A 54369-nucleotide genomic window follows, 5' to 3' on the forward strand; every position below is an offset into this window, starting at 1 on the left:
GGCGGCCTACAGGGCGCTGGCCACGCAGTACAAGGTGCCGCTGCTGCCCTTCCTGCTGGAGGGGGTGGCCCTGCAGCCGGGCATGATGCAGGCCGACGGCCTGCACCCGACCGCACAGGCGCAGCCAAAGGTGCTGGACAACGTCTGGCCGCTGCTGAGGCCGCTGCTCTGAACCGTTTGTTTACCTCTTGACGGAACTTCACATCGCGTCCACCGTCGATCCGGCATGTTTCACAAAGCTGAAGTTAGAGGGAATCACATGCGTCAGACGAAGGAGACCTCCGGCTTGGTGCTGGTGGTCGAAGACAACCGCAACATCTCCGAGATGATCGGGGAATACCTGGAAGGTCGCGGCTTCGAAGTCGACTATGCACAGGACGGCCTGGATGGCTACCGCCTTGCGGCGGAGAACAGCTATGACGTCGTGGTGCTCGACTTGATGTTGCCGCGCCTGGATGGCATCGAAGTGTGCCGTCGCCTGCGCAATGATGCGCGCAAGTCCACCCCGGTGCTGATGCTCACGGCACGCGACACGCTGGACGACAAGCTCACCGGCCTGGGTTTCGGTGCCGATGACTACCTGACCAAGCCGTTCGCGATCCAGGAGCTGGAAGCCCGCCTGCGCGCGCTGATCCGTCGCGAACGTCGCCAGGTCGGTTCGGAAGTGCTGAAGGTGGCCGACTTGGTGCTCGATCCGGTCAGCATGCGTGCGACCCGTGCCGGCACCGAGCTGCAGCTTTCGCCGATCGGCCTGCGCCTGCTGACCATCCTGATGCGCGAATCGCCGCGCGTGGTCACCCGCCAGGAGATCGAGCGCGAGATCTGGGGCAATGGCCTGCCGGATTCGGACACCCTGCGCAGCCACCTGTACAACCTGCGCAAGATCATCGACAAGCCGTTCGACCGTCCGCTGCTGCACACCGTGCAGAGTGCCGGCTACCGCATTGCCGACATCGCCCAGCCGATGGCCTGAGCAGGATACCCGCCGGTGCAGCAGCAGGCCCGGCCGGGTTGTGGCCACGTACGAGGGCAGGGCATGACCGGCCGGCGTTGCCGCCGGTCATCGCCCATGCACCCGCACGGCGTGGCGCGCTGCCTATAATCGCAGCGCTCTGACCGGGACTCCGCAATGCCGCACGGCCTGCCGCGCAAGATCCGTATCGCCTTCATCCTGCAGGCAGTGCTGGCCAGCCTGGGTATCCTGCTGGGTGCGTGGCTGGTCTCGCTGGTGATCAAGCACAGCCTGGTGGGCGCTGCCCTGCGCGAGGAGGCGGCGTACTACTGGACGCTGCACGAAGCGTCCCCGGTGCAGCCACCGCCCAATACCCAGAACATCCGCGGCTACCTGCTGGAAAGCGGGCAGTCGGCACTGTCGTTGCCGGCCAACCTGCGCAATCTGGAGCCCGGCTTCCACGAACTGCCCAAGGACGACCAGCTGGTGCTGGTTGATGTGCGCCCGGCTGGCCGCCTGTACCTGGTGTTCCTGCGCTCGCGCGCAGAGATGCTGGCGTTCTGGTTCGGCATCGTGCCGGTGCTGCTGACCCTGCTGGCGGTGTATGGCGCCAGCTGGGTGACCTACCGCGCGTCCAAGCGCCTGGTGTCGCCGGTGAACTGGCTGGCTCGACGCGTCTCGCGCTGGGACCCGGGGCATCCGGAAGCGGCCGACCTGGAGCCCAACAAGCTGCCGGCGGACATGCAGGGCGAGACCCGGCAGCTGGCGGCCGCGTTGCACTCGCTGGCCAACCGGGTCAGCGCGCACGTGGCTCGCGAGCGCAACTTCACCCGCGATGCCAGCCATGAACTGCGCACGCCGCTGACCGTCATCCGCGTTGCCAGCGACATGGCACTGGGTGATGAAAGCCTGCAGCCGCGCCTGCGCCGCAGCCTGCAGCGCATCCAGCGGGCTGGCCGCGACATGGAAGCGGTGATCGATGCGTTCCTGATCCTGGCCCGCGAGGCAGACGTCGAACCGCAGATCGAGCTGTTCGACGTCAACGACATCGTCCGCTATGAAGTGGACAACGCCAACGAACTGCTGGGGGCTCGCCCGGTGTCGGTGCACCTGCACAGCGATGGCCCGGTGCAGCTGCATGCGCCGCCGCGGGTGCTGCAGGTGGTGGTCAGCAACCTGGTGCGCAATGCATGCAGCTACACCGACGAGGGGCGCATCGACGTGCATGTGCACAACGATCGGGTGGTGGTGCACGATACCGGCATCGGCATGTCCCCCGAAGCGCTGTCACGGGCGTTCGAGCCGTTCTATCGCGCCGAACCCAGCCGGCCGCAGGGTACCGGCCTGGGCCTGTCGATCGTACGCAGGCTGTGTGATCGCTTCGGCTGGAAGGTCAGCCTGGCCAGCGAGCCGGGCCAGGGCACCGAAGCGACGGTGGTGTTCCGCTGACCGGGCGCCTGCTGCCTTGGTAGTTGCCGACCTTGGTCGGCGCTTTCAGCAGGATTCACGCCGGTGTCCCATGCCAACCAAGGTTGGCATCTACCGGAGCGCGTGCGTGGCGCCCTCCGGCGCACGTCCGCCTCAGTTGCAGTTGACCTTCGGCGCCAGCGCCTTGGTCCAGATGTCATAGCCGGCCGGGGTCATGTGCAGCATGTCCTCGCGGAACAGCGTTGCATCCGGCTGGCCATCCGCGCCCAGCATCGGCGTGTAGATATCGGTGAAGCCGGTGTTGGGCAGCTTGGCCAGCGCGGCCTTGATCAGCGTGTTGGCCTCGTTGATCGCCGGCAGCAGGTGCGCACGCGACGGGCTCGGCTTGATCGACAGGTACTCGACCTTGGTCTTCGGCAGGTCGCGATGCACGCGCTGCACGAAGGCGACCACGTCGTCGCGCACCTGGGTCGGGGTGCGGCCGCTGTTGAGGTCGTTGTCACCGGCGTAGAAGAACACCTTGCACGGCGCATACGGCACTACGATCTGGCCGGCATACCAGGTGCTGTCACGCACTTCCGAGCCGCCGAAACCGCGGTTGAATACAGGCTGGCCGGGGAAGTCGGTGGCCAGGCTCTCCCAGAAGCGGATGGAGGAGCTGCCGATGAATTCGATGCCACCGCGGGGCGGCGGGTTGGCCTGGTCGGCGCTGGCGAACCGGGCCATGTCGCCGGCCCAGGCCACGTTGGAGACCTGTTCGGGTACCCGGGGCGACGTGGTCGGGCCCAGGGCCTGGGCCAGCGGTGCGGCGGTCAGCAGGCCCAGCATCAGCAGGCAGGTACGGCGACGGGACATCAGGCGCTCCAGCAGGGAAGGGAACGTCATCATAGAAGCTGGGGCGGGCCGGGGCTTGCCCCTGGCGGTCCATTCACCGGGCCGGAGCCGGGATGCGGCTGGTGGCCTTGTGGCAAAATGGCGGCCATCTGCCTATTCCTGTGCGCCCATGATTCCCTGCCGTGCGTCTGAGCGGTCGCTGCGCCGCGCCCCTGTTGCTGGATGTTCCACCCGTGGCTGATCAGTTTGGCCATCTGCCCCGCGGCCCGCGCCGCATCTTCCAGGCCGCCCGCTGGTCCTGGCAGGGCCTGCGCGCCGCCTGGCTGCACGAATCGTCGTTCCGGCTGGAGGTCTACCTGCTGATCCTGCTGGCGCCGGTCGCGGTCTGGCTGGGTCAGACGCCGGTCGAGCGTGCGCTGATGATCGGTTCGATGCTGCTGGTGCTGGCGATGGAACTGGCCAACTCGGCGATCGAGGCGGTGATCGAACGTTACGGCAGCGAAATCCACGAGTTGGCTGGCCGCGCCAAGGACATGGGCTCGGCGGCGGTGTTCGTGCTGATGATGAACGTGCTGTTGTGCTGGGCCCTGGTCGTGGTTCCACACGCGCTGGCCGGCAGCTACGGCTGAAACCCCATTCCCCCACTGCCTTGAAGAGATTCCATGTCCTTTGAGTTCCTCGCCGACCCCAATGCCTGGGTAACCCTGTTCACGCTCAGCGCGCTGGAAATCGTGCTCGGCATTGACAACCTGGTGTTCATTTCCATCGCGGTCAGCAAGCTGCCGGAAGAACGTCGCCCGTTCGCACGCAAGCTCGGTATCGCCGTGGCCTGCATCACCCGTATCGGTCTGCTGGTGTCGCTGGCGTATCTGGCGCACATGGCGGCCAACCTGTTCACGGTGGCCGGAATGGGCATCTCCATCCGTGACCTGGTGCTGATCGTCGGTGGCCTGTTCCTGATCATCAAGGGCTGCATGGAGATCAAGGAACTGATCAGCGGCGGCGAGGATGAAGATCCGAGCACCACCAAGGCCTCGGCCGTGTTCGGCTACGTGATCGCGCAGATCGCGGTGATCGACATCGTGTTCTCGCTGGACTCGGTGATCACCGCGGTTGGCATCGCCGACCACATCCCGGTCATGGTCGCCGCCATCCTGCTGTCGGTGTTGGTGATGCTGCTGGCCGCCAACCCGCTGGGCCGCTTCATCGATGCCAACCCGACCGTGAAGATGCTGGCGCTGGCCTTCATTCTGATGATCGGTGCGGTGCTGATCCTGGACGGCCTGGACGTGCACGTGCCCAAGCCCTACATCTACGCCGCGATGGGCTTCTCGGTGCTGGTGGAATGGCTGAACCTGCTGATGCGCCGTCGCGCCCGCGAGCACAACGTGCCGGGCGCCGGCAACTGGTAAGCGCCTCTGGCATGTAAGTCCCTCAGAACCCCCGGCCCGGCCGGGGGTTCTGCGTTTGTGGGGGCACGGCTCTGCTACGGCGCTGCGGTTTTTGCACTTGTAGCGGGTTTCCGTGCTCCACTTGTGAACCAGAATCAACAGTGTTTTCCCGGGGCGAGGCTTAATCCGGCACAGCAAAGCGCGCAGGCTACGCACTCCCGAATCCCTCCCCCAGGCCCCCCCCATGAATTCCAGAGCCGCCTTGCTGGCGCTTGCCGTCGGCGCCTTCGCCATCGGAACCACCGAGTTTGCGCCGATGGGCCTGCTGCCGGTCATCGCCGACGGCGTGGGCGTGGGCATTCCCACTGCCGGCATGCTGATCACCGCTTACGCCGTGGGCGTGATGCTGGGCGCACCGGTGATGACCCTGCTGATGGGGCGTTTCGGCCAGCGCACCGCGCTGATGCTGCTGATGTCGATCTTCGTGGTTGGCAACCTGCTCTCGGCACTGGCCCCGAACTACGGCCTGCTGTTGCTGTCGCGCCTGGTCACCAGCCTCAACCACGGTGCCTTCTTCGGCATCGGTGCGGTGGTTGCCGCCAGCCTGGTGCCGAAGGACAAGCAGGCCGCCGCGGTGGCCACCATGTTCATGGGCCTGACCATCGCCAATATCGGCGGCGTGCCGCTGGCGACCTGGGTGGGCCAGCAACTGGGCTGGCGCCTGTCCTTCGCCGGTACTGCGGCGCTGAGCCTGATCGCGATCACTGCGTTGGGCTTCGCGCTGCCGGCGTCCGCGCCGGGACCGCGCCCGGACGTGCGCCGCGAACTGAAGGCGATCCTGCAGCCGCAGGTGCTGCTGGCGATGGCGACCACCGTGCTGGGCGCCGGTGCGATGTTCACCCTCTATACCTACGTCGCACCGGTGCTGACCGAATTGACCGGCGCCTCCAATGCCTTCATCGCGATGTCGCTGGCACTGATCGGCATCGGCTTCACCTTCGGCAATGGCATCGGCGGGCGCATGGCCGACTGGTCGCTCGATGGCGCCACCCGTATCCTGCTGGCTGCCCTGGCGGTGCTGATGTTCGTGCTGCCGCTGGCTTTCATGAGCCACGCCACCGCGGCGCTGGGTGTACTGCTGTTCGGCGCGGCGACCTTCGCCATCGTGCCACCGCTGCAGATCCGGGTGATGCAGGTGGCCAGCGAGGCGCCGGGCCTGGCGTCGTCGATCAACGTGGGTGCGTTCAACCTGGGCAATGCGGTGGGTGCCGCGCTGGGGGGCGCGGTGATCAGCTCGGGTTTGGGTTACGCGGCGATTCCGGTGGCCGGTGGCCTGCTGGCGGCATTGGGGCTGCTGCTGGCGTGGCTGGGGCGGACGCGCGCTGCGGTGGCCGAGGCCTGCTGAGGGGAGAGGGTTTCCGGCAGGGCTTGCAGCCCTGCACCCGCTGCAATCAACGTCAACGTCAAAAGCTGGTTATCCGTGGGGTGGCGGGGTGGGTCCGGTGGCGGGGGACGCCGTAAACCCGTCCCTGGGGGCTTGGCCGCGGCATTCATGCCGCGGACACCCCCGCCACCGGACCCACCCCGTCTTCGACAATTTCCCGCGATCTGTCGGCACGGCGTTCCGCTCTGGTAGGTGTCGACCTTGGTCGACACGAATGCCTGAAGAACCGCGTTTTGCTTTTGATTTTTCTTTTGATCTCCCCGCGGTGCCCAGGAAATTGTCCGTGGCCGGGAGGGTGGGTTGGCTGGGGGCGTGAGCCGCATGGATGCGGCGATCGAGCTTACATGGACGTACTTGCAGCGCCCCCCAGCCAACCCACCCTCCCGGCCGACCCCGATAACGCTTCCTCGCCAACACCGCGGAGGGGGCGGCGCCCGATGGCCGGTCTTTCACCCGAACCGTGGCATGCTCGGTGCCCAGTCCACCCGGAACCTCCGCCATGCGCCTGTTCACCCGTGTCCTGCCCCTGATGCTGCTGGCCTCCCTGCTGTCCGGCTGCGGCTACAACGTCATCCAGCAGAAGGATGAAGCGGTCAAGGCCAGCTGGTCCGAAGTGCTCAACCAGTACAAGCGCCGCGCCGATCTGGTGCCCAACCTGGTGCAGACCGTGAAGGGCTTTGCCAGCCAGGAAGAGCGCGTGCTGACCGAAGTCACCAACGCCCGCTCGCGTGTCGGCCAGATCAACGTCAACGCCGACGACGAAGCCTCGCTCAAGCAGTTCCAGCAGGCCCAGGGTGAACTCGGCAGCGCACTGTCGCGGCTGCTGGTGGTCACCGAGAATTACCCGGTGCTGAAGTCGGACCAGAACTTCCGCGACCTGCAGGCCCAGCTGGAAGGCACTGAAAACCGCATCACCGTCGCCCGCGGCCGCTACATCCAGCAGGTGCAGGACTACAACACCTACATCCGCTCGTTCCCGCAGGTGATCACCGCCAAGATCTTCGGCTACAAGACCAAGCCGAACTTCACCGTGGAAAACGAAGCGCAGATCTCCAACGCGCCGGCGGTCGATTTCGGCAGCGCGCCGCAGCAGCAGCCGGCACCGCAGCCGGGGCACTGATCGATGCGCCTGGCCACTGCGCTGCTGGCCCTGCTGCTGTGGCTGCCGCTGGCTTCGCATGCACAGCAGCTCGCTCCGATTCCGGCGCTGGATTCGCCGGTGGTCGATACCACCGGCACGCTGGACGCCACGCAGAAGCAGGCGCTGGTACAGCAGGCGCTGGACCTTCAGCAGCGCAAGGGCAGCCAGCTGCAGGTGCTGGTGGTGCCCACCACCCAGCCGGAGGACATCGCGCAGTACACCACGCGGGTCTTCGACCAATGGCAGATCGGCCGCAAGGGCGTGGACGACGGGGTGCTGCTGGTGGTGGCCAAGGACGACCGGCGCGTGCGCATTGAACCCGGTTATGGTCTGGAGGGAGCGATTCCCGATGCCATCGCCAACCGGGTCATCCAGGAGTACCTGGTGCCGCGCTTCCGCAGCGGCGACTACGCCGGTGGCATCACCGACGCCACGGCGGTGCTGGTCAAGCTGATCGACGGGGAAGCGCTGCCGGCGCCGGTCAGCGGCCATCGCGGGCGTGAGCCCAGCGGTGGTGGCGATACCTGGTTCCTGGCGCTGTTCATCGGTGTGTTCGCCGGCAGCATCCTGCGCGGCGTGTTCTCGCGCGTGCCGCGACCGCTGCGCGGCCTGCTCGGCGGTGCCGGTGCGGCGCTGGCGGCATTCCTGTTCACCTCCACACTACTCGCCAGTGGCCTGGCTGGCGTCGTGGGCCTGATTGTTGCCATGCTCTCCGGTCACCCGGGCCGCTTTGCCGGTGGCGGTGGCTGGGGCGGTGGCAGCTGGGGCGACGGAGGCGGCTTCGGCGGGGGCGGTGGATTCGGCGGCGGCGGCGGTTGGGGCGGCGGCGGTGGCCGCTCCGGCGGTGGTGGTGCTTCGGGGGGCTGGTGATGATCCAACGACTGTGTCGTCATGTATTTTCGCCGTCGGTACGGCGCGCGTTCCCGCCGGCCACGCTGCAGGCGATCACCGAGGCCATCGCAGCCGGTGAGCAGCGCCACGGGGGCCAGGTGATGTTCGCGGTGGAAGCGGACCTGCCGCTGGCCGCGCTGTGGCACAAGGTCACCCCGCGCCAGGCCGCCGAACATGCCTTCGCGCGCCTGCGCACCTGGGATACCACCCACAACAACGGTGTGCTGATCTACCTGCTGCTGGCCGACCACGCCATCGAGATCGTCGCCGACCGTGGCCTGCAGGGCCGGGTCAGCCCGGCACAATGGCAGCGGGTCTGCACCCACCTGCGCGAGGGCCTGCGTGGCTCCAATCCGGTGGAAGCGCTGCAGGATGCCATCGACGAGGTCTCCAGCCTGATCGAAGGGCACTTTCCGGCCTCGACCCGGTCGAACGATGACGCGTTGCCGAACTCGCCCCAGCTCCTTGGTTGAGCCGGGGCGGCACTGGCCCGAGAATAGGCGTTCAACCGCAAGGCACCTTCCATGATCTATTTCCACGACATCGACCCCATCGCCCTCTCGCTGGGGCCGATCAAGGTGCATTGGTACGGCATCATGTACCTGCTGGGCTTCACCGCCGCCTGGCTGCTGGGACGCAAGCGCATCGCCGCCGGCCGCCTGCCGGGCGTCGACGCCAATGGTTTCTCCGACCTGCTGTTCTACGCCATGCTCGGCGTTGTGCTGGGCGGGCGCATCGGCTACATGCTGTTCTACGCGCTGGGCGATTTCCTGCACAACCCGCTGCTGCTGTTCAAGGTGTGGGATGGCGGCATGAGTTTCCACGGCGGCCTGCTGGGCGTGCTGGGCGCCTGCTGGTGGTGGTCGCGCAAGCACAAGCTGCATTTCTTCGACACCATGGATTTCATGGCGCCGCTGGTGCCGCTGGGCCTGGGCTTCGGCCGCATCGGCAACTTCATCGGCGCCGAGCTGTGGGGCAAGTACACCGACGGCACGTGGGGCGTGGTGTTCCCGTCCGGCCTGCCGGCGCCGCTGAACCAGCTGGACCACGCGACCCTGCAGGCGCAGTTCGCCACCGGCGCGCTGAATCAGTTCGCGCGCCATCCGTCGCAGCTGTATGAAGCGTTGCTGGAAGGCCTGGTGATGTTCGTGGTGCTGTGGGCCGTGTCGGCCAAGCCGCGTCACCGTTACCTGGTGGGCGGCCTGTTCGCGCTGATGTACGGCCTGTTCCGCTTCGCGGTGGAGTTCGTGCGCATGCCCGACAACGGCGTCTACGTGGCCTTCGACTGGCTGACCCGTGGCCAGATCCTCAGCCTGCCGCTGATTGCCTTCGGCCTGGTGCTGCTGGTGATGTCGCGCCGTGCGCCGGTACTGCAGCCGCAGCTGCCGGTGGCTGCCGGGGGCAAGGCATGAAGGCTTACCTGGACCTGCTCTCGCATGTGCTCGAGCACGGCGCCGAGAAGAGCGACCGCACCGGCACCGGTACCCGCAGCGTGTTCGGCTGGCAGATGCGTTTCAACCTGGCCGACGGCTTCCCGCTGGTCACTACCAAGAAGCTGCACCTGCGCTCGATCATCCACGAGCTGCTGTGGTTCCTGAAGGGCGACACCAACATCGGCTACCTGAAGGACAACCAGGTGCGGATCTGGGACGAGTGGGCCGACGAGAACGGCGATCTCGGCCCGGTGTACGGCAAGCAGTGGCGCAGCTGGGCCACCGCCGATGGCCGTGAGATCGATCAGATGCAGTGGCTGGTCGACGAGATCAAGCGCAACCCCGATTCGCGGCGGCTGGTGGTCAGCGCCTGGAACGTGGGCGAGCTTTCGCAGATGGCGCTGATGCCGTGCCACAACCTGTTCCAGTTCTACGTGGTGGACGGCAAGCTCAGCTGCCAGCTGTACCAGCGCAGCGGCGACATCTTCCTCGGCGTGCCGTTCAACATCGCCAGCTACGCGCTGCTGACCCACATGGTGGCGCAGGCCACCGGCCTGGGCGTGGGCGATTTCGTGCATACGCTGGGCGACGCGCACCTGTATTCGAACCACTTCGAGCAGGCGCGCGAGCAGCTGTCGCGTGAACCGCGCGCGCTGCCCAAGCTGTGGTTGAACCCGGAGGTGACCGATCTGTTCGGCTTCCAGTTCGACGACATCCGCATCGACGGTTACGATCCGCACCCGGCGATCAAGGCGCCGGTGGCGGTATGAGCGCGATGAAGCTGTCGATGATCGTGGCGCTGGACCGCAACCGTGGCATCGGCCAGGGCAATGCCATGCCCTGGCACCTGCCGGATGACTTCAAGCACTTCAAGGCGCTCACCCTGGGCAAGCCGATCCTGATGGGGCGCAAGACGGCCGAGTCGATCGGCCGCGTGCTGCCGGGGCGGACCAACCTGGTGCTGACCCGCAGCGGCCAGGTGCCGTTCGAGGGCATGCGTGCGGTGGCGTCGCTGGACGAGGCGAAGGCGATTGCCGAAGGCGAGGGCGCCAGCGAGCTGTGCATCATCGGCGGCGGCGAGATCTTCCACCAGCTGCTGGACCAGGCCAGTGACCTGTACCTGACCTGGGTGGATGCCGAAATCCCCGCTGATACCCATTTCCCCGAAGTCGACATGCAGGACTGGCGGGAAGTGAGCAGCGAGCCGCACCCGGCCGACGAACGCCATGCCTACGCGTTCCGCTTCGCGCACCACGTGCGCCGCTGATCGCGCAAATACCAAGGAAAACACCGACGGGGATGTCGACGGGGTAGAGTCGACTGTTGGTCGACTGCTCTCGGCGGTCACCCGAAAAACCCGCGCTGCGCGCGATAGTCGACTGACAGTCGACTCTACCTGGGCTGTCGCTGCGGCATCCGGTAATGCCCGATGATGGCGTGCTGGAACAACAGGTTCTCTTCGCGCGTGCCGCGCGCGATGTTGTGCAGCACCAGCGGCGTGCCATTGGCCAGCCGCCGGTCGGAGACGATGCCCACGTGCAGCAGGCCGTTGCCGTTGAGCTTCCAGGCGACGATGTCGCCGGCCGCATAGTCGGTGGCGGCGGCCGTGATCGGTTGCTGCCAGCCCTGCCGTTCGAACCAGCGCATCAGGTTCGGCACACGGCGATGATCGATGTTGCGGTCCGGCCGTGACAGGCCCCAGATCGCGGGATAGGCACTGAAATTGCCGCGCATGTCTTCATGCACGCGCGCCTGCAGGTCCAGGCCCTGGCTGCGCAGGGCACGCACCACCACGTCGGTGCACACGCCGCGATCAACCGGAACGTCGCCGCCGGGATAGGCCAGCACCTGATAGGCAGGGTCGTAGCGGGTGGTGACGCCGACCTGTGCGCGCGCCGCTGCCACCAGCGGCGGCGAAGGCGCCTGCGGTTGCGATGGCGTGAGGCCGGCGTTTCCGCCGTCGGCGGGGGCTGGGGCCGAAGGGGGCTGGCAGCCGCTGGCCAGGGCCACCGTCAGCAGCAGCACCGTCCATGGTGCCCCACCGCGCCGTGTCATGCCTGCGGCGGGGGACTGTTGCTGCCGGGGCCCGCAGAGCCACCACCCGCGCCGCCGCCACGGCGACGACGACGGCGTGGGCCGCGGTTGCCCGGGGTGGCGGCCGGGGTGTTGCCGCCGCCCTGTTCCTTGCCCTGCGCCGATGCCGCCGGGCGCTCGTGCGCCGGTCGCGCTGGCGGGCGTGCGTTGGGCACGGGTGCGGGGACATCGCGGCCCGGCACCTGCACCACGCGCAGTTCGTCGGTATCGAGCTGGATCGCGGTCAGCTTGCCGCCCCAGACTGCGCCGGTGTCGATGGCATGCACGCCCTGGGTGATGGTCAGGCCCAGCGCCGACCAGTGGCCGCAGACGATCTTCAGGTCGCGCTCGACCCGGCCAGGCACTTCGAACCAGGGGTACAGTCCCTGTTCCTGCGTGCCCGGCGTGCCCTTGTCCTCGATGCCGATGCGCCCGCGCGGGGTGCAGTAGCGCATGCGGGTGAGCACATTGATGATCGCGCGTGAACGGTCGTAGCCGGACAGGTTCGGTGCCCAGCTCGGCTTGTCGCCGTACATGTTGCGGAACAGCTTGCGGTAGCCGGCACCGTGCAGTTGCGCCTCGACCTCGGCGGCATGCTTTTCGGCCATCTGCGTGGTCCACTTCGGCGCCAGGCCGGCGTGCACCATCATCCAGCCCAGCTCGCGGTCCACGTGCACCAGCTTCTGCAGGCGCAGCCAGTCCAGCAGTTCGTCGCGGTCCTCGGCCTGCACGATGCGCAGCAGGTCCGGGTTGACCTTGCGCTGTTCCTCTTCGGTGCGTGCACCGACGGCCAGCAGCGAAAGGTCATGGTTGCCCAACACCACCACGCTGTGCTCGCGCAGCGAATGCACCAGCCGCAGCGTTTCCAGCGACTGGCCACCGCGGTTGACCAGGTCGCCGCAGAACCACAGGGTGTCCTGCGCCGGGTCGAAGCGGATCTTCTCCAGCAGCCGCTGGGTGACGTCATAGCAGCCCTGCAGGTCGCCGATCGCCCACACACTCATCGTCCGGCCTCCGTGTCAGTGCAGGGTACGCGGGATGGCCAGCACGAAAGGTGCGACCGGCGCGGCAAATTCGGTGCCGTCGTCGGCGACCATGTCGTAGTGGCCCTGCATGGTCCCGTGATCGGTCCCCAGCATGACACCGGACGTGTAATGGAAGTCTTCACCGGGACGCAGGCGTGGCTGCTCGCCGATCACCCCGTCGCCATCGACATGCTCGACGCGGCCGTTGGCATCGGTGATGCGCCAGTGGCGTGCGACCAGGCGCGCGGCAACACGCCCCTGGTTGTGGATGCGGATCGTGTAGGCGAACGCATAGCGTCCGTCTTCCGGCGCGGATTGATCGTCGAGGAAGCGCGGTGCGACTTCGACGGAGATGGCGTAAACGTCAGCGTCTTCCATACCGGCAGTGTAATCAGGAGGCATTGGCCAAAGCGATGAATTCGGCCACGTCCAGCTGTTCGGCGCGGGCATCGGGACGCACGCCGGCGGCAACGAACTGTTCGGCGGACACCACGTTGTTCAGGGCGTTGCGCAGGGTCTTGCGGCGCTGCCCGAAGGCGGCCTTGACCACCTCGGCGAAACGCGTGTGGTCGTTGATGTTGATCGCGGCCGGGTCACGCGGCACCAGCCGCACCACGGCCGAATCGACCTTCGGCGGCGGCCGGAACGCGCCCGGCGGCACCACGAACAGCGAGGTCACCTGGCAGTAGGCCTGCAGCATCACGCTGAGCCGGCCGTACACCTTGCTGCCGGGGCCGGCGGCCATGCGGTCGACCACTTCCTTCTGCAGCATGAAATGCATGTCGCGGATAACCGCGGCATGTTCCAGTGCATGGAACAGGATCGGCGAGGAGATGTTGTAGGGCAGGTTGCCGACCAGGCGGATCGGCTGGCCGGCGGCCAGCTCGGTGAAGTCCACGCGCAGCACGTCGCGGTGGACGATGGTCAGCTCGCCCAGCGGCTCGGCGGCGGCGGTCAGCGGCGCGATCAGGTCACGGTCGAACTCGATCACCGTCAGTTTCGGATGCACGCGCAGCAGCGGCAGCGTGATCGCGCCCTGGCCGGGACCGATCTCGACCAGGCGGTCACCGTCTTTCGGGTTGACCGCCATCACGATCTTGTCGATGTAGTGGCGGTCGGCCAGGAAATGCTGGCCAAGCTGCTTCTTGGCCGGGGCGGTGAACACCGGGCCGGAGGGGGAGTGCGGGGAATTCATGCGCTCAGTGTACGTTGCCGCGCAAGCTGCGCACACAACGTCGTTGCCGCCTGCAGGCTGGAAGGATCGGCAACGCCACGGCCGGCAAGGTCCAGCGCGGTGCCGTGGTCCACTGCAACGCGTGGGTAGGGCAGGCCCAGGGTCAGGTTCACCGCCTGCTCGAAGCCCGAGTACTTCAGCACCGGCAGGCCCTGGTCGTGGTACATCGCCAGCACGGTGTCGAAGCCGGCCAGCTTGGCCGGCAGGAAGGCGGTATCGGCTGGCAGCGGCCCGATCAGGTCCATGCCCTCCGCGCGCAGGCGCTGCAGCAGCGGGATGACCAGGTCCAGTTCCTCGCGGCCCAGATGGCCGTCTTCGCCGGCGTGCGGGTTCAGGCCGAGCACGGCGATGCGTGGCGCGGGCAGGCCGAACTCGCGGCGCAGCGCGGCGTGCACGGTGCGAAGGGTGTGTTCCAGGCTGGGCGTGGTGATCGCGTCGGCCACCTCGCGCAGTGGCAGGTGGGTGGTGGCCAGGGCCACGCGCACGATGTGGTTGGCCAGCATCATCACCACCTTCACCCCAGCCTGGTCGGCCAGCAGTTCGGTGGTGCCGCTGTAGCCGATGCCGCCTTCGTTGATGACGGCCTTGTGCACCGGGCCGGTCACCACGCCGTGCAGTTCGCCTGACAGGCAGGCCTGGCCGGCACCGAGCAGGGCGCCGATGACCGCGCCGGCATTGGCCGGATCGGCCTGGCCGAAACGGCTCGGGGTGGCATTGGCCACCACGCGCAGGCGCAGGTCGCCGGGGACGCGCGCTTGGGCATCCTCGGGCAGCAGTTGCAGCGGCAGGTTCAGCGCGGCCGCGGCCGCGCGCAGGGTGTCCGGGTCGGCGAAGGCCAGCAGCCGGCAATCTTCACGCGGCTGCTGGACGAGGCGGACGCACAGCTCCGGGCCGATCCCGGCGGGCTCGCCCGGTACCAGAGCGAGCTCGGGGCGCATCGATCAGGACTGCGGCGGCGTGGCGGTGTTTTCCGCGCGGTCGCCACTGCGGAAGCTGACGTAGGCTTCGCCGCGCAGTTCCTGCAGGAAGCGGTTGTACTCGTCTTCCAGCTTGCGGCGGCCAATGGTCTCGCGGACCTGGGCACGCTGGTTGTCGTTGGTCACGTCGGTCTGGCGAGTGGCCACGCGCTGCAGGATGTGCCAACCGGCATCGGTGCGGAACGGCTGGCTGACGCCGCCGTCCTGGATGGCGGCCACCTGCTGGCCAAAGGCCGGACCGAACGCATCGGCCGGGAACCAGCCCAGATCGCCGCCCTGGCCCTTGCTGTTGTTGTCCTCGGAGGACTCCTTGGCCACGGTCTCGAAGTCCGCGCCACCGGCAATGCGGGCACGCAGGGTATCGATCTTGGCTTTGGCGGCCGCGTCGGTCTGATGATCGTCCACGCGCACCAGGATGTGGCGACCGTGGTACTCGGTGACGGTGCTTGCGCCAGCGGTGGCGCTGGCATCGCGCACTTCCACCAGCTTCAACAGCTGGAAGCCGCTGGGGCCACGGATCGGGCCGACTACTTCGCCGGGCTTCATCTTTTCCATCATCTGCGCGAAGGCCTGCGGGATTTCATCCAGGGTGCGCCAGCCCAGGTCGCCGCCTTCCAGCGCATTGGGGCTGTCGGAATAGCGCACGGCCGCCGCGTTGAAGTCCAGCTCGCCCTTGTCCAGCAGGGCCTTGACGCCATCGGCCTTCTTCTGGCCGGTGGCGATCTGGTCGGCGTTGGCGCCGTCCGGCAACGCGACCAGGATGTGCGCCAGGTGGTACTGGTTGCCTACCGTGGCCTGCTGCTTCAGCGCGGCATCGACTTCACCCTCGCTGACGCTGATGCGGCTCTGCGCGAAGCTCTGGCGCAGGCGCTGCACGGTGATCTCATCACGCACCGATGCGCGGAAATCGTTGAAATCGATGCCGTCGTGGGCCAGGCGCTGGCGCAGGGCGTCCAGGTTCGAACCGTTCTGCTGGGCGATGGAGTTCATCGCCTGGTTCAGCTCCTGGTCGCTGACACGGATGCCGCTGCCCTGGGCGCGGGCCACCTGCAGCTTGACCAGCACCAGGCGCTCGAGCACCTGGCGGCTGAGCACGTCTTCCGGCGGCAGCTGGTTTTCCCGCCCGGCGTACTGCGCCTTGATGTTGGCGATCGCACGCTGGAGCTCGCTCTGCAGGATCACGTCCTCATCGACGACGGCGGCAATGCGGTCGAGCGGCTGCGCCTCCTGGGCAAGCACCTGCAGGGGGGCGGACACGCTGGACACCGCCAGCAGCGAGGCGAGTAGAACGGGGAAGCGCTTGGTCATGGGATCAGATTCGGATCGTAGTCATCGCGGGTCGCCCCGGTGTTGCTGGGCGGCACGAGATAGAGGTCGTCGCGGTTGTAGCCGAGGATAGCACGGCGCAGAGTGCGGTCCGTGTCCTGGCCGATGGAGCTCAGGCCCTTCAGGACGAACTCCACCTGGATGGAGTTGTTCATCTCGCCTTCGCGATTGCGGACATAGCGGCGGCCGACCACACGCACGGCCAGGCAGCAGCTGTCCCACTGGACACCGCCGATGATTTCCAGCGGCTCCTTGTCCTGCAGCGAGTAGTAATAGCGGCCGACCAGGCTCCAACGCGCATTCAGCGGGTACAGGAACGACAGGTCGGCCTGCTCCAGCAGGGTGCGGTCATGCTTGTTGGCACCGGGCAGAGCACCGGCATTGATGCGGTAGCGGTAGCTCAGGTTGACCACGCCGTCGTTGGGCATCAGGTAGCGGGCACGGACGCTGGCCAGATCCTCGCGCTTGTACTTCGGGTCCCACTGGTAGGTGGCGCCCAGGGTCCAGCGGTCGTTGATCATGTAGTTGCCGTCGGCGATCCACGCCGACTTGCCCTTTTCCACCGGCGCACCGCCCGGGAGTGTCACCCGCGATTCGTCGAAGTACTGGATCTGGCCGATGGCCGCCGAGAACCGCTCGCGGCCGGTGGTCTGGTCGATGAAGCGGGTGCTCAGCGCCAGGGTCAGCTGGTTGGCGTCGTTCTGGCGATCGGCGCCGGTATAGCGCGAATCGCGGAACAGCTGGCCCCAGCTGAAGGTGAAGTCACGGGTGTCGAAGATCGGAAGGTCTTCCTGGTTGCGGTACGGCGTGCGCAGGTAGAACAGGCGCGGTTCCAGGGTCTGCAGGAAGGACTTGCCGCCGATGCTGGTTTCGCGGTCGAAGAACAGGCCGGCATCGATGCTGCCGATCGGCAGGCTGCGGCTGGGCGAGGTGTTGCCGCGCAGCTGCTCGGGCGTGGCCGTTTTGGGGTCGATGCCCTGCGAACTCAGGATCTGGGCCTGGATGCCTCTCACACCATCCACCAGGCCACGGTCCAGCTGATAGGCGGTGTAGCGGTAGGCCAGGGTCGGGGTCACATACCAGGCCGCGCCGCTGATCGGGAATGACACATACGGCTTCACGTCCAATCGCGAACCGCCGCTGACACCGACGCCGTCGGTCCACTGCAGTCCATTGCGGGTGTACTGCAGATCCTTACCGGTGCCGACGGCGTTCTTGAAGTTGATGTCGTCGTGGGTGAAGCGCACCGCTTCGGCGTAGATGCCGGCTTCCAGCCAGGGCCGGACCGGCTTGTCCCAGTTGAAGTACAGGCGCGGCTGCCGGTTGTAGGGCAGGGCGCGCTCGTCGAGCGTGTAGTCGGTCAGCTGCCAGCGGTCGGCCATGATGCCGGCCGTCCAGTTCCTGCCGGTGCCGTACAGGCCCACGGTGCTCTGCAGGTTCGAGGCAGTCACCCCGACCAGGCGGTTGGCGAAGTCCTCGACATAGCGCTCGTCGCTGACCCAGGCCAGATTGGCACGCGCGTGCCAGTTACTGTCCAGGTTGTGGTAGCCGGAGAACATCACCCGGCCGCGGTCACGGTCGCGCAGGCGGTCGTTGGGCATGAACGAGGTCAACACCTCGCCGCGGCCGCCGTTGTAGAGGTAGCGGAACTCGTTGTCGAGCAGCAGGCCGCGCCGGCTCATGTAGCGCGGGGTCAGCGTGTCGTCGTAGTTCGGCGCCAGGTTGAAGTAGATCGGCTGGGCGTAGTCGAAGCCGTTGCGCCCGGACATGCCCAGCTGCGGGAACAGCAGGCCGGTCTTGCGGCGGTCATCGATCGGGAACTTGAAGTACGGCGCCCACAGCACTGGCACCTTGCCGATGCGCAGCACGGCGTTGCGCGCGGTGCCGAAGCCCTCGTCGTTGTCCACTTCGATCTGCGGCGCAGACAGCTTCCACACCGGCTGCGAGGGGTCGCAGGTGGTGTAGGTGGAGCGGTGCATCTGGCCGACCGCACCCTGCAGGTCGACCGACTCGGCATCGCCGTTGCCCCGGCGCGACACCAGCTGGTACTTGATGTCGGAGATCTTGTGGGTATCGCTTTCCTGGTTGCCTTCGGCACGCTTGGCGACCATCCGGATCGACCCGTCCTGGTAGCGGACATTGCCGTCGGCGATGTAGTTGCCGGTCTCGGTGTCGAAGCTGAGCTTGTCGGTACCGACGAACTGGTCACCCCGGCGCAGCGCCACGTTGCCCTCGTACTGCGGCACGGTGGTGGTGCCCAGCAGCTGGTCACCCTCGATGTCGGTCGGCTGCTGCTCGCGGGCGGCCGCGGCGGCAGCCTTGTCCTGGGCCGGGACCGGGGTGGGGGCGTCAGTGAACGCGGGAATGACGTCGGTGGCCGGGCACAGGCCCCAGTTGAGCGGCTTTTCATCGGCCATCGCCGGCAGGCTGATGGCGATGCTCAGAGGCAGGGGAAGCAGGCGGAGGGCTCGGCGCACGCGGTTCGGATTCGGGCGAAAACGGACGGTAGCTTGCCCCATCCCTTGCATAGGGGCAATGAAGGACGCCGGAGCCTGCCGGTTCGGGTTCATCCGGCGGAGGTGCCCACGGACGGCGTGAGCAGGGCCTGGACATGGGCCACGCTGCACTCGGCCAGGGCCTGCAGGTCGTAGCCACCCTCCAGCATCGAGACCACCCGGCCGGCCGCGTGACGGCGTGCCAGCGCGTGCAGTTCACCGGTGATCCAGGCGAAATCGTCGGTCTCCAGCATCAGGTCCGCCTGCGGATCACGCAGGTGGGCGTCGAAGCCGGCCGAGATCAGCAGCAGCTGCGGGCGGAAGTCGTCGATGGCCGGCAGCATCTCGTCGGCCCAGACGTTGCGGAAGCGGAAGCCACCGCTGCCCGGCGGCAGCAGGATGTTCATCAGGTTGCCGGCACCGCGGTCACGGCGCAGGCCGGAATTGGGGAACAGCCCGGCCTGGTGGGTGCTGTAGTACGAGACCCGGGCGTCGTGCTGGAAGATGTCCTGGGTGCCGTTGCCGTGGTGGACGTCGAAGTCGACCACCGCGATCCGTTCCAGGCCGTGGCGGTCGCGGGCATAGGCGGCGGCGATGGCGATGTTGTTGAGCAGGCAGAAGCCCATCGCCGTGCTGCTGGTGGCGTGGTGTCCCGGCGGGCGTACCGCGCAGAAGGCCAGCGGGTCGTCGCCCAGCATCACCGCATCGACCGCGGCCACGCCGGCACCGGCGGCGTGCACGGCGGCGCTGGCCGAGCCGGGTGAGGTCCAGGTGTCCATGTCCAGCTGGCGCAGCGGTGCGGTCTGCGGTTGCAGCACGAAGTCGAGAAGGGCGCTGTCGTGGACCCGGGTCAGTTCACCGAACTTGGCCGGTGGCGCTTTGCGCCACTCCAGCTGGCCGGGGAACGCGGTGTGCAGCGCGTCCAGCACATGCTGCAGGCGTTGCGGGCACTCCGGGTGGCCGGGGCCGGGGTCGTGCAGCAGGCAGGACGGATGGGTGTAGACCAGCATCGTGCAGGCTCAGCGCTGGCGCTGCTGTGGTTGCCACAGCGCTTCGCCCTGGCCGTCGGCACGGGCCAGCACCCGGGCCAGTACGAACAACAGGTCCGACAACCTGTTCAGGTACTGCAACGCCTCGCTGCGCACGGCCTCGTGGCGGGCCAGGGTGACCGTTTCGCGCTCGGCGCGGCGGACGATGGTGCGGGCCAGATGGCAGCGCGCGGCGGCTTCGCCGCCGGCCGGCAGGATGAATTCCTTCAGCATCGGCAGGCCGGCGTTGTAATGGTCCAGCTGCTGTTCCAGGGCGGAGACATCGGCGGCGTGGATCGCGGCGTGGCCGGGGATGCACAGTTCGGCGCCCAGGTCGAACAACTGGTGCTGCAGATGCACCACCAGCGCGCGCACATCCTCGGGCAGGGGCACGGCCAGCAGCAGGCCGAGCGCGGCATTGGCCTCGTCGACGGTGCCGTAGGACGCCACCCGGGCGTCATCCTTGGGCACGCGCTGGCCGTCACCGAGGCCGGTACTGCCGTCGTCGCCGGTGCGGGTGTAGATGCGCGAGAGGCGATGACCCATGTCGCGGCTCAGTGGCGGATGTCGCGGCGGGCCTGCTGGAGCTTCAACACCTGCTCCACGGCCAGCTGCAGGGCGGCGGCCAGCGCCACGTAGATCGCCGTGGTGCGCAGGTAGGGGCCGAACCACTGCGCGTAGTTCTGTGCCCAGCCGGCCAGGGTCGGCTCGGCCACGTTGCTGCTGGTCCAGTAGAAGCCGCCCTGCGCCAGCAGGTGGCAGACCGCCACCGAGGCGACCAGCAGCAGCGCGCCCTTGGCCAGTACCGGCCAGCGCGCGCTCTGGTAGTTGCGGCCCAGCAGCATGCCGCCGGCCCACAGCGAGAAATAGGCCGGCAGCAGTAGCCAGTAGCCCGGCGACACGCAGTAGTGCTGCCAGAAGTCCAGGCCGCTGCTGCGGATCACGATCCAGTCCACCAGCACCGCGAACACCATCAGCAGCGGGAACGCCCAGCGCGTCCAGCGGGCCAGGTAGAAGCCACCGATGAAGAACACCGCCCATGAGGCATCGGGGATCGCCGCGAAGTGATTGACACGGGTCGCTGCCAGCACCAGAACGAGCACGGACAGGACGAAGGCGCGGTTGGCAGTGTCGGACATGGTGGCGGGCCCGGAGCGGATTCAGGTTTCATTCTAGCCCGCCGCGCGGGTTGGCGCAGGACCGGCCGTTCGGCGTACAGACGGGGCGAGCGCGTATCATGAACGCATGAGTGAACGACATGACGTGCTGATTGTCGGTGGTGGCCTGGTCGGCGCCAGCCTGGCCATTGCCCTGGACCGCCTCGGCCGCGACGTGGGCCTGCTCGAGGCCAGCCCGGCCGGCGAGCTGCCGGCGGTGTTCGACCAGCGCAATCTCAGTTTTGCCGCTGCCACCGTCAATGCGCTGACCGCGCTGGGGGTGATGCAGAAGCTGGCGATGGCACCGGGCCCGATCCGGCGCATCCACGTCAGCCGTGCCGGCGATTTCGGCCGTGTGCAGCTGGAAGCGGCCGATTACGACCGGCCTTGGTTCGGCCAGGTGGTGGTCGCCCGCGACTTCGGCCAGGCGCTGGAAGCGCGGCTTCAGGAGCTGCCGCGGCTGCGCCGTTACCGGCCGATGCGGTTCCTGGGCCTGGGTGAAGTGGTCGACGGCTACCGCCAGGTGCGGGTCGCCGATGAGGCCGGCGAGCGCGTATTGCTGGCACGGCTGGTGGTGGGTGCCGACGGTACGACCAGTGGCGTGCGTGGTGCACTGGGCATCGAGGTCGACCGCCATGATTTCCAGCAGACCCTGTTCGTGGCCCGTGTACGCAGCCAGCGCGTGCCGGATGGCACCGCGTGGGAGCGTTTCACCGATACCGGTCCGACGGCCCTGCTGCCGCGCGGCGATCGTCACTTCGGCACCGTGCATGGTGTTGCGCGCGACCAGGCCGATGCGGTGATGGCGCTGGACGATGCCGCCTGGCTGCAACGCCTGCAGAACGCGATCGGCTGGCGTGCCGGCCGCCTGCTCGAGTCCGGCCCGCGCAGCGCCTACCCGCTCATCCAGGTGCTGGCGCGCGCCCTGGCCGGTGAGCGCACGGTGCTGCTGGGCAATGCCGCGCAGACCATTCATCCGCTGGGTGCACAGGGCTTCAACCTGGGCCTGCGCGATGCGCTGACCCTGGCCGAGCTGCTGGAGGATGCGCATGAAGATGCCGGCAGTGATGCACTGCTGCAGGCCTATGTCGCGCGCCGCGAGGAAGATCGCCGGCAGACGGTGGCGTTCTCCGGCGGCCTGGCGCGCCTGACCAGCAACCCGACGCCGCTGATGCGGCCGCTGCGCAGCCTCGGCCTGGTGGCCGCGCAACGCGCATCGGTGCAGTCGATGCTGGTCGGTGGCGCGATGGGCTTCCGCGGCGAAGTGCCGCGCCTGTGCCGCGGAGAAGCCGCATGAGCCGGCGCATGCGCCTTGATGTGGCCATCGTCGGTGGTGGCGTGGTCGGTGCCGCGTGCGCGCTGGCGCTGGCCGATGCCGGCCTGTCGGTGGCGCTGGTGGAAGGTCGTGAGCCCGCGCCGTGGCAGGCCGCACAGCCTGACCTCCGCGTGTTCGCCTTCGCTGCTGACAACGTACAACTGTTGAGCCGCCTGGGCGTGTGGCCGGCGATCGTGCAGGCCCGCGCCTGGCCCTACCGGCGCATGCAGGTGTGGGATGCGGCCGGCGGCGAAGATCTGCTGTTCGATGCCGATCGCTTCGGCCGTCGTGAACTGGGCTACATCGTCGAGAACGGCCTGCTGCAGGATCGCCTGTGGGCGGCGTTGCCGGCGGCGGGCGTGCAGCTGCACTGCCCGGCGCGGGTGGAAGCGCTGGAGCAGGACGACGACGGCGTGCGCCTGCGCCTGGATGACGGTCGTCGCCTGGAAGCGGCGTTGGCGGTAGCCGCCGACGGCGCCGAATCGACCCTGCGCCAACTGGCCGGGATCGAGGTTGAAAAGCATGACTACCACCAGCGTGGCGTGGTGGCCTACGTGGACAGCGATCTTCCCAACCAGGCCACCGCCTGGCAGCGTTTCCTGCCGAGCGGGCCGCTGGCGCTGCTGCCGGTGGCCGAGCGCCGCAGCTCGATCGTCTGGACCCTGCCCGAGGACGAGGCGGCGCGCGTGCTGGCGCTGGACGAAGACAGCTTCAACCGCGAACTGACCCGCGCCTTCGCGGCGCGGCTGGGTGAGCTGCGGCTGGCATCACCGCGCGCAGCCTTCCCGCTGCGCCGCCAGCTGGCACGTCACTACGTGGCCGGCCGTGTGCTGGCATTGGGTGATGCCGCGCACGTGGTGCATCCGCTGGCCGGGCAGGGCGTGAACCTGGGCCTGCGCGATGTGTCCGCCCTGCAGCAGTGGCTGGCGCCGTCGGCCGAGCGCCGTGGGCAGCCGCGGCTGTCGCCGCAGCGCCTGCAGCGCTGGGCACGCGAACGGCGCAGCGACAACCACATCGCCGCCTACAGCTTCGATGCGATCAACCGCCTGTTCTCCAACGACGAAATGCACCTGACCCTGGCCCGCGGACGCGCGCTGGGCTGCGTCGGCAAATGGCCGCCGATGGTGCAGGCATTCTGGAAGCGCGCCGCCGGGGTGTAGCCGGAGAGCGAACCGCACGTTGCTGGGGGGCACCGCTGGCGCGTTAGCAACCACGGGATCCCGCTCTGGTAGGTGCCAACCTTGGTTGGCACGTCTGCCAGGTCACGTCGGCCCAGATGGGGCGACGGCGTTTCCGATGCTGTGCCAACCAAGGTTGGCACCTACCGGAAGCGGACTCCGCTACCGCCGTTGCTCCAGTAGATCCACGCCATGCGTGGATGAAGATCGCGCTGGATCAAAAAAGGGGACGGAGGGGATCAAGTCGTTTGTGCCACAAACGACTTGATCCCCTCCGTCCCCTTTTTCAGTCGACCAGCCAGCCGGCCAGGTCGGCACGATCCAGCTTGCCGCGACGCTTCACGTCCAACGCATTGAACTCATCGGCCAGCGCCGGATTCGCCTGCGCTTCCTCGCGGCTGATGAAACCATCGCCGTTCACATCCAGCGCAGCGAAGTGGATGCGGTACTGGCCAACCACGCTGCTCGGTTCCAGCGAACGCACGGTCACCTGCGCCTCGCCGGCCGGCTGCGGAATCTCGACGCTGCCGCTGACCCGGCCCGCATCCAGCGGTTGCTGGCGGATCGCGCCGCCGGTGGGGCCCAGCGGCTGGCTTTGTGCCGGGGTGTGCGGCAATTGCTGGGCCACCGCTGGTGCGGCGGCCAGCAGGGTGATCAGCAGCGGAATCGTTCGATGTCGCATGGATGCTCCTCCCTCTGCAGCGCCGGGGTATGCCCGGCGGACGTGATGGCCTCAGCGCAACGGCGAGGCCAGTACGGTGATCTCCTCACGGTCGTGATAGAGCTGCTTGGCACGCACCACCAGCGGTTTGCCGGCCTGGTCCTGGAACAGGTCCAGGCACAGGCGGGTTTCGTCCCAGCGCTTCTTCATCGGCAGCTTCAGGTTGAAGATCGCGTGCCGGCACCAGCCTTCGCGGAACCAGGTGGCCATGCGTTCGGCCACGCGGCGCGGCTGCTCGACCATGTCGCAGACCATCCAGTCCAGCGGCTGTTCCGGGTGCCAGTGGAAGCCATCGGCGCGCAGGTGCTCGACCAGGCCGGTGTCCAGCACGTGCTGGCGCAGTGGGCCGTTGTCGATGCTCAACACGTGCATGTGCTGGCGGGTCAGCACCCAGGTCCAGCCGCCGGGGGCGGCGCCCAGGTCGGCTGCACGCATGCCGGGCTTGGCCAGTGCTTCGCGTTCTTCCGGCGTCAGCAGGGTCAGCAGTGCTTCGTCCAGCTTCAGCGCCGAACGCGAGGGTGCTTCGGGCAGCAGCTTCAGGCGCGGGATGCCCAGTGCCCACGGCGCGCTGTCGGTCGGGTCGGCCACGCAGACGAAGGCGTGGGTGCCGTCGACGAACACCACATGCAGGCGCGGCAGGCGGTTGTTCGGCTTGTCAGTCAGCTTGCCGGCCTTGCGCAGCGCCGGGCGCAGTGCGTTGCCGAAGGCGCGGGCCAACCCGGACAGCGGCTTGCCGGCGTCCGAGTCCGGGTGTTCCACCCACAGGTCGCCGAAGCGCGGCGCATCGGCCAGCACGTCGAGCATCGGGGTAATACGGTCGGCCGGGTCCAGCTGCGGCAGCTCGGCCAGCACCACCAGCTTCTGCCGCGCGAAAATCAGCTCGCGCCAGCGCAGGCGCGGCGCCAGCGCGGCGGCTTCGTCGCACATGAAAAGCACGTAGCCATCATTGCGCTGGGTGCGCGCGTAGCCGGCGAAACCGGCTTCACCGGCGCGGAACTGCAGCTCGCCGGCCAGCTCGGGCTCGAAGCCCTGCCGGCACAGGCACAGCAGGCCGATGCCGGTCTCAGTAACGGGCGCCATCGCTTTCCCCGTAGGTGCGCAGCACGCTGCGCGCGGCGTCGCGGTTCAGGCCCTGCACCACTTCGATGCCACGCTTGTTGAGCTCGCCGACCCAGTCGGCCGGCAGCGGGCCTTCATCGAACGGGGTCAGTTCCTCGACGTCGGCCGAGTTGGCACCGATCAGCAGGCGGTCGATGCCGGCCCACACGGTAGCGCCATAGCACTGGCAGCACGGCTGCGAACTGGTGGCCAGGGTGACCGGCGACAGCACCGCGTTCAGGCGCGGGGTCTGCAGGCGCTGCTGGGCCAGCATGTAGGCCATGTTCTCGGCGTGCGCCAGCGAGGTCGCGTGCGGCATCACCCGGTTCACGCCCGCGGCGATGACCTTGTCGTCCGGTCCGAACACCACGGCACCGAACGGACCGCCACTGGCGTGCTCGACGTTCAGCCGCGACAGCTCGATCGCCAGCGCGACCTTGGCCTCATCGCTCGGATATCGACGATCCAGGTCGATCTGGTCGTGGATCCAGGCGGGAAGGGTCAGGTGGACTTGCGCGTACAGCATCGCGGGGGTGCCTCGTGTGGGATGGGAAAAAGTGCGGTTGCTTGGGGAACCGGCGCGCAGTGTAGCCGCACGGGCCTGTACCGGGTGTGGGCGTGGGTCAGCCCGGCGAGCCGGTGCGGATCACCACGTACTGCTTACGGAACTCCAGCCCGGCCTGCGGCCAGCTGGCCGCGTAGGCGCGCAGCAGGGGCAGGGCGGCGGCGAAGTCGTGGCCGTTGACCCGGCAATCGGCCTCGCACAGGCCGTCGGCATCGCGCGAGGCGAACAGGCGGATGGCGAGGAATTGGCGGGCTTTCAGCAGCTCGTCGAAGGCCTCCATGCTGCGGGTGAACAGGCAGCAGGGGCAGGAGCCATGATCGTCTTCGCTGCAGGTGGAGGCATCCACTTCCTGTGCACGGTAGTGCGCCAACGGCCCCAGCACTACAGTGCGCTCGTGTTCCTCGCCATTGTCACCGGCCGGATAGGTCAGGCCCATCATCGGCAGGCCCGGTGCGTCCTGGGCGCCGATCGCGGTCTGCAGGGTCACCAGGTCCACCCGGGCCCAGGCCTGGAAGCCGGACAACAGCGATGCCTGCTCATCGGCACCATTTGCGTGCTGGTACTCGAACAGACCATCGGCGAACAACTGCGGATGCTGGCTTTCAATGACGGTGGAGGTCTGCCAACCACCGTTGTCGCGCGCGTGTGCGGCCATTGCATGCGGGGTCAGGCGCAGGCCGCTGTCCAGCAGCAGCGCGTTGCCGTCGACGTGGCTGGCGACGCCCGCGTCCTGAAGGACCTGCTGCAGCAGCGGGAGGAGAGCGGCGGAGGTCGTGGTCATGTCAGGCCTGTGGGGTGGATGGGGTGGAACATCCAGGCAGGGCCTGGGCATCTAGCGGTCGAGCGCGTCGAGTTCGGCGCGATATCGCTGCGCGTCGGATTGCTGCTGCGGATCGTTGCCGTGGTCGCGCAGCCAGCTTCCCAGCTCGCGGCGATAGTCCGCGCGGAACTCGGCATTGCCCGGGCTGAAATGCAGCTTGCGTGCCGCCACCTCCACCCGCTCGCGCGCGCTGGCCCGGGCCTGGGCGACGCCGTGCGGGGATTCATTGGTGAGGATGACGAAGTTGCGTGGGAAGCCCGGCGTGTACTTGACCACGAACGGCTGGTCGCGCGCCGGGATACGGATGGCGTTTTCCAGCGGCCACAGCGAAGCGGTGTTGGTGTGGAACACCACGTCCACGTCGCGGCCCTCGGCGGTACGCAGCACCCCTTCGTAGCGCCAGATGTACTGCTCGTTGAGCGTGGAGCTGGTTCGCTCGGCCTTGACGATCACCGCTTCACCACGCTCGCCCACCACGTTGAGGAAGGTGGCGTTGAGGAAGTGGCCGAAGAACATGTTGAGCATCGCCAGCGGGAACACCACGATGGCGTAGCCCGGAAAGCGCCGCCACCACGAGACCAGCCCGGCCAGCACCATCGCTGCAAAGAACGTCAGCAGCGGATGCTGCGAGATGAACCAGAACAGGACGGAGAGGGCGGTGATCATTGTCGATGGCGTGCGGGCGCCGTGCTGGCGCCCGCGCAGGTCCTCAGGCCGACCAGGTATCGCGCAGGGTCACGCTGCGGTTGAACACCGGCGTGGCTTCGGTGTGGTCGCGGCGGTCGGCGACGAAGTAGCCGGTACGTTCGAACTGGAACGACTGCTCCGGCGCGGCGCTGGCCGCGGCCGGCTCGACATAGCCGGTGACGGTGCGGCGCGATTCCGGATTGAGGTAATCGCGGTAGGTCTTGCCTTCCGATTCATCATCCGGGTTCGGCACCGAGAACAGGCGGTCGTACAGGCGGATCTCGGCCGGCACACCATGCACGGCGCTGACCCAGTGGATGGTGCCCTTGACCTTGCGGTTGGCGCCTTCCATGCCCGGACGCGATTCCGGATCCAGCCAGCCGCGCAGCTCGGTGATGGTGCCGTCGGCATCCTTGATCACTTCGTCGCAGCGGATGATGCCGGCGCCGCGCAGGCGCACTTCGCCACCCGGCACCAGGCGCTTCCAGCCCTTCGGCGGCACTTCGGCGAAGTCCTCGCGGTCGATCCACACTTCGCGTGCGAACGGCACGTCGCGGCTGCCGAAGCTCTCGTCCTTCGGGTGGTTGCTGAAGGTCAGCTGTTCTTCATGGCCCTCAGGCAGGTTGGTCAGCACCAGCTTGACCGGATCGATCACTGCCATGCGGCGCGGCGCGGCACTGTCCAGGTCTTCGCGCAACGCGCCTTCCAGCACGCTGAAGTCGATCAGCGAGTTCTGCTTGCTGATGCCCACGCGCTCGGCGAACAGGCGCATCGCGGCCGGGGTGTAGCCACGGCGACGCAGGCCCTGCAGGGTCGGCATGCGCGGGTCTTCCCAGCCGTCCACCAGCTGCTCGGTGACCAGCGCCATCAGCTTGCGCTTGCTCATCACCGTGTAGTTGATGTTCAGACGCGAGAACTCGATCTGGCGCGGCTTGGCGGCTTCGCGCGGCATGCCGGCATCGACCAGCGGCTGGGTCAGCGCGTCGTCATGGGCGAAATCGACGTTGTCCACGCACCAGTCGTACAGCGGGCGGTGGTCTTCGAACTCCAGCGTGCACAGCGAGTGGGTGATGCCCTCGATCGAATCACCCAGCGCGTGGGCGAAGTCGTACATCGGGTAGATCGGCCACGCGCTGCCGGTGTTCTGGTGCTCGACGTGCTTGATGCGGTACAGCGCCGGATCGCGCAGGTTGATGTTGCCGCTGGCCATGTCGATTTTCGCGCGCAGGGTGCGCGCGCCATCCGGGAACTCGCCTGCGCGCATGCGGCGGAACAGATCGAGGTTTTCCTCGACGCTGCGGTCGCGCCACGGCGACGGGCGGCCCGGTTCGGTGAGGGTGCCGCGGTAGGCGCGCACTTCCTCGGCCGACAGGTCGCAGACGTAGGCCTTGCCCTGCTCGATCAGCTTCTCCGCGGCCAGGTAATAGGCCTGGAAGTAGTCCGAAGCATGGCGCAGCTCGTTCCACTCGAAGCCCAGCCAGCGCACGTCGTCCTGGATCGCGGCCACGTATTCCGGGTCTTCCTTGGCCGGGTTGGTGTCGTCGAAGCGCAGGTTGCAGACGCCGCTGAATTCGCCGGCGATGCCGAAGTTCAGGCAGATCGACTTGGCGTGGCCAATGTGCAGGTAGCCGTTCGGCTCCGGCGGGAAGCGGGTCTTGATCGCCTGGTGCTTTCCGCTGGCCAGGTCCTCGCGCACGATCTGGCGGATGAAATCGCGCTTCTCGTGGCTGTCGGCGGGGGTCTCGGGGCTGGCGGGGGTGTGCTCGGACATGAGTCTGGGGCGAAAAAGGGCAGAAAGACCAACAGTCTAGCGCGTACGGGGCAGGGCTGCCCGGTGGGGTGTGGGGATGCCGGCCAGCGGCCGGCACTACCCAACTGCACGGCGATCCACATTCCGCAGGCCCGCTGCCGGCGCTACCGGAAGGTGGATGGGTAGTGCCGGCCGCTGGCCGGCAGAACGGTCATGCGCCGTCACCACCACCATTCAGCCCCCGGGCGTATGCTGGAACCCTGTCCCACGGAGCCGCCGCATGCACATCGTGTACAAGGCCGACAACCTGTTCGACGCCCACCTGGTCAAGCACGCGCTGGAAGATGCCGGCATCCCGGCCTTCGTGTTTGGCGAGCAGCTGCTGGGCGGCATGGGCGAGCTGCCGCTGTTTGGTGTGCTGCGGGTGGGAATCCCCGATGCGGCACGCCCGCAGGCCGAGGACATCGTGGCGGCGCTGGACTTGGGCCACGCGCCGGACGCCCCCATTTCAGATGCAGACGACATAGCCGGACTTCCGGCGTAGGAGCGCATCATGTTGGGAATTGGCCAGGGCATCCTCGGCATCGGCGCCTTCAAGCAGCGCCTGCCGCGCCCGGAAGAGGCATTGCCGGGGCGCGAGCAGCCATTGCCGCTGCACAGCAACCAGCACTTCGTGAACAGCCATCCGCTGAAGGACCGCTTCGCCGGCCTGCAGCAGATCCGCTTCGCGCTGGGCTGTTTCTGGGGCGCCGAGCGCAAGTTCTGGACCGAGCCGGGCGTGTACAGCACCTCGGTCGGCTACGCCGGCGGCATCACCCCGAACCCGACCTATGAAGAAGTGTGCTCGGGCCTGACCGGGCACACCGAAGTGGTGCAGGTGGTGTTCGACCCGGCGGTGGTGAGCCTGGAGCGCCTGCTGCAGCTGTTCTGGGAGAGCCACGACCCGACCCAGGGCATGCGCCAGGGCAATGACACCGGCACCCAGTACCGCTCGGCGATCCACGCTACCGACGAGGCGCAGTACAAGGCCGCGCTGGCCAGCCGCGAGGCCTACCAGGCGCAGCTGGATGCGGCCGGCTACGGCCCGATTACCACTGAGATCATGTACCCGGCACCGGCGTACTACTACGCCGAGGATTACCACCAGCAGTACCTGGCGAAGAACCCGAACGGCTACTGCGGCATCGGCGGCACCGGCGTGAGCTGCCCGATCGGGTTGGATGTGGAGGCGCCGCGCTGACGCGCGGTGGTCCGCCTGCGGCGGGCAACGTCAACGGCTGAAAGCCAAAGCCAAAGCCAAAGCCAAAGCGGCTCTGGGTTTCTGCGGGTTGGGTGGGGCGGTGTGGGTTGGCAGGACACGCCGTGAACCCCGCTCCGCGGTCCGGCCCAGCCGCTGGCGGCTGTGCGTTCGGGCGCTTGCGAAGCAGTGCTTCGCAAGCAAAGCGCCCTCACCCCTGGGGGCTCGATGGCGCCATCCATGGCGCCATCGGTCCTGCCAACCCACACCGCCCCACCTCCGAGAGTTTCCCGGTGACGGTGGGCGAGAGCATTGGTTACTGACGAACTGAAGAAAAACAAAAAGGACGCGGCGTTCGCCGTGTCCTTTTTGTTTGGTCCTGCAGTGCTTTCTGTAGAGCTGAAGGCAGCGGCAGGAGCCGCTGCCAACGTCGCTTGCGACGGCCCGGAGGGTGCCGGTCAGGACGACCGGCATAGCCATGCTCCGATCCAAGCAAGCGAAGCGCGCGACCCGCTTTTGCTCTTCCTTCTTTCTCCCGTGGCGGGCGGCCACAGGAAACTGTCAGAGGGCGGGCGGGTTGGGTTCGCGGTAGTGTCCGCCGCATGGATGCGGCGGCCAAGCCTCCAGGGATGGATTCACGGCGTCTCCCGCGAACCCAACCCGCCCGACCCAGCACGGCTTTTGCTCTGAGCCCCCCGCCACGAGGGGCTCAGCCGTTGGCCGGAATCACAGTGCCGCGCGGATCCGCTCGCGCAGTGCTTCCAGATCCTTGGCAAACGCCTCGATGCCGGTCGCCAGCTTCTCGGTGGCCATCGGATCGGCCGCCAGGTCCGCCGCGAACTTCGCCGCGTCGATCGGGGTCACCGCCGTGCCATCGGCGGCACCGGCCACCAGCTTGCGCGGCAACTCGCCGTGGTCGGCGTCCAGCTTCTCCAGCAGGTCCGGCGAAATCGTCAGGCGGTCGCAGCCGGCCAGCGCTTCGATCTGCGCGGTCGAACGGAACGAGGCGCCCATCACCACCGTCGGCGAACCACGGCGCTTGAATTCGGCATACACGCCACGCACGAACTTCACGCCCGGGTCTTCGTCGATGGTGGCCGGGGTCTGGCCGTTGGCCACGTACCAATCGAGGATACGGCCGACGAACGGCGAGATGAGGAACGCGCCGGCTTCGCTGCAGGCCAGCGCCTGGGTCGGGTTGAAGATCAGGGTCAGGTTGCAGTCGATGCCCTCGGCCTGCAGGATGCGCGTGGCTTCCACGCCTTCCCAGGTCGCGGCGATCTTGATCAGGATCTTCTCGCGCGGCACGCCGGCATCGGCGTACATCTGGATGAACTGGCGGGCCTTGGCCACGGTGGCGGCGGTGTCGTGGGCCTGGTCGGCGTCCACTTCGGTGGACACGCGGCCCGGCACCAGCGTGCTCAGCAGCGCGCCGACGCCGATGGTCAGGCGGTCGGCCACGGCGTGCACCACGGCTTCGCGGTCGCCACTCTGCTGGCGGCCCCAGGCCAGTTCGCGTTCGATCAGCTCGGCGTAGACCGGCAGGTCCAGCGCCTTCTTCACCAGGGTCGGATTGGTGGTGCAGTCCACCGGCTGCAGGCGCTTGATCGCCTCGTAGTCACCGGTATCGGCAACGACCACGGACAGTTCGCGCAGCTGGGACAGTTTGGACGGGGTACTCATTACGGCTCCTGGTGCAGGGGGATCGAATCGCGCGCGGTGCGCAGCGGTAATCAGGGGCGGTCGTTGTGGACCGCAGTCACGCGCAGGCGCAGCTTGCGGCCGCCGGGCGCGTTCCAGTCGATGCTCTGGCCGATCGAAAGGCCGAGCAGGGCACTGCCGACCGGGGCCAGCACGGAAACCTTGCCTTCATCGACGTTGGCTTCGCGGGGGAAGACCAGGGTCAGGACGTGCTTCTCGCCCGACACTTCATCTTCGCACTCCACGCGCGAATGCATCATGACGATGCCTTCGGGAATCTGGTCCGGTGCCAGCACGGTGGCCCGGTTGAGTTCTTCAGCAAGCGCGAGCGCGGCAGGCGTCTGGCTCAGCGCAGGGGATTCGAGCATGGCGTCCAGGCGGTCCATGTCGAAGGTGGAAACGGTGATCGACGGCGGCAGGCCGCTGGCGGTACTCATGGTGAAGCTCCTTGGTTGAAAGCCATGCAAAAGGCGGCACCTGCTGGCGCCGCCTGTCTGTATTGTGGGGACAAATGCGGCCGGAATCGACTCCTGCCGATTCCAGGCCGGTGCTGCGGGGGTTCAGCCGTTCAGGGCGGGGCCGGGCAGGGCGGTCGCTTCGCCGGTGGCATTCACCGCATCAAGGGTGAACAGCGCCTGCGGCAGGCGCTTGAACTGGTCGGCCAGTTCCATCAGGAAGTCGTTCATGGCCGAGCTGCGGCGCCAGATCATGGCGATGCGACGGCTGGGACGGCCCTCGCCGGTGAAGTCGAGCAGGCGGATGTTGTTGGAGCGCGGCACCGGCGGCTGCACCGACAGGCTGGGCAGCAGGGTGATGCCGACATCGGCGGCAACCATCTGCCGCAGCGTCTCCAGGCTGGTGGCGCGGAACTCGGACTTCTCGTTGGCGCCGAACAGGCGGCACACTTCCAGCGCCTGGTCGCGCAGGCAGTGGCCATCTTCCAGCAGCAGCAGCTTCTGCGTGGCCAGTTCCTGCACATCCAGGTGTTCGCGGCGGGCCAGCGGGTGGCGCCCGGACACCGCCAGCAGGAATGGTTCCTCGAACAGGAACTCGGCGTGCAGCTGGTCGTCGATTACCGGCAGCGCCAGCAGCGCGGCGTCCAGCTTGCCTTCGCGCAGGCGGTCCAGCAGCACATCGCTCTTTTCCTCGACCAGCAGCAGTTCCAGCTCCGGGAAGCGCTCGCGGATGCGTGGGATCACATGCGGCAGCAGGTACGGACCGAGGGTCGGGAAGATCCCCAGGCGCACCGTCCCGGCTTCCGGGTCGCGGCTGCGTCGCGCCGCTTCCTTCAGCTGCTCCACTTCGGACACGATCACCCGTGCCCGTGCCGCCGCTTCCTGGCCGGCCGGGGTCAGCATCACCTTGCGCGGTGCGCGTTCCACCAGCGGCAGGCCCAGTTCTTCTTCCAGCTTGCGGATCTGCGTGGACAGCGTGGGCTGGCTGACAAAGCAGGAGGCGGCAGCCCGGCCGAAATGCTTGTGGTCGGCCAGGGCTACCAGGTACTTCAGATCACGTAGGTTCATCCTTACACCCCAAGGGTAACGGACCGGCTGACGGCGTGGTTACCCGACAGGCAGACAATGTTCCCGGTGATCTGGGAACGGTGGATCAGGCCGCTTCAGCAACGGCACCGCTGCTGTTGCTCACCGACGAGCGGATCAGGTGGTCGAACGCGCTCAGTGCGGCGGTCGAACCGGCGCCCATGGCAATGATGATCTGCTTGTAGGGTACCGTCGTGCAATCGCCAGCAGCGAACACACCCGGCAGGTTGGTCTGGCCGCGGTCGTCGATGACGACCTCGCCACGCGGCGACAACGCCACCACATCCTTCAGCCACTCGGTGTTGGGCAGCAGGCCGATCTGCACGAAGATGCCTTCCAGCTCGACGCGGTGGGCGTCGCCGCCGACGCGGTCCTTGTAGACCAGGCCGGTGACACGGCTGCCGTCGCCCAGCACTTCGGTGGTCTGTGCGCTGGTCAGCACGGTGACATTGGCCAGGCTGCGCAGCTTCTTCTGCAGCACTTCATCGGCGCGCAGGCTGGAATCGAACTCCAGCAGGGTTACATGCGACACGATGCCGGCCAGATCGATGGCCGCTTCCACGCCGGAGTTGCCGCCGCCGATCACCGCCACGCGCTTGCCCTTGAACAGCGGGCCATCGCAGTGCGGGCAATAGGCCACGCCCTTGTTGCGGTACTGGTCTTCGCCCGGCACGTTCATCTGCCGCCAGCGCGCGCCGGTGGACAGGATCACCGAACGCGACTTCAGCACCGCGCCGTTCTCCAGCTGCACCCGCACCAGGCCGTCTTCGCCGGCCGGCACCAGCGCGCTGGCGCGCTGCAGGTTCATGATGTCCACCTCGTACTCGCGCACGTGCTGTTCCAGTGCCGTGGCCAGCTTCGGGCCTTCGGTCTCCTTCACCGAAATGAAGTTCTCGATCGCCATGGTGTCCAGCACCTGGCCACCGAAACGCTCGGCGGCGATGCCGGTGCGGATGCCCTTGCGTGCGGCGTAGATCGCCGCTGCAGCACCGGCCGGGCCACCGCCCACCACCAGCACGTCGAAGGCGTCCTTGGCGGCGATCTTCTCGGCATCGCGCTTGCTGGCATTGGTGTCCAGCTTGGCCACGATCTGCTCGAGGGTCATGCGGCCCTGGTCGAACACTTCGCCGTTGAGGTACACGGTCGGCACCGACATGATCTCGCGCTTCTCGACTTCGTCCTGGAACAGGGCACCGTCGATGGCCACGTGCTGGATGCGCGGGTTGAGCACCGCCGCCAGGTTCAGCGCCTGCACCACGTCCGGGCAGTTCTGGCAGGACAGCGAGAAGTAGGTTTCGAACCTGTACTCGCCTTCCAGGTTCTGCACCTGCTCGATCAGCTCGGCGGTGGCCTTGGACGGATGACCGCCCACCTGCAGCAGCGCCAGCACCAGCGAGGTGAACTCATGGCCCATCGGCAGGCCGGCGAAGGTCAGGTGGATGTCCTGGCCCGGGGTGCCCAGGTCGAAGGACGGCACGCGGCCCTGGCCATCGCGCAGCACTTGCAGCGAGATCTTGTCCGACAGGCTTTCCAGGGTCTGCAGCAGTTCCAGCATCTCCTGCGACTTGGCGCCGTCGTCGGCGTGCGCGGTGATCTGGATCGGGCGGGTCACGCGCTCCAGATAGGTCTTCAGCTGCGACTGCAGGTTGGCGTCCAACATCGGTCTTCTCCTGGCTTCAGGCAAACAGGGGGCGTGGCACCGCTGTACAAGGTAGCGGACCAGCTGGGGGTAGGGGTGAACCCAAGACAGCGACCGTGGAAGGGGCTGGCTGGCCAAGGCGGGCGAGCGTTGGCTGTCTTGGGTTCACCCCCACGCCGGTAGGGCACCGGCATGGGCATGAAGGGCGCGCCGTGGCGTGGGGCCACGGCAGGCCGGTACTGCGTTAGATCTTGCCGACCAGGTCCAGCGACGGGGTCAGGGTCTTCTCGCCTTCCTTCCACTTGGCCGGGCAGACCTGGTTCGGGTTGGCGGCGGTGAACTGGGCAGCCTTCAGCTTGCGCAGGGTCTCGGAAACGTCACGGGCGATCTCGTTGGAGTGGATCTCCAGGGTCTTGATCACGCCTTCCGGGTTGATGATGAAGGTGCCGCGCAGGGCCAGGCCTTCTTCCGGAATGTGCACGCCGAAGGCGTTGGTCAGCTGGTGGGTCGGGTCGCCGACCAGCGGGAACTGGGCCTTGCCGACGGCCGGCGAGGTTTCGTGCCACACCTTGTGCGAGAAGTGGGTATCGGTGGTGACGATGTAGACCTCGGCGCCAGCCTTCTTGAACTCGGCGTAATGGTCAGCCGCGTCTTCGATCTCGGTCGGGCAGTTGAAGGTGAAGGCGGCCGGCATGAAGATCAGGACGGACCACTGGCCCTTCAGGCTGGCGTCGGAAACCTTGATGAACTCGCCATTGTGGTAAGCGTTGGCTTCGAACGGCTGGATCTGGGTGTTGATCAGGGACATCGTTTTTCCTCTGGTGAAGGGGAGTGGGTGAATCGACAGGAGCTAGGTTACCGACTCGCTGGCGATAAGAACAATCCATTGATTGCATCTATTTGATAGATGTAGTCTATCATTTGGTCATGAGCAGGCACTGAACCTTGCCGCTCCCATCCTGCAACTGGCTGTGTGACAAGGGAAATCTCCCGGAGGCGCGGAAAGGGGCCGATAGCCCCTCCTTATTCCCTCCGGCAGAACCTGAACGGATTGCAGCTTTTTGTAGTGTCGAGCCACGCTCGACTGCGGCTCTACAATTGCGGCATGTCTTTCCAGACCGAACCCTCCCTGCGCCAGACCGTGGCCGAGGCCAGTGCCCGTCTCGGCGGCATCGAGGCCCGCCACGAGGCTGAACTGCTGCTGCTGCATGTACTGGATCGCCCGCGCAGCTGGCTGTTCGCCCACGCCACCGATCCGCTGGCCGCCAATGACCAGGCCGCCTTCGAGGCGTTGCTGGCCCGCCGCGTGGCCGGTGAGCCGGTGGCCTACCTGACCGGCCGTCGCGGATTCTGGACGCTGGACCTGGAGGTCGACCCGGCCACGCTGATCCCGCGTACGGAAACCGAGCTGCTGGTCGAGCTGGCACTGGAGCGCCTGCCGCCAGACCAGTCGCTGCAGCTGGCCGACCTGGGCACCGGCAGTGGTGCGATTGCACTGGCACTGGCCAGCGAACGGCCGCAGGCGCAGGTGCTGGCCACCGACGCCAGCCCGGGCGCGCTGGCCGTGGCCGCGCGCAATGCCGTCCGCCATGATCTGCGCAACGTCCGCTTCGCTGAAGGCGGGCACGACTGGTATGCGCCGCTGCAGGGCGCGCGTCTTGATCTGATTGCCAGCAACCCGCCGTACATCGCCAGCGACGATCCGCATCTGGAGCAGGGTGACCTGCGCTTCGAGCCGGCCACCGCACTGGCCTCGGGTCCGGATGGCCTGGACGACATCCGCCGCATCGTCGACGGTGGCCAGGCCCACCTGCTGCCCGGCGGCTGGCTGCTGATCGAGCACGGTTGGGACCAGGGCGAGGCGATCCGCGCGCTGTTCGACGCGGCGGGGTTTGCCGAGGTGCAGACCGTGCAGGATCTGGAGCAGCGCGACCGCATCACCCTGGGCCGGCGTCCGGCCTAGAATGGAGGTTCTCCTGCCCCGGCAGGGCATCACCCTGGAGCTGCAAGCATGCGTACGCTGTACCCCGCCATCACCCCCTACGACGTCGGCACCCTGAAGGTCGACGACCGCCACACGCTGTACTTCGAACAGTGCGGCAACCCGGACGGCAAGCCGGTGGTGATGCTGCACGGTGGCCCGGGCGGTGGCTGCAGCGACAAGATGCGCCAGTTCCACGACCCGTCCAAGTACCGCATCATCCTGTTCGACCAGCGCGGTGCCGGCCGTTCCACACCGCACGCCGACCTGGTGGACAACACCACCTGGGACCTTGTTGCCGATATCGAGAAGCTGCGCGAACACCTCAAGGTCGATCGCTGGCAGGTGTTCGGTGGCAGCTGGGGTTCGACCCTGGCGCTGGCCTATGCCGAAACCCATCCGCAGCGCGTGACCGAACTGGTCCTGCGCGGCATCTTCATGCTGCGCCGCTGGGAGCTGGAATGGTTCTACCAGGAAGGCGCCAACCGCCTGTTCCCGGATGCGTGGGAGCATTACCTGAAGCCGATCCCGTCGGTGGAGCGTCATGACCTGATCTCGGCCTTCCACCGCCGCTTGACCAGCGACGACGAAACCACCCGCCTGGAAGCGGCCAAGGCGTGGGCGGTGTGGGAAGGCGCGACCAGCTTCCTGCATGTCGATGACGACTTCATCAACAGCCACGAAGACCCGCACTTCGCCCTGGCCTTCGCCCGCATCGAGAACCACTACTTCGTCAACGGCGGCTTCTTCGAGGTGGAAGACCAGCTGCTGCGCGACGCGCACCGCATTGCCGATATTCCCGGCGTGATCGTGCACGGCCGCTACGACGTGGTCTGCCCGCTGGCCAACGCCTGGGACCTGACCAAGGTCTGGCCGAAGGCGAAGCTGGAAATCACCCCGGCCTCGGGCCATTCGGCGTTCGAGGCCGAGAACGTGGACGCGCTGGTACGCGCTACCGATAGCTTCGCCTGATCGGTAGTGCCGGCCGCTGGCCGGCAACGCCGCACCGGTAGCGCCGGGCCATGCGCGGCGCTACCCACCCTCGTCCACGCATGGCGTGGATCGACCACAGTCTGGTGGTGCCGGCCGCTGGCCGGCAACGCCGCACCGGTAACGCCGGGCCATGCGCGGCGCTATCAACCCTCGTCCACGCATGGCGTGGATCGACCACAGCCTGGTAGTGCCGGCCGCTGGCCGGCAACGCCGCACCGGTAGCGCCGGGTCATGCGCGGCGCTATCAACCCTCATCCACGCATGGCGTGGATCGACCACAGCCTGGTAGTGCCGGCCGCTGGCCGGCAAACCTGAAACGGGTGGATTCCTGCAGACGCCGGTCAGTGGCCGGCGTTACCAATCCCCGGCCAGCAACGCGTCGGCCAGCACCTGCAGCTTCGGCGAATGCTGGCGCGACGGCGGGTAGATCAGTGACAGCGCGCGGCTGCGGCCTTCGAAAGGCTGCAGCACGCGCTGCAGGCGGCCGTCGGCCAAGGCATCAGCCACCGCGAAATCCATCACCTGCACGATGCCGATGCCAGCGATGGCCGCTTCCACCAGCGGATCGCCGCTGTCGAACACCATCCGCGTCGGCGGCGTGAACTCGCGCAGTTGCCCGTCCTGCAGGAACTGCCAGTCCACCAGCCGGCCACTGCGCAGGTTGCGCACCGCCAGGCAAGCATGATCCTGCAGCGCGGCCACATCGTCCGGTGCGCCACAGCGGGCCAGATAAGCGGGGCTGGCCACCGTCACCCAGCGCAGCGGCCGCAATGGCCGCGCGACGATGCGCTGGTCGGCGATGACGCCGGTGCGCAGCGCGGCATCGAAGCCTTCCTCGACCAGATCGACCAGGCGGTCGCTGAGCACGGCTTCCACCTGCAGTTGCGGATGCTGTTCCAGCAATGGCGCCAGCATCGGCACCAGCACCTTGCGCCCGAACATCGACGGCGCACTGATCTTCAACGTACCCGAGGGCGTGCACGGGCGGTCGGCCAGTTGCCGCTCGGCATCGTCCAGGCCGGCCAGCAGCGGTGCCACCTGTTCCACGAACTGGCGGCCATCCGGGGTCAACGCCACGTTGCGGGTGTTCCGCTGCAGCAGCTTTACCCCCAGCGTGGCTTCCAGCCGCCCGATCGCGCGCGACAGGCCGGACTGGCTCAGGCCGAGTTGGCCGGCGGCCACGGTGAAACTGCGCGCTTCGGCCACCTGCACCAGCATGCGCACCGCATTGAGGTCCATCGAGGCTGCATTCATGCGGAAAATCATGACAGAAATGGTGGGCAGGGGGTTTATTGATTCGGTCGCATCAATGAGACTGCGCTCCCCCATCGATCCAGACCGCCGATGCCTCCCCTTAAATACCCGCGCTGGGCGTTGACCCTGCTGGCCACCGCGCAGCTGATCATCGCGCTGGACGCCACCATCATCTTCGTCGCCCTGCATGACATGGGCCGCGCGCTGCAGATCAACGCGCAGCAGCTGCAGTGGGTGGTCAGTGCCTACACCGTGGCGTTCGGTGGCAGCCTGCTGCTGGGCGGCCGCGCCGCCGACCTGATCGGCCGTCGCCGTTTCTACCGGCTGGGCATGCTGCTGTTCGCACTGGCGTCGCTGCTTGGCGCACTGGCGCCGAATGCGACCTGGCTGATCATCGCGCGCGCCGCGCAGGGCGTCGGTGCCGCGTTGCTGTTCCCCGCCACGCTGGCACTGATCAACACGCTGTACGCCGAAGGCCCGGTGCGCAACCGCGCGCTGGCGATCTGGAGCATGGCCAGCGCGGTCGGCCTGGCGCTGGGCACGCTGCTCGGTGGCGTGCTGACCCAGGCGTTCGGCTGGCCGGCGGTGCTGGCGGTGATCGTGCCGCTGGCCACGGCGTGCGCGGTCGCAGCCGGTGCGTGGTTGCCGTCCGATGGTCCACGGGTGCAGGGCCGTTCATTCGATCTGGCCGGTTGCCTCACTGTCACCGCCGGCGGCAGCCTGCTGGTCACCACCCTGGTGCAAGGACCGGAGTGGGGCTGGACGGCACCGGCCACGCTGATCTGCCTGCTGCTTTCAGCCGTGCTGTTGACGGTGTTCGTACAGATCGAAAAACGCAGCCGTGACCCGCTGATGCAGTTTTCGCTGTTGCGCCTGTCGGGCCTGCGCGCGGCACTCGGCCTGACCTTCGCCTTCATGAGCAGCTATGGCGTGCAGTACTACTTCCTGGCGCTCTACTTCCAGGATGGCTATGGCTGGAGCCCGCTGCAGGCCGGCATGGCCTTCCTGCTGCCGACGTTGGTGTGCACCTTCGGCATCCGTATTGCCGAACGCATGCTGCGGCGCCGTTCGCCACGGCAGGTACTGGCCTGGGGCTTCGCCGCCGGTGCCATCGGCATTGCCGCGGTGGCGCTGGCGATGCCGCACGGTGCCAGCTACTGGCCGCTGCTGCCGGGCATCGTGGTGCTCAGCATCGGCCAGGGCATGAGCTGGACAGCGATGTGGATCGTGGCCGGGCAGGGCGTGCCCGGTCCGCAGCAAGGCGTCGCGTCCGGCATGGCGGCCACCGCCCAGCAGATCGGCGGCGCGTTGGGACTGGCGGTGCTGGTGATGGTGGCCAACGCCGCGCGGGGCACGCAGGCCGCAACCAGTGCCGACGCCCTGCAGGGCATGGTCAATGCACAGTACGGCGCCGCGTTGTTCGCCGCGCTCGGCGTGGTGATCGCGCTGGGCCTGCGCCCGGCGCCGGTCGAATCGGCCGCCACCGTCTGCCCGGTCAGCGAGGCATGATTGAAGGCGCTGGCGTGGGTGGTGGATGTGCCACGCCTGCGGTAGTGCCGGCCGCTGGCCGACAATGCAATGATCCAACTACCCTGAGGTTGCCGGCCAGCGGCCGGCACTACCGATCCGGAATGGATCCACGCGCGTTCAACCGAACGCCAGCAACTGCGGCTGCAATGCGCTGAAGATCCGCGCCAGCCGCTCCGCCCACGCCTGCTGCCCAGCCACATCGGCGATCAGGTCCTGGCGGATCTCCAGTTCCACGTGCACCAGCCCGCGGCCTTCGCCATGCACCGGCACCGCGTAGTCGCTGGTGCTGCTCACCGAATACGGTTCGTTGTCACCGACCACCAGGTCGCCTTCGTCGCGCAGTGCCTGCAGCAAGGCATGGGCGAAGCGCGTGTCCTGGTGGTACAGCACGCCGGCATGCCACGGTCGCTGCGCGCCGTTCATCGCCGGAGTGAAGCTGTGCATCATCACCAGCAGGGTGGGGCGGCCGGCATCTCGGCGCGCATCCAGTTCCGCGTCGATGCGCGCGTGGTAGGGCGCGTGGATCGCATCGATACGCTGCTGCCGCTGTGCCGCCGACAGCCCAGCATTGCCCGGCACCACGGTGTGGTCGCTCACCTCCGGAATCAGCGTCGGCGAGGCCAGCGGGCGGTTGCAGTCGATCAGCAGCCGCGAATAGGTCTGTTCGATGGCCCAGGCATCCAGCCGTTCGGACAGTGCGCGGGTGGTGCCGGCAATGCCGATGTCCCAGCCGATATGGCGGTCCAGTTCGGCCTGCGGCAAGCCCAGGCCTGCGAGGACACGCGGCACCTGCTGGCCGGCATGATCGGCCAGCAGCAGGTACGGCGACGCGCCATGCGGCCGGTGGAGGGTGTAGATCGCTGGGTCGTCGGCGCCGAGCAGCGCCGGCAGCGCATGCAGGTCGGCGTCAGCCACGCGGGCGTCCGTCCAGGTGATGCTCGATCATCCACAGCCCGGCCCAGAGCTTGGCGTCCAGCTCGTAGCCTTCGCCCATCTTCTGCACCAGCCAGGCCGCTGCCTCACTGCGCGGAATCTCGTGCACGATGATGTCTTCGCTGTCGTCACCACCGCCCTCGCCAACGCGGCGCAGGCCGGTCGCGCGCACGAAGGCGATCTTCTCGCTGCTGGCGCCGGAAGAGGTCGGGCCGATCAGCAGCACTTCGGCGTGATCGGCGGTCCAGCCGGTTTCTTCTTCCAGTTCGCGCACGGCCGAGACTTCGATCGATTCGCCGGCGTGGATGTCCCCGACCAAGCCGGCCGGCATCTCGATGGTGGGTGCCTGCAGCGGCACGCGGAACTGCTCTACGAACAGCACCTTGTCCTCGGGGGTGACGGCGATGATGATCGCGGCCAGGCCACCGGCGTGGGTACGTTCGCTGTATTCCCAGGTGCCGCGCACCAGCATGCGCTGGTACTTGCCTTCATAGACGACACGCGGGGCTTCGGTGTTGCGCTGGCTCATGCGGGCTCGCTGTGGGTGGGAAGAATATCGGGCACGCCGGCGGCATCGAACAGCCGGCGGCGGGTCATCGGGCCGAAGCGCAGGGTCTGGCACAGGCCGCCGAGCAGCTCGGGATCGGCCGCCTGGCGCAGCAGGCCGGGCTGGCTGCCTTCCAGTGGCGCGTCCAGCGCGATGGTGGTCAGCTGGCGCCAGAGCTGGGCGTGCTCGCGCTGCTCGCGCAGGCGCACCGCCATCTGGGCGGCGCCGCGCAGGCGCAGGAAAGGCACTTCGTCCAGCCGTTCGTACAGTGCATCCATGCTGCCGAAATGGGCCAGCAGCACGGCGGCGGACTTGCTGCCGACGCCACTGATACCGGGAATGTTGTCCACCGCATCGCCGCACAGCGCCAGGTAGTCGGCGATCTGGTGCGCGTGCACGCCGTGCCGCGCCTTCACTCCGGCCACGTTCCAGCGCTGGTTGCGTGCGTAGTCCCACTGCTCGTCGTGATCCAGCAGCAGCTGCGACAGGTCCTTGTCGGCGGAGATGATCACGCCGCGGTGGCTGCCACGATGCACATGCAGGGCGCTTCCGATCAGGTCGTCAGCCTCGTACTCGTGGTGCGCCAGCACCGCCAGGCCCAACGCCGCGCACAGCGCCTTGCAGTGCACGAACTGGCGCTTGAGCGCCTCCGGCGCCGGGTCGCGGTTGGCCTTGTAGGCGGGGTACAGGCGGTGGCGGAAGCCACTGTCCAGCGCTTCGTCGAAGGCGATGGCGATGTGACGCGGGCGTTCGCGCTCGAGCAGGTCCAGCAGGAAGCGGGCGAAGCCGTGCACGGCGTTGGTCGGCCAGCCCTGCGCGTCCTGGAACTGGTCGGGCAGGGAATGCCACGCGCGGAACACATAGATGCTGGCGTCGACCAGGTACAGCGACGGCGGTGGTACCGGCAGGGTCATGCCGGAGGCGTCCAGTCGCGCAGCAGGGTGGCAGGGTCCGGACGCTCGCGCTCTGGCACGGCGGCCTTCGGCGTGCCGATATGGATGAAACCGGCGATGCCTTCGCCCTCGGCCAGGCCCAGGTAGGCGTGCACGGCGGGGTCGAAGGCCATCCAGGCGGTCAGCCACTGCGCGCCGAAGCCCAGCGCCTGTGCGGCCTGCAGCAGGGCGAAGCAGACGCAGCCGGCGGTCATCAGCTGCTCCTGTTCGGGGACCTTCGGGTCCGGGCGCGGGCTGGCCACCACCACGATCACCAGTGGCGCATGGCTGAAACGCTGGCGATCCTTCTCGAACACGGCCTCGCCCGCATGCGGGTCGCGTTGGCGGCTGCGCTCGGCCAGGAAGTCGCCCAGAGTGTGACGTGCATCGCCAGCGATCTTCAGGAAGCGGAACGGTACGCGCTTGCCGTGATCGGGCACGCGCACTGCCGAAGCCAGCATCCGCTGCAGGGTGGCCGGGTCCGGGCCGGGCTCGGCCAGTTGCCGCGAAGGCACTGAGCGGCGGGCATCCAGGGCGAGCAGGGCGGCGGGATCGGGCATGGAGTCTGAACCGGTCATCACGAAGGTTTGATTATAGTCGGGGTGGTCAAAGACACCGTCTGTGTCGCGTCTGGCCTTTGAATACCAAACTGTGATGAACGTCATGCCACTGGCGGGAAACGGGCGGCCGCTTCCCCTCGCCTCGCAGGCCTTGCACGGCTTACGATATCTACCTTGCCGGGCCGCCGGTCATGAGGTTTGAAGTGAGGACTGTTTCACTGTCCGTGACGGGCTGGCCGGCCTACCATCGACGTACCGGTACATGGGGTGTGCCGGTTGTCGCGATGTCCACGTTGTCTGTCGTACCAGAGAAGGTGGGGAGCCTTCCCGAATGATGAGCGCGCCCACACCGATGGGATCGCCGGGCCGTGACCCGGCCCAGCTCCAGCGTGCCCGGGACATGGTCCTGCCCGCGCTGTGCCAGGCCTTTGGCGCGGCACTGGCGCGCTTCGACGATGCCCTGTTCGACCGGGCCGGCAATGCCGGTTCGTCGCAGCTGCTGTTCCTGGATGCGATGCGCGAACTGCGCCGCCGCCGCGAGGACATTGCCGGTGCCTTCTCTGGCCACCTGCAGCGGGCTTGGGATGCGCTGGCCAGTGGTGAGCCCATGTCGGCCGAATCGACGCTGTCCGGCCCAGCCGAGGATGGCTTGAGCCTGCTGGCCGAGCACGTGCTGGAGTCGCGGCTGGCGGTGCGCAATTTCGCTACGGTGCTGCTGCGTGACTTCAAGCCGGTGCTGGCGCGGCTCGACCGTCGCCTGGGCCGTCTGGTCGGTGGCGCCGAACTGGATGCCGACCATAATCCCATCAGCCCCGAACACCTGGGCGTGGCCATCCACGAAGCCTTTGCCGGCTGTGAACTGGCCCCGGAAGTGCACCTGGTGCTGATCAAGCTGTGCGAGCGTGACCTGCGCGCGCCGGTGGGTCGCATCTACGAGAAGCTGGACGAGCAACTGGCCGCGGCCGGGGTGATGTCGCAGATGGGGGCGCCGCGGCGTCCACCGTCGGCCGCGCCCGACCCGCGCATGGCCTCGGGCCTGGATGACCTGGTGGAGCAGCGCCCGGGCTCGGGCCTGGACGGCGAATTCGGTGATGACGAGCAGGCCGCGCCGGCCTGGGCGCAGCGCTTTGCCGCACGCTGGTCCGAGCGGCGTGGCCACATGCAGCAGCACCTGGGCGCCGAAGGCAGCGGCACCGCCGAGGCCCATGCGGGCCAGCAGGGCATGCTGCTGGAGGCGCTGCACGAACTGCTGCAGCAGACCCGCCACGTGCGCGAGGACGCGACGTCGGCCGCACAGGTGGCGATCGGCCAGCAGCGTCCGCTCAGCCAGCGCGAGATGATGTCGGTGCTGTCGCTGCTGCAGGCCACGCCCAGTGCGACCCTGCGTGCAGCGATCGGCGAGGACGGCGAATCACTCGCGCAGCGGTTGAAGAGCGAAGTGCTGTCCAGCGCCACCCGTCTCGGTGTCGACCCGGGCCAGACCCGGCTGGACCCGCAGGACGAGGATGCGATCGACCTGGTGGGCATGCTGTTCGACGTGATGCTGGACGAGCGCGAACTGGAAGGCCGCTCCCGCGAGTTGATCGGCCGCCTGGTGGTGCCGTTCGTCAAGGTCGCCATGCTCGACCGCCGCATGTTCGTGCAGAAGACCCATCCGGCGCGCAAGCTGCTCAACTCGCTGGCCGAGGCCTGCGAAGGCAACACCGGCGAAAGCCAGGCCGAGCGCATGCTGATGGCCAAGGTCGAGGAGATCATCGAGCGCCTGGTCGCCGAGTTCAACGAGAACCTGGCGATCTTCCTGACCCTGGAAGAAGAATTCCGCGAGTTCCTCGTGCAGCATCGTCGCCGCGTGGAAATCGCCGAGCGTCGCGCCGCCGAAACGCAGCGTGGCCAGGAAAAGCTGGAAATGGCCCGTACCCGTGCCGGTGCCGAGCTGGACCGCCGCATTGGTGATGCCACCCTGCCGCCGGCCATCGCTGAATTCCTGCGCCAGCCATGGCAGCACCACCTGACCCTGGCGCTGCTGCGCGAGGGCGAGGAGGGCGCATCGGTGGCCGAAGCGCTGAGCCTGGGCGACGGGCTGCTGGAGGAAGTTGCCGAGGCCCGCCGCCAGATTGTCGGCAAGCCGTGGCTGCAGGCCTGGCAGCCGGTGCTGGCCAAGGTGTTCGCCAGCGTGGGCGTGCATGGCGACGCCGCCACCGGCGCCATCGATGCCCTGCATGACACCCTGCAGGGCATTGCCGAATCGCGGCCGGAACTGCAACGCGCGCTGCCGGAACTGCCGCAGGTGGCACTACCGGCCCCGCCGGTGGCCGAATCGCCGGCGGTCGAGCTGGGCGGGCAGATCGATGCCGATGATTTCGACAATGCCGACGCCGATCGCTTCCGTCGCATGGAGATCGGCAACTGGCTGGACTTCGTCGACAAGGACGGCAAGGTGCAGGCCGGCAAGCTGTCCTGGGTCAGCCCGATTTCCTCGCGACTGCTGTTCGTCAACCGTCGCGGCGTGCGCTTCTGCGTGGCCTCGCCGGAAGAACTGGCGGTGATGGTGCGGCTGGGACGTCTGCGCGCCCATGTGGATGACGGTGCGTTCGACAGCGCGATGCAGGGTGTGATCGATCGGCTGGACCCGGGCAGCGCCACGCTGCACTGAGTGGAGCCGCCTGCTAGGATCGGGAAAACTCACCGATCAGCGGGGACCTGCATGGCCGTGGCGTTGCTGGGGATCAAGGAGACCGCGCCGGGCGAACGGCGCGTGGCGCTGACGCCGGAAACCGCGCGCAAGCTCGGCGCCCTCGGCATTACCGTCTGGTACGAGGCCGGTGCCGGTCTGGCCGCAGGTTTCACCGATGCAGCCTATGACGATGCCGGTGCCCGCGCATTCGACGCCGGCCGCTGGGCCGAAATCGACATCCTGTTGTGCGTGCAGGCGCCGCCGGCGGCGGTGCTTGAACAGCTCAAGCCGGGTGCCACCGTGGTTGGCCTGTTGACCCCGGCCAGTGATCCGGGCCTGACGGCACTGGCTGCCGATGACCGCCTGCACCTGTTCCCGCTGCAGCAGCTGCCGCGCACCACCCGTGCGCAGGCGATGGACGTGCTCAGTTCGCAGGCCGGCATGGCCGGTTACAAGGCCGCGCTGATCGCCGCCGAACGCGCACCACGGTTCTTCCCGATGTTGACCACCGCTGCCGGCACCGTGCGTCCGGCCAAGGTGCTGGTGATCGGTGCCGGCGTGGCGGGGCTGCAGGCCATTGCCACTGCCCGGCGTCTCGGTGCACAGGTGGAAGGTTTCGACGTGCGTCCGGAAACCCGCGAGCAGATCCAGTCGCTGGGCGCGCGCTTCCTCGACCTGGGGGTGAGCGCGGCGGGCGAAGGCGGGTACGCGCGCGCGTTGACCGATGAAGAGCGTGCCGAGCAGCAGCGCCGCCTGGCCGACCACCTGCGCAGCGTGGATGTGGTGATCTGCACCGCAGCGGTACCGGGGCGACCGGCGCCGACGATCGTGACTGCCGCGATGGTGGAAGGCATGGCCACCGGCAGCGTGATCGTGGACCTGGCTGCCGAGAGCGGCGGCAACTGCGCACTGACCCAACCGGGGCAGTGCATCGAGCATCAGGGCGTGACCATCGACGGCCCGCTGGGCTTGGCCAGCCGCGGCGCGACCCAGGCCAGCGAGATGTATGCGCGCAACCTGCTCAACTTCGTCGCGCTGTTCGTGCGCGAGGGGCAGCTGGCGTTCGACTGGGACGACGAGCTGCTGGCGAAGACACGCTGGCAGGCATGAACGACATGGGGTCAGATCCCTTTGCCTCTGGCAAAGGGATCTGACCCTGGTTCCAGGAATCTGCCAGGGGGGGGATCCCTTTGCCTCAGCAAAGGGCTCTGACCCCGTTCCCCGCGGCGTTTCAGCGCGGCTTCGCCGGCGGTGGGTTGTCGCGCACCCAGTCCTTGCGTTGTTCCGGCGTCATCTGCGACCAGCGCTCGCGCAGTGCATCGCGCTGCGCGGGCGGCAGTTCCCGCATCTGGCCGAACAGGGCCCGGGCCTGCTCACGCTGTTCCGGGCTCATGTGCTCGAAGCGGCGCAGGCCACGGCGGGCCTTGTCGCGCTCCTCCGGGCTCATCGTCTGCCAGCGCTGGCCATGCGAGAGCATGCGCTGGCGCTGGCCGGCATCGGCGCTGTTCCAGCGGTCGCGCAGTGGCGCCAGCAGCGATTCCCGCTGCGCTTCGCTCAACTGTTCCCAGGCCGGCAGCGGCGTGGCCGGCGCAGGGCGTGCCGCAGGGGCGGGGGCGGCGCTCTGCGCCAGCGCCGGGAGGGCCGGCAGCAGCAACAGGGTCATCAGCAGGGGCAGGGTGTGCAGTCGGGACATGATTCACTCCATCGCCAGGTCGGTATCGCCCAGCCACAGGTACAGATCGGGATTTTCGTCGTAGAGCGCGCTGTTGTCTTCCACCGAGGCCAGCACAGGTGCCGGCGCGGGGCCCGTCAGCGTGCCATGGCCAGTGAGCTGCAGGCCGATACCCAGCGCCACCACCAGTGAACAGGCGCTGGCCAGCCACCAGCGCAGGCGCCCGTGCCGGGTCGCGCTGGCGCCGTGTCGGGCCTGGCGCAGGCGTGCCAGTGTGGCCGGCGACAGCGCGTGCAGCGACTGCGCGTGCAGGCTGCGCAGGGTGTCATCGGAAGGCAGGGAGCGGTTCACGGGTGGATCTCCAGGTAGTCCTGCAGCGCCTGCCGGGCGCGTGCCAGATGGGTTTTTACCGCGCCTTCGCTGCAGCCCATGGCGCGGGCGGTGGTGGCCCCGTCCAGGTCCTGCAGCACGCGCAGGGTGAAGGCCTCGCGCTGGCGGGCGGGCAGGCGGCGCAACGCGTCCACCAGCTGCTGGTACTGCTGGCGCTGTTCGTGCGCCTGTGCCGGGTCCGGGCCGGGATCGGCCCAGTCGATCTCGCCGCCTTCCGCGTCCTGGTTGTCGCGCCAGAACGGCAGGCGGAAGCGGCGCCGGCGCTGCACGTCGATCACGCGCCGGCGCAGGATGCTCCAGAACAGCGGCGCCCATTCGGCTGCCGGCTTGTCGGCGTAGTCCAGCATGCGCAGCAGCGCGTCCTGCACCGCGTCCATGGCGTCTTCGCGCTGGCGCAGGCCGGCCTCGGCGAAGCGGAACGCACGCGGGCCAACACTGGCCAGGAACGCTTCCAGCGATGCCGGCAGGGCATCGGTCTCGGCGCTCGGGGGGACGGGGCTGCTCACCAGCACAGGGTACGGTTCCTCGCTCGGGGTCACCATCGACAACGCGTGAGCGCCGCTTCGGTTGACGCCGGGTGCACGCCGGGTTCAGCCCATGGTTATGATGGGCCGACGAAGACAGAGCGGGAGCGTTGCCAGTGAGTGACGGGTTCGTAGCGCTGTACATCTTCATGCTGGCCGCCATCGCCGGCCACGTGATCATTTCGCGGGTGCCGGTAATCCTGCATACCCCGCTGATGTCGGGCTCCAATTTCATCCACGGCATCGTGCTGATCGGCGCGATGGTGGTGCTGGGGCACGCACAGACACCGTTGGAGAAGGCCCTGGGCTTCCTCGCCGTGGTGCTGGGTGCCGGCAATGCCGCCGGTGGCTACGTGGTCACCGCGCGCATGCTGGAAATGTTCAAGCCGAGCGCGCCCAAGGCCGGCAAGGACGAGCCGAAGGAGCCGCAGGCTTGAACATCAGCACCGTCGAACTGCTCGACTGGCTGGTCAAGGCCAGCTACCTCGTCGCCGCCACGCTGTTCCTGCTGGGCCTGCAGCGCATGGCCTCGCCACTGACCGCGCGCAGCGGCATCCGCTGGGCCGGGCTGGGCATGCTGCTGGCCACGGCGGCCACTTTCTTGCTTCCCGAACTGCACAACGTGCCGCTGATCCTGGTGGCGCTGCTGCTCGGCGCGGGCCTGGCCTGGTGGTCGGCCGGCAAGGTTGCCATCACCGACATGCCGCAGATGGTGGCGCTGTACAACGGCATGGGCGGTGGATCGGCGGCGGCGATCGGCGCGGTGGAGCTGCTGCGCTACGCCTTCCTTGCCAACCGCGATACCAGCCACTGGAGCGCACAGGCGCTGGCCGATCTGGCCGCGCGCCAGCCGTCGGGCACGGTGCTGCTGCTGGCGGTGGTCGGCGCAGCGATCGGCGCGGTGTCGCTGTCCGGCTCGGTGATCGCCTGGGCCAAGCTGGATGGACGCCTGGACAAGCGCGTGACCTGGCCGGGCCAGCAGGTGATGAACCTGCTCGTGGCGCTGGCGGTGGTGGTACTGGCGATCATCGCCGCCAGCACGCTCAGCACTTGGGCGATCGTTGCCTTCTTCGTACTTGCGCTGGCGCTGGGCGTGCTGATGACGCTGCCGATCGGTGGCGCCGACATGCCGGTGGTGATCTCGCTGTACAACGCGTTCACCGGCCTGGCGGTGTCGTTCGAAGGTTACGTGCTGGGCAACGAAGCATTGATCATCGCCGGCATGATGGTCGGCGCGGCGGGCATCCTGCTGACCCGGCTGATGGCCAAGGCGATGAACCGGCCGATCCGCAACGTGCTGTTCTCCAACTTCGGCGGTGGTGCTGGTGGCGAAGCGCAGGCGATCAGCGGCTCGCAGAAGCCGATCGAAGCGGCTGACGTCGCCGCGATGATGGCCTTCGCCGAGCGCGTGGTGATCGTGCCCGGCTACGGCATGGCCGTGGCGCAGGCGCAGCACAAGATATGGGAACTGGCGCAGCGGCTGGGCCAGCGCGGGGTCAAGGTGAAGTTCGCGATCCACCCGGTGGCGGGGCGCATGCCGGGGCACATGAACGTGCTGCTGGCCGAAGCGGGCGTGCCCTACGACCTGATCGCGGACATGGACGACATCAACCCGGAGTTCGCCAACACCGACGTGGTGCTGGTGATCGGCGCCAACGACGTGGTCAATCCGGTCGCACGAACCGATCCGGCCAGCCCGATCTACGGCATGCCTGTGCTGGACGTGGTCAATGCGCGCAACGTGGTGGTGATCAAGCGCGGCAAGGGCACGGGCTTCGCGGGCATCGAGAATGCGCTGTTCTACGCCGACAACACCCGCATGCTGTATGGCGACGGTGCCGAAGCGGCAGCCTCGCTGGTCAGCGAGTTGAAGGCGCTCGACGGCGGGCATTGAGGACCGGGGGCGGATCCCTTTCCGCAGGAATGGGCTCTGACCCCTTTGCCGGCCAGCGGCCGGCACTACCGCATCCGCGTGTGGCCGCTGCATCGGGTAGGTGCGGGCCCTGGTCCGCACGCGTTTGCCGGCCAGCGGCCGGCACTACCATCCCATCCACGCATCCGTGGATCTACCTGCATGTCCCCGGCGGGCGTGGCAACCGGCGCGCTCAGCGCGCCAGCCAGGCGCCTACGGCCACGGCCACGGCCAGCCACAGCCACTCCACCGCGCCATTGGCCAGGGTGATCAGGGTCCAGGCCAGGCGCGGGCCCATCCGCATCGTGGCGTCCCACAGGTCCAGCCCGATCGAGCCGCCCATCCAGGCGCTGGCGATGGTCCAGTTGGCCACGGCGGCCACCAGCAGGGTGCCCACCACGACCAGCACGATGCGCAGCCGGCCCGGGCCGAGCGTACCCATGCGCAGCATGAACACCAGTTCCAGGGCGGTCAGTACCGCCATCCAGCCGACCTGCCGGCCGGTCATCAGCGCCAGCACCATCCAGGCAAGGGGAGCAACAACCAGGCCCAGCAGCAGCATGATGGGCCAAAGCCAGGTCACGGTCCTGGCACGCGCGGCATTGGAGGACATCGAAGCTCCCTGAAGATCACCCACAGGATACTGTGGTTTGCGGCGGTGCACCGGCGGTGCCGGAGCGGCTGGGCTAGAATGCCGTCTTGCGTGGCCCCGGCCACGGCCCCATATCGGTCCCCATGTATTCCCGTAGCAGCGAACCTGTCCACTTCGAGCGCGATTGCGAGGCCGTGATGGTCCCGCAGGGCGATACCGTGACCCTGCCCGCCGGCAGCTATGGGTACATCACCCAGGCGCTGGGCGGCAGTTATTCGGTGTTCGTCGAGGGCAACCTGTTCCGCATCGCCGGCAAGGACGGCGACGCCATCGGCAAGGAGGCACCGGCACCGCTGGAACTGCCGGCCGACGCCACTGATGAACAGGTGGAACAGCTGGTGTGGCAGCAGCTGCGCACCTGCTTCGACCCGGAAATTCCGGTGAACATCGTCGAACTGGGCCTGGTCTACGAGGTCGAGATCAAGCACCTGGACGAAGGCCAGCGCGAGATCGACGTGAAGATGACCCTGACCGCACCGGGCTGTGGGATGGGCGACATCCTGGTCGACGACGTGCGCAGCAAGCTTGAAATGATCCCGACGGTGGCCGAGGCCGACGTCGACCTGGTGTTCGACCCGCCGTGGAACCAGCACATGATGTCCGAGGCGGCCCGGCTCGAGACCGGCATGCTTTGACCCAGGGCCCGCAGTGACGCGGGCCCGGCACTACCCGCAACCAGAACAGGAATCCTCCGGTGTCCCAGTCCATCCCCAGCTTCGCCGTTACCCGTTCGGACCACCCGCGCAGCGCTGAAGAGCGCGCCAAGATCCTGGAGAAGCCGGGCTTCGGCCTGCACTTCACCGATCACATGGTGGAAGTGCGCTGGGACAAGGATGCCGGCTGGCACAACGCCAACGTGCGTGCCTACGGCCCGTTGCAGCTGGATCCGGCCGCGGCGGTGCTGCACTACGGCCAGGAAATCTTCGAAGGCATCAAGGCCTACCGCCATGCCGATGGCTCGATCTGGACTTTCCGTCCGGATGCCAACGGCCGTCGCCTGCAGCGTTCGGCGCAGCGCCTGGCGCTGCCGGAACTGCCGGTGGAGATCTTCGTCGAATCGCTGAAGCAGCTGATCGCGGTCGACAGTGACTGGGTGCCGTCGGCCGATGAGTCCAGCCTGTACTTCCGTCCGTTCATGATCGGCGACGAAGCCTTCCTCGGCGTGCGCGGCGCGCACAAGGCCGGCTACTACGTCATCGCCAGCCCGGCCGGCCCGTACTTCGCCAAGGGCGTTGCCCCGGTGTCGATCTGGCTGTCCACCGAATACGCGCGTGCGGCCAAGGGCGGCACCGGTGCCGCCAAGTGCGGTGGCAACTATGCGGCGTCGCTGCTGCCGCAGCAGAAGGCGCAGGCGCAGGGCTGCTCGCAGGTGCTGTTCCTCGACCCGGTCGAAGGCAAGTACCTGGAAGAACTGGGTGGCATGAACGTGTTCCTGGTCTACAGGGACGGCACGCTGGTGACCCCGGAACTGTCGGGCAGCATCCTCGAGGGCATCACCCGCGAGAGCATCCTGCAGCTGGCCCGCGACCGCGGCATGAAGGTGGAGGAGCGCAAGGTCAGCATCGACGAGTGGAAGGACGGCGTGGCCTCCGGCGCGATCAGCGAAGTGTTCGCCTGCGGCACCGCGGCGGTGGTGACCCCGATCGGCCAGCTGAAGGGCGAGGGCTTCTCGGTGGGCGACATCAACGCCCCGGCCGGCGAAGTGACCATGTCGCTGCGCAAGGAACTGACCGATATCCAGTACGGCCGCCTGCCGGACCGCCACAACTGGCTGGTCAAGCTGGGCTGATCGGCCACATCGAATCGTAGAGCCGGGCCCGCGCCCGGCTGCGCTTCTGGAAAGCCCGTCCCCGCGACGGGCTTTCTGCGTTTCGGGCCAAGGAGTCAGATCCCTTTCCGCGTGAAAAAGGGATCTGACCCCGGATCGGTGGACGCCGATGTCGGCAAAGTCATTCCAGGACACGTGACGACCCAGTCAGGTCTGTGCAGGACACGAGAAAGTTCCTTCACCTTCACAAACCCTCGACCCAAAAAGTCTCAGAACGAACATTTCATCTTGCTGAAAAGACGCTGAAAATCTTGTGGTGTCCGGTTTCGGCCATTAGCGTCATGTGCACGGCGGATCGTTAGGGGGATCCGCTGACTCACCGGACTTCGAACCTCGCCAATGCAAGCCAGCCCAGGGTTCGGGCCGGTGCTTCTGCCGATTCCGGCATTCACACCACAAGAAAGGGAAATACGATGTCCCAGGTAACGCAACCGCGTGTGCGTCGAGTGTGGGTGGTCCTTGGTGCGTCCGTTCTGTCATCGCTGCTGCTGGCCACGCCTGCGCTGGCCGGTGATGTCCAGCTCAGCGGCCTGCAGTCCGCGCCGACGCACCAGCGCTTCATCGTCAAGTACCGCGACGGCAGCGCCGCCGTGGCCAACACTACTGCGCTGGCTTCGTCGCTGAAGACGGCCGCCGCCGGCCTGGCCAGCAGCCAGGGCCGCGCGCTGGGCCTGCAGCAGGTCCGCAAGCTGGCCGTCGGCCCGACCCTGGTCAAGACCGACCGTCCGCTCGACCAGGCCGAATCCGAACTGCTGATGCGCAAGCTGGCCGCCGACCCGAACGTGGAATACGTCGAAGTCGACCAGATCATGCGCGCGACGCTGACCCCGAACGACACCCGCTTCAGCGAGCAATGGGGCTTCGGCACCTCAAATGCCGGCATCAACATCCGGCCGGCCTGGGACA

58 protein-coding genes (2 of these 58 only partly in view) are annotated in these 54369 nt (G+C 67.7%); 27 read left to right on the plus strand and 31 right to left on the minus strand.

Annotated features, from left to right (window positions below; translation table 11 throughout):
• From AC5P8Y_RS07890 to AC5P8Y_RS07900, 3 genes are all read left to right on the plus strand, one after another.
• Positions 1 to 172, plus strand: partial view of an arylesterase gene (locus AC5P8Y_RS07890; RefSeq protein ID WP_012479183.1) — the 3' portion only. It extends 473 nt beyond the left edge of the window; 172 of the gene's 645 nt are visible here — the last part of the coding sequence; its start codon lies off the left edge, out of view; the stop codon is at positions 170 to 172.
• Positions 173 to 259: 87 nt separating this feature from the next.
• Positions 260 to 973, plus strand: a complete 714-nt coding sequence (locus tag AC5P8Y_RS07895; protein ID WP_002811889.1) for a response regulator transcription factor — start codon at positions 260 to 262, stop codon at positions 971 to 973.
• Positions 974 to 1129: 156 nt separating this feature from the next.
• Positions 1130 to 2401, plus strand: coding sequence for a sensor histidine kinase (locus tag AC5P8Y_RS07900; RefSeq protein WP_005408124.1), 1272 nt, complete (start codon positions 1130 to 1132; stop codon positions 2399 to 2401).
• A 132-nt stretch (positions 2402 to 2533) separates the two neighbouring features.
• Here AC5P8Y_RS07900 and AC5P8Y_RS07905 read toward each other — a convergent pair whose 3' ends face one another.
• Positions 2534 to 3235 (minus strand): SGNH/GDSL hydrolase family protein, encoded by a 702-nt coding sequence (locus tag AC5P8Y_RS07905; RefSeq protein WP_111173366.1) that lies wholly within the window; start codon positions 3233 to 3235, stop codon positions 2534 to 2536.
• 212 nt (positions 3236 to 3447) lie between these two features.
• On the opposite strand from AC5P8Y_RS07905, the gene AC5P8Y_RS07910 reads away from it, so the two are divergent.
• From AC5P8Y_RS07910 to AC5P8Y_RS07950, 9 genes are all read left to right on the plus strand, one after another.
• On the plus strand, positions 3448 to 3843 hold the full coding sequence (locus tag AC5P8Y_RS07910) for a diacylglycerol kinase (protein WP_005408126.1): 396 nt from the start codon (positions 3448 to 3450) through the stop codon (positions 3841 to 3843).
• A gap of 33 nt (positions 3844 to 3876) precedes the next feature.
• Positions 3877 to 4626: a TerC family protein gene (locus AC5P8Y_RS07915; RefSeq protein ID WP_005408127.1), complete on the plus strand. Its 750-nt coding sequence runs from the start codon at positions 3877 to 3879 to the stop codon at positions 4624 to 4626.
• A gap of 223 nt (positions 4627 to 4849) precedes the next feature.
• Entirely contained in the window at positions 4850 to 6010 is a 1161-nt protein-coding gene (locus tag AC5P8Y_RS07920) for an MFS transporter (protein WP_288469724.1), read from the plus strand.
• A gap of 538 nt (positions 6011 to 6548) precedes the next feature.
• On the plus strand, positions 6549 to 7169 hold the full coding sequence (locus AC5P8Y_RS07925) for a LemA family protein (RefSeq protein WP_049402184.1): 621 nt from the start codon (positions 6549 to 6551) through the stop codon (positions 7167 to 7169).
• A gap of 3 nt (positions 7170 to 7172) precedes the next feature.
• On the plus strand, positions 7173 to 8060 hold the full coding sequence (locus AC5P8Y_RS07930) for a TPM domain-containing protein (protein ID WP_288418435.1): 888 nt from the start codon (positions 7173 to 7175) through the stop codon (positions 8058 to 8060).
• Positions 8060 to 8554, plus strand: a complete 495-nt coding sequence (locus AC5P8Y_RS07935; RefSeq protein WP_033834745.1) for a TPM domain-containing protein — start codon at positions 8060 to 8062, stop codon at positions 8552 to 8554. The genes AC5P8Y_RS07930 and AC5P8Y_RS07935 overlap by 1 nt, the downstream gene beginning before the upstream one ends.
• Before the next feature lie 51 nt (positions 8555 to 8605).
• Positions 8606 to 9493: a prolipoprotein diacylglyceryl transferase gene (gene lgt / locus AC5P8Y_RS07940; RefSeq protein ID WP_005412292.1), complete on the plus strand. Its 888-nt coding sequence runs from the start codon at positions 8606 to 8608 to the stop codon at positions 9491 to 9493.
• Complete coding sequence (locus tag AC5P8Y_RS07945; protein ID WP_012479193.1) at positions 9490 to 10284, plus strand: thymidylate synthase; 795 nt, start codon at positions 9490 to 9492, stop codon at positions 10282 to 10284. Before lgt ends, AC5P8Y_RS07945 begins: the two co-directional genes overlap by 4 nt.
• 5 nt (positions 10285 to 10289) lie before the next feature.
• Complete coding sequence (locus tag AC5P8Y_RS07950; protein ID WP_111109099.1) at positions 10290 to 10781, plus strand: dihydrofolate reductase; 492 nt, start codon at positions 10290 to 10292, stop codon at positions 10779 to 10781.
• 125 nt (positions 10782 to 10906) lie between these two features.
• Here the strand turns inward: AC5P8Y_RS07950 and AC5P8Y_RS07955 are convergent, their stop codons facing one another.
• From AC5P8Y_RS07955 to AC5P8Y_RS08000, 10 genes are all read right to left on the minus strand, one after another.
• On the minus strand, positions 10907 to 11569 hold the full coding sequence (locus AC5P8Y_RS07955; protein ID WP_033834748.1) for a DUF1287 domain-containing protein: 663 nt from the start codon (positions 11567 to 11569) through the stop codon (positions 10907 to 10909).
• Positions 11566 to 12591 (minus strand): symmetrical bis(5'-nucleosyl)-tetraphosphatase, encoded by a 1026-nt coding sequence (locus AC5P8Y_RS07960; protein WP_005412296.1) that lies wholly within the window; start codon positions 12589 to 12591, stop codon positions 11566 to 11568. Before AC5P8Y_RS07960 ends, AC5P8Y_RS07955 begins: the two co-directional genes overlap by 4 nt.
• A 15-nt stretch (positions 12592 to 12606) precedes the next feature.
• On the minus strand, positions 12607 to 12990 hold the full coding sequence (gene apaG / locus AC5P8Y_RS07965) for a Co2+/Mg2+ efflux facilitator ApaG/CorD (protein WP_005412297.1): 384 nt from the start codon (positions 12988 to 12990) through the stop codon (positions 12607 to 12609).
• A 13-nt stretch (positions 12991 to 13003) separates the two neighbouring features.
• Positions 13004 to 13807, minus strand: coding sequence for a 16S rRNA (adenine(1518)-N(6)/adenine(1519)-N(6))-dimethyltransferase RsmA (gene rsmA, locus AC5P8Y_RS07970; protein WP_184014341.1), 804 nt, complete (start codon positions 13805 to 13807; stop codon positions 13004 to 13006).
• Positions 13804 to 14784 (minus strand): 4-hydroxythreonine-4-phosphate dehydrogenase PdxA, encoded by a 981-nt coding sequence (gene pdxA, locus AC5P8Y_RS07975; RefSeq protein WP_288469725.1) that lies wholly within the window; start codon positions 14782 to 14784, stop codon positions 13804 to 13806. Before pdxA ends, rsmA begins: the two co-directional genes overlap by 4 nt.
• A gap of 3 nt (positions 14785 to 14787) precedes the next feature.
• The gene (locus AC5P8Y_RS07980) at positions 14788 to 16131 is read right to left on the minus strand and encodes a peptidylprolyl isomerase (RefSeq protein ID WP_288469726.1); all 1344 of its coding nucleotides are present in this window, start codon (positions 16129 to 16131) and stop codon (positions 14788 to 14790) included.
• Positions 16128 to 18626 (minus strand): LPS-assembly protein LptD, encoded by a 2499-nt coding sequence (lptD, locus tag AC5P8Y_RS07985; protein WP_288469727.1) that lies wholly within the window; start codon positions 18624 to 18626, stop codon positions 16128 to 16130. The genes AC5P8Y_RS07980 and lptD overlap by 4 nt, the downstream gene beginning before the upstream one ends.
• Positions 18627 to 18715: 89 nt before the next feature.
• On the minus strand, positions 18716 to 19654 hold the full coding sequence (locus AC5P8Y_RS07990; protein ID WP_049402190.1) for a histone deacetylase family protein: 939 nt from the start codon (positions 19652 to 19654) through the stop codon (positions 18716 to 18718).
• Positions 19655 to 19663: 9 nt separating this feature from the next.
• The gene (locus AC5P8Y_RS07995) at positions 19664 to 20218 is read right to left on the minus strand and encodes a cob(I)yrinic acid a,c-diamide adenosyltransferase (RefSeq protein WP_033834179.1); all 555 of its coding nucleotides are present in this window, start codon (positions 20216 to 20218) and stop codon (positions 19664 to 19666) included.
• A gap of 8 nt (positions 20219 to 20226) precedes the next feature.
• Positions 20227 to 20811 carry a hypothetical protein gene (locus tag AC5P8Y_RS08000; protein WP_005408145.1) on the minus strand — a complete coding sequence of 195 codons (585 nt, stop codon included), beginning with the start codon at positions 20809 to 20811 and terminating at the stop codon, positions 20227 to 20229.
• Between the two features lie 106 nt (positions 20812 to 20917).
• Here AC5P8Y_RS08000 and ubiH point away from each other — a divergent pair, with 106 nt between their 5' ends.
• Both ubiH and AC5P8Y_RS08010 read left to right on the plus strand, forming a co-directional pair.
• Positions 20918 to 22126 carry a 2-octaprenyl-6-methoxyphenyl hydroxylase gene (ubiH, locus tag AC5P8Y_RS08005; protein ID WP_495201892.1) on the plus strand — a complete coding sequence of 403 codons (1209 nt, stop codon included), beginning with the start codon at positions 20918 to 20920 and terminating at the stop codon, positions 22124 to 22126.
• Complete coding sequence (locus AC5P8Y_RS08010) at positions 22123 to 23304, plus strand: UbiH/UbiF family hydroxylase (RefSeq protein WP_111109095.1); 1182 nt, start codon at positions 22123 to 22125, stop codon at positions 23302 to 23304. The genes ubiH and AC5P8Y_RS08010 overlap by 4 nt, the downstream gene beginning before the upstream one ends.
• Before the next feature lie 304 nt (positions 23305 to 23608).
• Here AC5P8Y_RS08010 and AC5P8Y_RS08015 read toward each other — a convergent pair whose 3' ends face one another.
• The 6 genes from AC5P8Y_RS08015 to AC5P8Y_RS08040 all read right to left on the minus strand — a co-directional run bounded on the left by AC5P8Y_RS08015 (position 23609) and on the right by AC5P8Y_RS08040 (position 28984).
• Positions 23609 to 24004, minus strand: coding sequence for an EF-hand domain-containing protein (locus tag AC5P8Y_RS08015; RefSeq protein ID WP_005408148.1), 396 nt, complete (start codon positions 24002 to 24004; stop codon positions 23609 to 23611).
• Positions 24005 to 24055: 51 nt separating this feature from the next.
• Positions 24056 to 25123, minus strand: coding sequence for a 23S rRNA (cytidine(2498)-2'-O)-methyltransferase RlmM (gene rlmM / locus AC5P8Y_RS08020; RefSeq protein WP_033834177.1), 1068 nt, complete (start codon positions 25121 to 25123; stop codon positions 24056 to 24058).
• On the minus strand, positions 25107 to 25667 hold the full coding sequence (locus AC5P8Y_RS08025; protein ID WP_033834176.1) for a nucleoside deaminase: 561 nt from the start codon (positions 25665 to 25667) through the stop codon (positions 25107 to 25109). The genes rlmM and AC5P8Y_RS08025 overlap by 17 nt, the downstream gene beginning before the upstream one ends.
• 97 nt (positions 25668 to 25764) lie before the next feature.
• Positions 25765 to 26487: a DUF6348 family protein gene (locus AC5P8Y_RS08030; RefSeq protein WP_049402195.1), complete on the minus strand. Its 723-nt coding sequence runs from the start codon at positions 26485 to 26487 to the stop codon at positions 25765 to 25767.
• A gap of 51 nt (positions 26488 to 26538) precedes the next feature.
• Entirely contained in the window at positions 26539 to 27192 is a 654-nt protein-coding gene (locus tag AC5P8Y_RS08035; protein ID WP_049433507.1) for a membrane protein, read from the minus strand.
• A gap of 43 nt (positions 27193 to 27235) precedes the next feature.
• Entirely contained in the window at positions 27236 to 28984 is a 1749-nt protein-coding gene (locus AC5P8Y_RS08040; protein ID WP_495201893.1) for a glutamine--tRNA ligase/YqeY domain fusion protein, read from the minus strand.
• Between the two features lie 259 nt (positions 28985 to 29243).
• Between AC5P8Y_RS08040 and AC5P8Y_RS08045 the strand changes: the two genes are divergently transcribed.
• The 3 genes from AC5P8Y_RS08045 to AC5P8Y_RS08055 all read left to right on the plus strand — a co-directional run bounded on the left by AC5P8Y_RS08045 (position 29244) and on the right by AC5P8Y_RS08055 (position 30890).
• Positions 29244 to 29507: a putative signal transducing protein gene (locus AC5P8Y_RS08045; RefSeq protein WP_005408153.1), complete on the plus strand. Its 264-nt coding sequence runs from the start codon at positions 29244 to 29246 to the stop codon at positions 29505 to 29507.
• Positions 29508 to 29537: 30 nt separating this feature from the next.
• Positions 29538 to 30203, plus strand: a complete 666-nt coding sequence (gene msrA / locus AC5P8Y_RS08050; RefSeq protein WP_049402197.1) for a peptide-methionine (S)-S-oxide reductase MsrA — start codon at positions 29538 to 29540, stop codon at positions 30201 to 30203.
• 309 nt (positions 30204 to 30512) lie between these two features.
• Complete coding sequence (locus tag AC5P8Y_RS08055; RefSeq protein WP_495201894.1) at positions 30513 to 30890, plus strand: hypothetical protein; 378 nt, start codon at positions 30513 to 30515, stop codon at positions 30888 to 30890.
• A 36-nt stretch (positions 30891 to 30926) separates the two neighbouring features.
• On the opposite strand, the gene AC5P8Y_RS08060 is transcribed toward AC5P8Y_RS08055, so the two are convergent.
• The 5 genes from AC5P8Y_RS08060 to ahpC all read right to left on the minus strand — a co-directional run bounded on the left by AC5P8Y_RS08060 (position 30927) and on the right by ahpC (position 35889).
• Positions 30927 to 31883, minus strand: a complete 957-nt coding sequence (locus AC5P8Y_RS08060) for a transaldolase (protein ID WP_111172415.1) — start codon at positions 31881 to 31883, stop codon at positions 30927 to 30929.
• 50 nt (positions 31884 to 31933) lie between these two features.
• A complete protein-coding gene (rnk, locus tag AC5P8Y_RS08065) occupies positions 31934 to 32338 on the minus strand; it encodes a nucleoside diphosphate kinase regulator (protein WP_005408156.1) in 405 nt (134 codons plus the stop codon).
• Positions 32339 to 32461: 123 nt separating this feature from the next.
• Positions 32462 to 33424, minus strand: coding sequence for a LysR substrate-binding domain-containing protein (locus tag AC5P8Y_RS08070; protein ID WP_005412310.1), 963 nt, complete (start codon positions 33422 to 33424; stop codon positions 32462 to 32464).
• An 85-nt stretch (positions 33425 to 33509) separates the two neighbouring features.
• Positions 33510 to 35102 carry an alkyl hydroperoxide reductase subunit F gene (ahpF, locus tag AC5P8Y_RS08075; protein WP_288416757.1) on the minus strand — a complete coding sequence of 531 codons (1593 nt, stop codon included), beginning with the start codon at positions 35100 to 35102 and terminating at the stop codon, positions 33510 to 33512.
• A 223-nt stretch (positions 35103 to 35325) separates the two neighbouring features.
• On the minus strand, positions 35326 to 35889 hold the full coding sequence (gene ahpC, locus AC5P8Y_RS08080; RefSeq protein WP_005408159.1) for an alkyl hydroperoxide reductase subunit C: 564 nt from the start codon (positions 35887 to 35889) through the stop codon (positions 35326 to 35328).
• 297 nt (positions 35890 to 36186) lie between these two features.
• Here ahpC and prmC point away from each other — a divergent pair, with 297 nt between their 5' ends.
• Positions 36187 to 37044, plus strand: coding sequence for a peptide chain release factor N(5)-glutamine methyltransferase (gene prmC, locus AC5P8Y_RS08085; RefSeq protein ID WP_495201895.1), 858 nt, complete (start codon positions 36187 to 36189; stop codon positions 37042 to 37044).
• Between the two features lie 48 nt (positions 37045 to 37092).
• The gene (gene pip / locus AC5P8Y_RS08090; RefSeq protein WP_014646006.1) at positions 37093 to 38034 is read left to right on the plus strand and encodes a prolyl aminopeptidase; all 942 of its coding nucleotides are present in this window, start codon (positions 37093 to 37095) and stop codon (positions 38032 to 38034) included.
• A gap of 375 nt (positions 38035 to 38409) precedes the next feature.
• Here pip and AC5P8Y_RS08095 read toward each other — a convergent pair whose 3' ends face one another.
• Positions 38410 to 39294, minus strand: coding sequence for a LysR family transcriptional regulator (locus AC5P8Y_RS08095; protein ID WP_033834184.1), 885 nt, complete (start codon positions 39292 to 39294; stop codon positions 38410 to 38412).
• Between the two features lie 105 nt (positions 39295 to 39399).
• On the opposite strand from AC5P8Y_RS08095, the gene AC5P8Y_RS08100 reads away from it, so the two are divergent.
• Positions 39400 to 40818 carry an MFS transporter gene (locus AC5P8Y_RS08100; RefSeq protein WP_049402842.1) on the plus strand — a complete coding sequence of 473 codons (1419 nt, stop codon included), beginning with the start codon at positions 39400 to 39402 and terminating at the stop codon, positions 40816 to 40818.
• A gap of 138 nt (positions 40819 to 40956) precedes the next feature.
• Here the strand turns inward: AC5P8Y_RS08100 and AC5P8Y_RS08105 are convergent, their stop codons facing one another.
• The 4 genes from AC5P8Y_RS08105 to AC5P8Y_RS08120 are packed head-to-tail and all read right to left on the minus strand — an operon-like array spanning position 40957 to position 43811.
• Positions 40957 to 41754 (minus strand): N-formylglutamate amidohydrolase, encoded by a 798-nt coding sequence (locus AC5P8Y_RS08105; protein WP_049402841.1) that lies wholly within the window; start codon positions 41752 to 41754, stop codon positions 40957 to 40959.
• Positions 41747 to 42301, minus strand: coding sequence for an NUDIX hydrolase (locus AC5P8Y_RS08110; RefSeq protein WP_005408165.1), 555 nt, complete (start codon positions 42299 to 42301; stop codon positions 41747 to 41749). Before AC5P8Y_RS08110 ends, AC5P8Y_RS08105 begins: the two co-directional genes overlap by 8 nt.
• Positions 42298 to 43233 carry a 5'-3' exonuclease gene (locus tag AC5P8Y_RS08115; protein WP_005408166.1) on the minus strand — a complete coding sequence of 312 codons (936 nt, stop codon included), beginning with the start codon at positions 43231 to 43233 and terminating at the stop codon, positions 42298 to 42300. The genes AC5P8Y_RS08110 and AC5P8Y_RS08115 overlap by 4 nt, the downstream gene beginning before the upstream one ends.
• The gene (locus tag AC5P8Y_RS08120) at positions 43230 to 43811 is read right to left on the minus strand and encodes a nitroreductase family protein (protein WP_005412319.1); all 582 of its coding nucleotides are present in this window, start codon (positions 43809 to 43811) and stop codon (positions 43230 to 43232) included. The genes AC5P8Y_RS08115 and AC5P8Y_RS08120 overlap by 4 nt, the downstream gene beginning before the upstream one ends.
• 331 nt (positions 43812 to 44142) lie before the next feature.
• Here AC5P8Y_RS08120 and pacR point away from each other — a divergent pair, with 331 nt between their 5' ends.
• Positions 44143 to 46464 carry a PacR family protein gene (gene pacR, locus AC5P8Y_RS08125; RefSeq protein ID WP_033834166.1) on the plus strand — a complete coding sequence of 774 codons (2322 nt, stop codon included), beginning with the start codon at positions 44143 to 44145 and terminating at the stop codon, positions 46462 to 46464.
• Between the two features lie 51 nt (positions 46465 to 46515).
• Entirely contained in the window at positions 46516 to 47595 is a 1080-nt protein-coding gene (locus AC5P8Y_RS08130; RefSeq protein ID WP_033834165.1) for an NAD(P) transhydrogenase subunit alpha, read from the plus strand.
• A gap of 121 nt (positions 47596 to 47716) precedes the next feature.
• On the opposite strand, the gene AC5P8Y_RS08135 is transcribed toward AC5P8Y_RS08130, so the two are convergent.
• From AC5P8Y_RS08135 to AC5P8Y_RS08145, 3 genes are read right to left on the minus strand one after another with little or no spacing between them, the layout of a single operon-like run.
• Positions 47717 to 48178 (minus strand): DUF3106 domain-containing protein, encoded by a 462-nt coding sequence (locus tag AC5P8Y_RS08135; RefSeq protein ID WP_012479217.1) that lies wholly within the window; start codon positions 48176 to 48178, stop codon positions 47717 to 47719.
• A gap of 3 nt (positions 48179 to 48181) precedes the next feature.
• Complete coding sequence (locus AC5P8Y_RS08140; RefSeq protein ID WP_033834163.1) at positions 48182 to 48508, minus strand: hypothetical protein; 327 nt, start codon at positions 48506 to 48508, stop codon at positions 48182 to 48184.
• Positions 48505 to 49089 (minus strand): RNA polymerase sigma factor, encoded by a 585-nt coding sequence (locus tag AC5P8Y_RS08145; RefSeq protein WP_005408172.1) that lies wholly within the window; start codon positions 49087 to 49089, stop codon positions 48505 to 48507. Before AC5P8Y_RS08145 ends, AC5P8Y_RS08140 begins: the two co-directional genes overlap by 4 nt.
• 98 nt (positions 49090 to 49187) lie before the next feature.
• Between AC5P8Y_RS08145 and AC5P8Y_RS08150 the strand changes: the two genes are divergently transcribed.
• Together AC5P8Y_RS08150 and AC5P8Y_RS08155 are read left to right on the plus strand one after the other, a co-directional pair.
• Positions 49188 to 49508 carry an NAD(P) transhydrogenase subunit alpha part 2 gene (locus AC5P8Y_RS08150; protein ID WP_033834162.1) on the plus strand — a complete coding sequence of 107 codons (321 nt, stop codon included), beginning with the start codon at positions 49188 to 49190 and terminating at the stop codon, positions 49506 to 49508.
• Positions 49505 to 50965 (plus strand): NAD(P)(+) transhydrogenase (Re/Si-specific) subunit beta, encoded by a 1461-nt coding sequence (locus AC5P8Y_RS08155; RefSeq protein WP_005408174.1) that lies wholly within the window; start codon positions 49505 to 49507, stop codon positions 50963 to 50965. Before AC5P8Y_RS08150 ends, AC5P8Y_RS08155 begins: the two co-directional genes overlap by 4 nt.
• Before the next feature lie 211 nt (positions 50966 to 51176).
• On the opposite strand, the gene AC5P8Y_RS08160 is transcribed toward AC5P8Y_RS08155, so the two are convergent.
• Positions 51177 to 51596: a hypothetical protein gene (locus AC5P8Y_RS08160; RefSeq protein WP_033834160.1), complete on the minus strand. Its 420-nt coding sequence runs from the start codon at positions 51594 to 51596 to the stop codon at positions 51177 to 51179.
• Between the two features lie 122 nt (positions 51597 to 51718).
• On the opposite strand from AC5P8Y_RS08160, the gene sufT reads away from it, so the two are divergent.
• The 3 genes from sufT to AC5P8Y_RS08175 all read left to right on the plus strand — a co-directional run.
• A complete protein-coding gene (gene sufT / locus AC5P8Y_RS08165; protein ID WP_012479222.1) occupies positions 51719 to 52270 on the plus strand; it encodes a putative Fe-S cluster assembly protein SufT in 552 nt (183 codons plus the stop codon).
• Between the two features lie 59 nt (positions 52271 to 52329).
• Positions 52330 to 53424: a branched-chain amino acid aminotransferase gene (locus AC5P8Y_RS08170; protein WP_049402838.1), complete on the plus strand. Its 1095-nt coding sequence runs from the start codon at positions 52330 to 52332 to the stop codon at positions 53422 to 53424.
• Between the two features lie 452 nt (positions 53425 to 53876).
• Positions 53877 to 54369, plus strand: partial view of a S8 family peptidase gene (locus AC5P8Y_RS08175; RefSeq protein WP_049402837.1) — the start only. Its footprint extends 1250 nt past the window's final position; the window shows 493 of its 1743 coding nt (coding positions 1-493); it begins with the start codon at positions 53877 to 53879; the stop codon falls past the right edge of the window.

This window comes from Stenotrophomonas sp. YJH_SMC_12-1 (assembly GCF_059370935.1).

Coding starts and splice junctions, on each gene's coding strand:
- AC5P8Y_RS07895 (WP_002811889.1), top strand. CDS start 260: ATGCGTCAGACGAAGGAGACCTCCGGCTTGGTGCTGGTGGTCGAAGAC.
- AC5P8Y_RS07900 (WP_005408124.1), top strand. CDS start 1,130: ATGCCGCACGGCCTGCCGCGCAAGATCCGTATCGCCTTCATCCTGCAG.
- AC5P8Y_RS07905 (WP_111173366.1), bottom strand. CDS start 3,235: ATGTCCCGTCGCCGTACCTGCCTGCTGATGCTGGGCCTGCTGACCGCC.
- AC5P8Y_RS07915 (WP_005408127.1), top strand. CDS start 3,877: ATGTCCTTTGAGTTCCTCGCCGACCCCAATGCCTGGGTAACCCTGTTC.
- AC5P8Y_RS07920 (WP_288469724.1), top strand. CDS start 4,850: ATGAATTCCAGAGCCGCCTTGCTGGCGCTTGCCGTCGGCGCCTTCGCC.
- AC5P8Y_RS07925 (WP_049402184.1), top strand. CDS start 6,549: ATGCGCCTGTTCACCCGTGTCCTGCCCCTGATGCTGCTGGCCTCCCTG.
- AC5P8Y_RS07930 (WP_288418435.1), top strand. CDS start 7,173: ATGCGCCTGGCCACTGCGCTGCTGGCCCTGCTGCTGTGGCTGCCGCTG.
- AC5P8Y_RS07935 (WP_033834745.1), top strand. CDS start 8,060: ATGATCCAACGACTGTGTCGTCATGTATTTTCGCCGTCGGTACGGCGC.
- lgt (WP_005412292.1), top strand. CDS start 8,606: ATGATCTATTTCCACGACATCGACCCCATCGCCCTCTCGCTGGGGCCG.
- AC5P8Y_RS07945 (WP_012479193.1), top strand. CDS start 9,490: ATGAAGGCTTACCTGGACCTGCTCTCGCATGTGCTCGAGCACGGCGCC.
- AC5P8Y_RS07950 (WP_111109099.1), top strand. CDS start 10,290: ATGAAGCTGTCGATGATCGTGGCGCTGGACCGCAACCGTGGCATCGGC.
- AC5P8Y_RS07955 (WP_033834748.1), bottom strand. CDS start 11,569: ATGACACGGCGCGGTGGGGCACCATGGACGGTGCTGCTGCTGACGGTG.
- AC5P8Y_RS07960 (WP_005412296.1), bottom strand. CDS start 12,591: ATGAGTGTGTGGGCGATCGGCGACCTGCAGGGCTGCTATGACGTCACC.
- apaG (WP_005412297.1), bottom strand. CDS start 12,990: ATGGAAGACGCTGACGTTTACGCCATCTCCGTCGAAGTCGCACCGCGC.
- rsmA (WP_184014341.1), bottom strand. CDS start 13,807: ATGAATTCCCCGCACTCCCCCTCCGGCCCGGTGTTCACCGCCCCGGCC.
- pdxA (WP_288469725.1), bottom strand. CDS start 14,784: ATGCGCCCCGAGCTCGCTCTGGTACCGGGCGAGCCCGCCGGGATCGGC.
- AC5P8Y_RS07980 (WP_288469726.1), bottom strand. CDS start 16,131: ATGACCAAGCGCTTCCCCGTTCTACTCGCCTCGCTGCTGGCGGTGTCC.
- AC5P8Y_RS07990 (WP_049402190.1), bottom strand. CDS start 19,654: ATGCTGGTCTACACCCATCCGTCCTGCCTGCTGCACGACCCCGGCCCC.
- AC5P8Y_RS07995 (WP_033834179.1), bottom strand. CDS start 20,218: ATGGGTCATCGCCTCTCGCGCATCTACACCCGCACCGGCGACGACGGC.
- AC5P8Y_RS08000 (WP_005408145.1), bottom strand. CDS start 20,811: ATGTCCGACACTGCCAACCGCGCCTTCGTCCTGTCCGTGCTCGTTCTG.
- ubiH (WP_495201892.1), top strand. CDS start 20,918: ATGAGTGAACGACATGACGTGCTGATTGTCGGTGGTGGCCTGGTCGGC.
- AC5P8Y_RS08010 (WP_111109095.1), top strand. CDS start 22,123: ATGAGCCGGCGCATGCGCCTTGATGTGGCCATCGTCGGTGGTGGCGTG.
- AC5P8Y_RS08015 (WP_005408148.1), bottom strand. CDS start 24,004: ATGCGACATCGAACGATTCCGCTGCTGATCACCCTGCTGGCCGCCGCA.
- rlmM (WP_033834177.1), bottom strand. CDS start 25,123: ATGGCGCCCGTTACTGAGACCGGCATCGGCCTGCTGTGCCTGTGCCGG.
- AC5P8Y_RS08025 (WP_033834176.1), bottom strand. CDS start 25,667: ATGCTGTACGCGCAAGTCCACCTGACCCTTCCCGCCTGGATCCACGAC.
- AC5P8Y_RS08030 (WP_049402195.1), bottom strand. CDS start 26,487: ATGACCACGACCTCCGCCGCTCTCCTCCCGCTGCTGCAGCAGGTCCTT.
- AC5P8Y_RS08035 (WP_049433507.1), bottom strand. CDS start 27,192: ATGATCACCGCCCTCTCCGTCCTGTTCTGGTTCATCTCGCAGCATCCG.
- AC5P8Y_RS08040 (WP_495201893.1), bottom strand. CDS start 28,984: ATGTCCGAGCACACCCCCGCCAGCCCCGAGACCCCCGCCGACAGCCAC.
- AC5P8Y_RS08045 (WP_005408153.1), top strand. CDS start 29,244: ATGCACATCGTGTACAAGGCCGACAACCTGTTCGACGCCCACCTGGTC.
- AC5P8Y_RS08060 (WP_111172415.1), bottom strand. CDS start 31,883: ATGAGTACCCCGTCCAAACTGTCCCAGCTGCGCGAACTGTCCGTGGTC.
- rnk (WP_005408156.1), bottom strand. CDS start 32,338: ATGAGTACCGCCAGCGGCCTGCCGCCGTCGATCACCGTTTCCACCTTC.
- AC5P8Y_RS08070 (WP_005412310.1), bottom strand. CDS start 33,424: ATGAACCTACGTGATCTGAAGTACCTGGTAGCCCTGGCCGACCACAAG.
- ahpF (WP_288416757.1), bottom strand. CDS start 35,102: ATGTTGGACGCCAACCTGCAGTCGCAGCTGAAGACCTATCTGGAGCGC.
- ahpC (WP_005408159.1), bottom strand. CDS start 35,889: ATGTCCCTGATCAACACCCAGATCCAGCCGTTCGAAGCCAACGCTTAC.
- prmC (WP_495201895.1), top strand. CDS start 36,187: ATGTCTTTCCAGACCGAACCCTCCCTGCGCCAGACCGTGGCCGAGGCC.
- pip (WP_014646006.1), top strand. CDS start 37,093: ATGCGTACGCTGTACCCCGCCATCACCCCCTACGACGTCGGCACCCTG.
- AC5P8Y_RS08095 (WP_033834184.1), bottom strand. CDS start 39,294: ATGGACCTCAATGCGGTGCGCATGCTGGTGCAGGTGGCCGAAGCGCGC.
- AC5P8Y_RS08100 (WP_049402842.1), top strand. CDS start 39,400: ATGCCTCCCCTTAAATACCCGCGCTGGGCGTTGACCCTGCTGGCCACC.
- AC5P8Y_RS08110 (WP_005408165.1), bottom strand. CDS start 42,301: ATGAGCCAGCGCAACACCGAAGCCCCGCGTGTCGTCTATGAAGGCAAG.
- AC5P8Y_RS08115 (WP_005408166.1), bottom strand. CDS start 43,233: ATGACCCTGCCGGTACCACCGCCGTCGCTGTACCTGGTCGACGCCAGC.
- AC5P8Y_RS08120 (WP_005412319.1), bottom strand. CDS start 43,811: ATGCCCGATCCCGCCGCCCTGCTCGCCCTGGATGCCCGCCGCTCAGTG.
- pacR (WP_033834166.1), top strand. CDS start 44,143: ATGATGAGCGCGCCCACACCGATGGGATCGCCGGGCCGTGACCCGGCC.
- AC5P8Y_RS08130 (WP_033834165.1), top strand. CDS start 46,516: ATGGCCGTGGCGTTGCTGGGGATCAAGGAGACCGCGCCGGGCGAACGG.
- AC5P8Y_RS08135 (WP_012479217.1), bottom strand. CDS start 48,178: ATGTCCCGACTGCACACCCTGCCCCTGCTGATGACCCTGTTGCTGCTG.
- AC5P8Y_RS08145 (WP_005408172.1), bottom strand. CDS start 49,089: ATGGTGACCCCGAGCGAGGAACCGTACCCTGTGCTGGTGAGCAGCCCC.
- AC5P8Y_RS08160 (WP_033834160.1), bottom strand. CDS start 51,596: ATGTCCTCCAATGCCGCGCGTGCCAGGACCGTGACCTGGCTTTGGCCC.
- sufT (WP_012479222.1), top strand. CDS start 51,719: ATGTATTCCCGTAGCAGCGAACCTGTCCACTTCGAGCGCGATTGCGAG.